At 33.7% G+C, this 57,671-nt stretch carries 56 protein-coding genes and 4 tRNA genes (1 of these 60 running past the window's edge); 35 read left to right on the top strand and 25 right to left on the bottom strand.

All coding sequences use genetic code 11. The features are described 5' to 3' along the window. Both PL77_RS19005 and PL77_RS19000 read right to left on the bottom strand, forming a co-directional pair. On the bottom strand, positions 1 to 1,994 hold the 5' portion of the coding sequence (locus PL77_RS19005; RefSeq protein WP_044208890.1) for an efflux RND transporter permease subunit. It extends 1,039 nt beyond the left edge of the window; 1,994 of the gene's 3,033 nt are visible here — the first part of the coding sequence; the start codon lies at positions 1,992 to 1,994; its stop codon lies beyond the left edge, outside the window. A gap of 21 nt (positions 1,995 to 2,015) precedes the next feature. Further along, entirely contained in the window at positions 2,016 to 3,104 is a 1,089-nt protein-coding gene (locus tag PL77_RS19000; RefSeq protein WP_044208888.1) for an efflux RND transporter periplasmic adaptor subunit, read from the bottom strand. 621 nt (positions 3,105 to 3,725) lie between these two features. On the opposite strand from PL77_RS19000, the gene PL77_RS18995 reads away from it, so the two are divergent. After that, positions 3,726 to 4,244, top strand: a complete 519-nt coding sequence (locus PL77_RS18995) for a membrane protein (protein WP_044208885.1) — start codon at positions 3,726 to 3,728, stop codon at positions 4,242 to 4,244. Positions 4,245 to 4,313: 69 nt separating this feature from the next. Here PL77_RS18995 and PL77_RS18990 read toward each other — a convergent pair whose 3' ends face one another. Next, positions 4,314 to 6,317 (bottom strand): OmpA family protein, encoded by a 2,004-nt coding sequence (locus PL77_RS18990; protein ID WP_044208882.1) that lies wholly within the window; start codon positions 6,315 to 6,317, stop codon positions 4,314 to 4,316. A 158-nt stretch (positions 6,318 to 6,475) separates the two neighbouring features. Between PL77_RS18990 and PL77_RS18985 the strand changes: the two genes are divergently transcribed. From PL77_RS18985 to PL77_RS18965, 5 genes are all read left to right on the top strand, one after another. After that, positions 6,476 to 8,533, top strand: a complete 2,058-nt coding sequence (locus PL77_RS18985; RefSeq protein ID WP_371199245.1) for a DEAD/DEAH box helicase — start codon at positions 6,476 to 6,478, stop codon at positions 8,531 to 8,533. 158 nt (positions 8,534 to 8,691) lie between these two features. Then, positions 8,692 to 9,078, top strand: coding sequence for a VOC family protein (locus PL77_RS18980; RefSeq protein WP_044208880.1), 387 nt, complete (start codon positions 8,692 to 8,694; stop codon positions 9,076 to 9,078). Positions 9,079 to 9,088: 10 nt separating this feature from the next. Then, the gene (locus PL77_RS18975; RefSeq protein WP_044208877.1) at positions 9,089 to 9,862 is read left to right on the top strand and encodes an AraC family transcriptional regulator; all 774 of its coding nucleotides are present in this window, start codon (positions 9,089 to 9,091) and stop codon (positions 9,860 to 9,862) included. A 143-nt stretch (positions 9,863 to 10,005) separates the two neighbouring features. After that, positions 10,006 to 10,581, top strand: coding sequence for a hypothetical protein (locus PL77_RS18970; RefSeq protein ID WP_044208874.1), 576 nt, complete (start codon positions 10,006 to 10,008; stop codon positions 10,579 to 10,581). 142 nt (positions 10,582 to 10,723) lie between these two features. Beyond that, positions 10,724 to 11,101, top strand: coding sequence for a hypothetical protein (locus tag PL77_RS18965; protein WP_044208871.1), 378 nt, complete (start codon positions 10,724 to 10,726; stop codon positions 11,099 to 11,101). Positions 11,102 to 11,166: 65 nt separating this feature from the next. Here the strand turns inward: PL77_RS18965 and PL77_RS30830 are convergent, their stop codons facing one another. After that, complete coding sequence (locus tag PL77_RS30830) at positions 11,167 to 12,102, bottom strand: type II CAAX prenyl endopeptidase Rce1 family protein (RefSeq protein WP_052444559.1); 936 nt, start codon at positions 12,100 to 12,102, stop codon at positions 11,167 to 11,169. A 117-nt stretch (positions 12,103 to 12,219) separates the two neighbouring features. Beyond that, a complete protein-coding gene (locus PL77_RS18955) occupies positions 12,220 to 13,050 on the bottom strand; it encodes a sulfurtransferase (protein WP_044208868.1) in 831 nt (276 codons plus the stop codon). Between the two features lie 225 nt (positions 13,051 to 13,275). Between PL77_RS18955 and PL77_RS18950 the strand changes: the two genes are divergently transcribed. The 6 genes from PL77_RS18950 (at position 13,276) to PL77_RS18925 (ending at position 17,323) form a co-directional block, all read left to right on the top strand. Then, the gene (locus tag PL77_RS18950; protein WP_044208865.1) at positions 13,276 to 13,806 is read left to right on the top strand and encodes a DinB family protein; all 531 of its coding nucleotides are present in this window, start codon (positions 13,276 to 13,278) and stop codon (positions 13,804 to 13,806) included. Between the two features lie 2 nt (positions 13,807 to 13,808). Further along, positions 13,809 to 14,462: a bifunctional 4-hydroxy-2-oxoglutarate aldolase/2-dehydro-3-deoxy-phosphogluconate aldolase gene (locus tag PL77_RS18945; RefSeq protein WP_044208862.1), complete on the top strand. Its 654-nt coding sequence runs from the start codon at positions 13,809 to 13,811 to the stop codon at positions 14,460 to 14,462. Next, on the top strand, positions 14,462 to 14,971 hold the full coding sequence (locus PL77_RS18940) for a hypothetical protein (protein ID WP_052444558.1): 510 nt from the start codon (positions 14,462 to 14,464) through the stop codon (positions 14,969 to 14,971). The genes PL77_RS18945 and PL77_RS18940 overlap by 1 nt, the downstream gene beginning before the upstream one ends. An 877-nt stretch (positions 14,972 to 15,848) precedes the next feature. Then, on the top strand, positions 15,849 to 16,304 hold the full coding sequence (locus PL77_RS18935; RefSeq protein ID WP_044208856.1) for a hypothetical protein: 456 nt from the start codon (positions 15,849 to 15,851) through the stop codon (positions 16,302 to 16,304). Between the two features lie 56 nt (positions 16,305 to 16,360). Continuing rightward, positions 16,361 to 16,669: an MTH1187 family thiamine-binding protein gene (locus PL77_RS18930; RefSeq protein ID WP_044208853.1), complete on the top strand. Its 309-nt coding sequence runs from the start codon at positions 16,361 to 16,363 to the stop codon at positions 16,667 to 16,669. Positions 16,670 to 16,852: 183 nt separating this feature from the next. Beyond that, positions 16,853 to 17,323, top strand: coding sequence for a hypothetical protein (locus tag PL77_RS18925; RefSeq protein ID WP_044208851.1), 471 nt, complete (start codon positions 16,853 to 16,855; stop codon positions 17,321 to 17,323). Here PL77_RS18925 and PL77_RS18920 read toward each other — a convergent pair. Further along, positions 17,320 to 20,679, bottom strand: a complete 3,360-nt coding sequence (locus PL77_RS18920) for a CHAT domain-containing protein (protein ID WP_082026627.1) — start codon at positions 20,677 to 20,679, stop codon at positions 17,320 to 17,322. The genes PL77_RS18925 and PL77_RS18920 overlap by 4 nt on opposite strands. A 152-nt stretch (positions 20,680 to 20,831) precedes the next feature. On the opposite strand from PL77_RS18920, the gene PL77_RS18915 reads away from it, so the two are divergent. The 7 genes from PL77_RS18915 to PL77_RS18885 all read left to right on the top strand — a co-directional run bounded on the left by PL77_RS18915 (position 20,832) and on the right by PL77_RS18885 (position 25,251). Further along, the gene (locus tag PL77_RS18915; RefSeq protein WP_156152431.1) at positions 20,832 to 21,359 is read left to right on the top strand and encodes an outer membrane beta-barrel protein; all 528 of its coding nucleotides are present in this window, start codon (positions 20,832 to 20,834) and stop codon (positions 21,357 to 21,359) included. Between the two features lie 37 nt (positions 21,360 to 21,396). After that, complete coding sequence (locus PL77_RS18910; RefSeq protein WP_044208842.1) at positions 21,397 to 21,969, top strand: hypothetical protein; 573 nt, start codon at positions 21,397 to 21,399, stop codon at positions 21,967 to 21,969. A 331-nt stretch (positions 21,970 to 22,300) separates the two neighbouring features. Next, entirely contained in the window at positions 22,301 to 22,864 is a 564-nt protein-coding gene (locus tag PL77_RS18905; protein ID WP_156152430.1) for a hypothetical protein, read from the top strand. A gap of 262 nt (positions 22,865 to 23,126) precedes the next feature. Next, the gene (locus PL77_RS18900) at positions 23,127 to 23,738 is read left to right on the top strand and encodes a MarC family protein (RefSeq protein ID WP_044208836.1); all 612 of its coding nucleotides are present in this window, start codon (positions 23,127 to 23,129) and stop codon (positions 23,736 to 23,738) included. Between the two features lie 12 nt (positions 23,739 to 23,750). After that, positions 23,751 to 24,281, top strand: a complete 531-nt coding sequence (locus PL77_RS18895; protein WP_044208834.1) for a mechanosensitive ion channel domain-containing protein — start codon at positions 23,751 to 23,753, stop codon at positions 24,279 to 24,281. 94 nt (positions 24,282 to 24,375) lie between these two features. Beyond that, complete coding sequence (locus PL77_RS18890) at positions 24,376 to 24,888, top strand: adenine phosphoribosyltransferase (RefSeq protein ID WP_044208831.1); 513 nt, start codon at positions 24,376 to 24,378, stop codon at positions 24,886 to 24,888. Positions 24,889 to 24,933: 45 nt separating this feature from the next. After that, positions 24,934 to 25,251: an antibiotic biosynthesis monooxygenase gene (locus PL77_RS18885; protein WP_044208827.1), complete on the top strand. Its 318-nt coding sequence runs from the start codon at positions 24,934 to 24,936 to the stop codon at positions 25,249 to 25,251. Between the two features lie 76 nt (positions 25,252 to 25,327). Here the strand turns inward: PL77_RS18885 and PL77_RS18880 are convergent, their stop codons facing one another. From PL77_RS18880 to PL77_RS30820, 5 genes are all read right to left on the bottom strand, one after another. Further along, a complete protein-coding gene (locus PL77_RS18880) occupies positions 25,328 to 25,684 on the bottom strand; it encodes a hypothetical protein (RefSeq protein ID WP_156152429.1) in 357 nt (118 codons plus the stop codon). 578 nt (positions 25,685 to 26,262) lie between these two features. Further along, on the bottom strand, positions 26,263 to 27,435 hold the full coding sequence (locus PL77_RS30825) for an adenylate/guanylate cyclase domain-containing protein (protein WP_052444557.1): 1,173 nt from the start codon (positions 27,433 to 27,435) through the stop codon (positions 26,263 to 26,265). 11 nt (positions 27,436 to 27,446) lie between these two features. Then, positions 27,447 to 28,658: a Pycsar system effector family protein gene (locus PL77_RS18870; protein WP_156152428.1), complete on the bottom strand. Its 1,212-nt coding sequence runs from the start codon at positions 28,656 to 28,658 to the stop codon at positions 27,447 to 27,449. Between the two features lie 10 nt (positions 28,659 to 28,668). Beyond that, positions 28,669 to 32,298, bottom strand: a complete 3,630-nt coding sequence (locus tag PL77_RS18865; protein ID WP_044208820.1) for a metallophosphoesterase — start codon at positions 32,296 to 32,298, stop codon at positions 28,669 to 28,671. Between the two features lies 1 nt (position 32,299). After that, entirely contained in the window at positions 32,300 to 33,121 is an 822-nt protein-coding gene (locus PL77_RS30820; protein ID WP_172665902.1) for an SdiA-regulated domain-containing protein, read from the bottom strand. Between the two features lie 332 nt (positions 33,122 to 33,453). Here PL77_RS30820 and PL77_RS18855 point away from each other — a divergent pair, with 332 nt between their 5' ends. Together PL77_RS18855 and PL77_RS18850 are read left to right on the top strand one after the other, a co-directional pair. Next, the gene (locus PL77_RS18855; protein ID WP_044208817.1) at positions 33,454 to 34,326 is read left to right on the top strand and encodes a phosphatase PAP2 family protein; all 873 of its coding nucleotides are present in this window, start codon (positions 33,454 to 33,456) and stop codon (positions 34,324 to 34,326) included. 106 nt (positions 34,327 to 34,432) lie between these two features. Then, positions 34,433 to 35,131: an SDR family oxidoreductase gene (locus tag PL77_RS18850; protein ID WP_044208814.1), complete on the top strand. Its 699-nt coding sequence runs from the start codon at positions 34,433 to 34,435 to the stop codon at positions 35,129 to 35,131. A 70-nt stretch (positions 35,132 to 35,201) separates the two neighbouring features. On the opposite strand, the gene PL77_RS18845 is transcribed toward PL77_RS18850, so the two are convergent. The 10 genes from PL77_RS18845 to PL77_RS18790 form a co-directional block, all read right to left on the bottom strand. After that, positions 35,202 to 35,897: a hypothetical protein gene (locus PL77_RS18845; protein ID WP_044208811.1), complete on the bottom strand. Its 696-nt coding sequence runs from the start codon at positions 35,895 to 35,897 to the stop codon at positions 35,202 to 35,204. 80 nt (positions 35,898 to 35,977) lie between these two features. Beyond that, on the bottom strand, positions 35,978 to 36,841 hold the full coding sequence (locus PL77_RS18840) for a glycoside hydrolase family 25 protein (RefSeq protein WP_052444554.1): 864 nt from the start codon (positions 36,839 to 36,841) through the stop codon (positions 35,978 to 35,980). Positions 36,842 to 37,023: 182 nt separating this feature from the next. Further along, positions 37,024 to 37,698, bottom strand: coding sequence for a thioredoxin family protein (locus PL77_RS18835; RefSeq protein WP_044208808.1), 675 nt, complete (start codon positions 37,696 to 37,698; stop codon positions 37,024 to 37,026). Positions 37,699 to 37,793: 95 nt separating this feature from the next. Then, positions 37,794 to 38,321: a TlpA disulfide reductase family protein gene (locus PL77_RS18830; protein WP_052444553.1), complete on the bottom strand. Its 528-nt coding sequence runs from the start codon at positions 38,319 to 38,321 to the stop codon at positions 37,794 to 37,796. An 869-nt stretch (positions 38,322 to 39,190) separates the two neighbouring features. After that, entirely contained in the window at positions 39,191 to 39,523 is a 333-nt protein-coding gene (locus tag PL77_RS18815; protein WP_044208801.1) for an STAS domain-containing protein, read from the bottom strand. A 3-nt stretch (positions 39,524 to 39,526) separates the two neighbouring features. Further along, positions 39,527 to 41,161 carry a SpoIIE family protein phosphatase gene (locus tag PL77_RS30815; protein WP_052444552.1) on the bottom strand — a complete coding sequence of 545 codons (1,635 nt, stop codon included), beginning with the start codon at positions 41,159 to 41,161 and terminating at the stop codon, positions 39,527 to 39,529. Next, positions 41,158 to 41,742 carry a SpoIIE family protein phosphatase gene (locus tag PL77_RS18805; protein WP_044208799.1) on the bottom strand — a complete coding sequence of 195 codons (585 nt, stop codon included), beginning with the start codon at positions 41,740 to 41,742 and terminating at the stop codon, positions 41,158 to 41,160. The genes PL77_RS30815 and PL77_RS18805 overlap by 4 nt, the downstream gene beginning before the upstream one ends. Further along, positions 41,730 to 42,119, bottom strand: coding sequence for an ATP-binding protein (locus PL77_RS18800; RefSeq protein WP_044208797.1), 390 nt, complete (start codon positions 42,117 to 42,119; stop codon positions 41,730 to 41,732). Before PL77_RS18800 ends, PL77_RS18805 begins: the two co-directional genes overlap by 13 nt. Next, on the bottom strand, positions 42,116 to 42,487 hold the full coding sequence (locus tag PL77_RS18795; protein WP_044208794.1) for an STAS domain-containing protein: 372 nt from the start codon (positions 42,485 to 42,487) through the stop codon (positions 42,116 to 42,118). The genes PL77_RS18800 and PL77_RS18795 overlap by 4 nt, the downstream gene beginning before the upstream one ends. Before the next feature lie 5 nt (positions 42,488 to 42,492). Beyond that, on the bottom strand, positions 42,493 to 43,380 hold the full coding sequence (locus PL77_RS18790) for a protoglobin domain-containing protein (RefSeq protein ID WP_044208791.1): 888 nt from the start codon (positions 43,378 to 43,380) through the stop codon (positions 42,493 to 42,495). Between the two features lie 352 nt (positions 43,381 to 43,732). Between PL77_RS18790 and PL77_RS18785 the strand changes: the two genes are divergently transcribed. The 3 genes from PL77_RS18785 to PL77_RS18775 all read left to right on the top strand — a co-directional run bounded on the left by PL77_RS18785 (position 43,733) and on the right by PL77_RS18775 (position 45,790). After that, positions 43,733 to 44,278 (top strand): GNAT family N-acetyltransferase, encoded by a 546-nt coding sequence (locus PL77_RS18785; protein WP_044208789.1) that lies wholly within the window; start codon positions 43,733 to 43,735, stop codon positions 44,276 to 44,278. A gap of 57 nt (positions 44,279 to 44,335) precedes the next feature. Next, a complete protein-coding gene (locus PL77_RS18780) occupies positions 44,336 to 45,301 on the top strand; it encodes a hypothetical protein (protein ID WP_044208786.1) in 966 nt (321 codons plus the stop codon). An 81-nt stretch (positions 45,302 to 45,382) separates the two neighbouring features. Beyond that, entirely contained in the window at positions 45,383 to 45,790 is a 408-nt protein-coding gene (locus PL77_RS18775; RefSeq protein WP_044208784.1) for a GNAT family N-acetyltransferase, read from the top strand. Positions 45,791 to 45,891: 101 nt separating this feature from the next. Here the strand turns inward: PL77_RS18775 and PL77_RS18770 are convergent, their stop codons facing one another. Together PL77_RS18770 and PL77_RS18765 are read right to left on the bottom strand one after the other, a co-directional pair. Next, positions 45,892 to 46,539, bottom strand: a complete 648-nt coding sequence (locus tag PL77_RS18770) for a peroxiredoxin-like family protein (RefSeq protein WP_044208780.1) — start codon at positions 46,537 to 46,539, stop codon at positions 45,892 to 45,894. Between the two features lie 2 nt (positions 46,540 to 46,541). Continuing rightward, positions 46,542 to 47,135 carry an NAD(P)H-dependent oxidoreductase gene (locus PL77_RS18765; protein ID WP_044208777.1) on the bottom strand — a complete coding sequence of 198 codons (594 nt, stop codon included), beginning with the start codon at positions 47,133 to 47,135 and terminating at the stop codon, positions 46,542 to 46,544. A gap of 110 nt (positions 47,136 to 47,245) precedes the next feature. Here PL77_RS18765 and PL77_RS18760 point away from each other — a divergent pair, with 110 nt between their 5' ends. Genes PL77_RS18760 through PL77_RS18750 form a run of 3 tightly spaced genes read left to right on the top strand, consistent with a single transcriptional unit; the run spans position 47,246 to position 49,466 of the window. Next, positions 47,246 to 47,608 (top strand): helix-turn-helix domain-containing protein, encoded by a 363-nt coding sequence (locus PL77_RS18760; protein ID WP_044208774.1) that lies wholly within the window; start codon positions 47,246 to 47,248, stop codon positions 47,606 to 47,608. Positions 47,609 to 47,611: 3 nt separating this feature from the next. Beyond that, the gene (locus PL77_RS18755; RefSeq protein WP_044208772.1) at positions 47,612 to 48,106 is read left to right on the top strand and encodes a flavodoxin family protein; all 495 of its coding nucleotides are present in this window, start codon (positions 47,612 to 47,614) and stop codon (positions 48,104 to 48,106) included. Between the two features lie 58 nt (positions 48,107 to 48,164). Next, complete coding sequence (locus PL77_RS18750) at positions 48,165 to 49,466, top strand: deoxyribodipyrimidine photo-lyase (RefSeq protein WP_172665901.1); 1,302 nt, start codon at positions 48,165 to 48,167, stop codon at positions 49,464 to 49,466. Between the two features lie 343 nt (positions 49,467 to 49,809). Here PL77_RS18750 and aceA read toward each other — a convergent pair whose 3' ends face one another. Continuing rightward, complete coding sequence (gene aceA / locus PL77_RS18745) at positions 49,810 to 51,084, bottom strand: isocitrate lyase (RefSeq protein WP_172665900.1); 1,275 nt, start codon at positions 51,082 to 51,084, stop codon at positions 49,810 to 49,812. A 160-nt stretch (positions 51,085 to 51,244) separates the two neighbouring features. Next, the gene (gene aceB / locus PL77_RS18740) at positions 51,245 to 52,846 is read right to left on the bottom strand and encodes a malate synthase A (RefSeq protein ID WP_044208765.1); all 1,602 of its coding nucleotides are present in this window, start codon (positions 52,844 to 52,846) and stop codon (positions 51,245 to 51,247) included. A 535-nt stretch (positions 52,847 to 53,381) separates the two neighbouring features. Between aceB and PL77_RS18735 the strand changes: the two genes are divergently transcribed. The 8 genes from PL77_RS18735 (at position 53,382) to PL77_RS18700 (ending at position 57,399) form a co-directional block, all read left to right on the top strand. After that, a complete protein-coding gene (locus tag PL77_RS18735) occupies positions 53,382 to 54,032 on the top strand; it encodes a hypothetical protein (protein WP_044208763.1) in 651 nt (216 codons plus the stop codon). A gap of 159 nt (positions 54,033 to 54,191) precedes the next feature. Continuing rightward, entirely contained in the window at positions 54,192 to 54,959 is a 768-nt protein-coding gene (gene surE / locus PL77_RS18730; protein ID WP_044208760.1) for a 5'/3'-nucleotidase SurE, read from the top strand. A 427-nt stretch (positions 54,960 to 55,386) separates the two neighbouring features. After that, a tRNA-Leu gene (locus PL77_RS18725) sits at positions 55,387 to 55,469 on the top strand. 23 nt (positions 55,470 to 55,492) lie between these two features. After that, positions 55,493 to 55,575: transfer RNA gene (locus tag PL77_RS18720), tRNA-Leu, on the top strand. Between the two features lie 32 nt (positions 55,576 to 55,607). Then, positions 55,608 to 55,690, top strand: a tRNA-Leu gene (locus PL77_RS18715). Positions 55,691 to 55,712: 22 nt separating this feature from the next. Next, a tRNA-Leu gene (locus PL77_RS18710) sits at positions 55,713 to 55,795 on the top strand. Between the two features lie 334 nt (positions 55,796 to 56,129). Beyond that, positions 56,130 to 56,306, top strand: a complete 177-nt coding sequence (locus PL77_RS31825) for a hypothetical protein (protein WP_156152427.1) — start codon at positions 56,130 to 56,132, stop codon at positions 56,304 to 56,306. A 262-nt stretch (positions 56,307 to 56,568) separates the two neighbouring features. Beyond that, on the top strand, positions 56,569 to 57,399 hold the full coding sequence (locus PL77_RS18700; protein ID WP_044208757.1) for a metallophosphoesterase: 831 nt from the start codon (positions 56,569 to 56,571) through the stop codon (positions 57,397 to 57,399). Positions 57,400 to 57,671: the final 272 nt, after the last annotated feature.

Here is a 57,671-nt window from a genome sequence, read left to right as displayed (position 1 = left end):
AAACAAGCTTCGATATCTGCTTTTGGCGTTGGTGCAGCTTTAAATAATTGGAATACGCTGATAGCATGTGGTAAACTGTCTTGAGCAAATTGCTGTGCTCTTTCCATTACTTCATTAGACATCGATGGGTCTTTCACTTCGACTAAGAAAGAAGCAAGGTTTCTAGTGCTACTCCATGACACTGAAGCGAGGTAATATCTTGGAGGAGTACTGCCGATTGTGATCGATACTTTTTCTATCTCATCTTGTCTCAATAAGAAATTCTCCAGTTTTTTAGAATCCTCATAAGTGAAATCGATAGGAGTGTCTGTCGGTAACCAGTAATCCACTTTGAATAAAGGTTTTGACACAAATGGGAAGAAACTTTGTTTTACTGAATTTCCCCACATGGCAAACCCAATAAATACTACGATTACTCCACCTAAACTGATCCATCTGTGTTGAATTAACTTTTCAATTAAACGTTTGAATGATTTAAAAAACACATTATCATAAGGATCACCAGCTTCTTTAGGCTCTTTCAACATGAAATCACCATAAACCACTGTTTGTGTAAGGGCGAATACCCAGCTCAATAACAATGAGATCGACAATACATAGAATAAAGGTTGGATTGTCTCTGCAGTATCATCTGTTGCTAATGCCAATGGAAGGAAAGAGAAGATAGCGATAAAAGTCGCACCAAATAATCCCCATTGTGGGATAGAAGCACCTTTGATTAAGGCTTCTTTTTTCTTCACTCCTTTTTTCATGGCGTTGATTGCATTGTCAGCCACCACAATGGCATTATCCACTAACATACCCATGGCAATGATGATTGCGGCAAGTGTAGTTCTGTTAAGTGTCAGTCCAATGTATTCCATAAATACAAGGGTTGTTACAATTGCAAACACCAAGCTTGAACCGATCAATAAACTTGGACGAACACCCATCGCAAACATTAAGATCAAGACTACGATCACTACTGACATTACTAAGTTGTCAATGAAATCCATATTGGCCTCTTGAGCCACTTGATCTTCATGGTAGATACCCACAAGTTCTAAACCTACAGGAATTGTTCCTTTTAATTTTTCAAGTTTTGCATCTACTTTTTCACCTGTTTCTACAATGTTCAATCCTGCTTCATTCGAGACTGCAATACCGATAGCAGGTTGACCACTTACTCTCATTAGTACATCGGCAGGGTCTTGGAAACCTTGTTTTACTGAGGCAATGTCTTTTAAACGGAACTGCTGTCCATTTTTACCTTTAATAATTAATTCTTGAATGTCCTCGATACTTGTAAAAGAGTTTGTAGCATCTACTTTCAGAGAAGTTCTTCCTGAATTAAAAGTACCTCCTTGAACAATTTTATTATGATTTTCTATTGTTTGAAATACAATCTGAGGGCTAACTCCTAAATTGGCTAATTTTGTTTGAGAAATCTCTACATCAATTACAGGTTGTTGTGCACCATAAAGTTCTACTTTTGCAACCCCTTTGATTGGTTTTAAACTCTTTTGGATATAAATCGCATAATCTCTCAATGTTCCTGGATCAATTCCATCTTCCGCCTTTAGTGCATAGTACATCCCCAGCACATCACCGAAGTTGTCATTGATGTTTACAGGCCCTGCACCTTCAGGTAGATTGATTTCTGCGTCTCTTACTCTACGTCTGATTTCATCCCATTTCTGTTGGAGCTGATCAGGGTCAAAATTAGGAACAATCTCAACATCTATTTGAGACAGACCTCTTCTAGATTCTGATTTGATTTGTTTTAAGTAACCTACTTTTTGAAGTTCTTTTTCAATTACTTCCGTTACTAATTCCTCAACTTCCCACTGAGTAGCACCAGGATATTCAGTAGTAATGATGACCTGTTTGATGGTAAATGGGGCATCTTCTTGTTTACCAAGACTGAAGAAAGATTGAACACCCGCTACAAGCAATACAACTAAAAAGAAGTGTATTACTTTTTTATTTTCAATGGAATACTTTGCAATACTCATGATATATGTCTTTGATGTTGATTATTTTGAAGAAGTTGGATTGAAATCAAGCACTCTCGCTTTTTGACCATCTTGAAGTAAATTAGCTCCATATTCTACTACCAATTCACCTGATTTAAGACCACCAAGTATTTGTATTTTATCTTTATCAACTAACTGCCCCAGACGTACTTCTCTTTTGTTCACTACCTTTTTCGTAGGATCAAAAACCATCACTGAAGGCTTTTTATCAGCCCCTTTTTGAAGGATAGAGTAGACTGGGAGTAAGATCACATCACCTCTAGAAGTATTTCTCTGATCCATTTCTACCGTCACCTGACACGCCATACCAGAACCGACAGGTGTCGTTTTGATCATCTCTTTTGTAGTCGTCAAGTATAGGAAAACTGGGAAACCTGTCGCCCCTTCAGAACGAGCACCAATTTCTTTTAGCGTAGCATCAAAAACTACATTAGGGTAAGCATTTAATTTTACTTTAAAGCTTGTGACATAATCAAAGTAACGAATGAAGCTTTCAGGAATCGTAAATTTCACTTCAATCGCAGAGAAATCTAATAAGCTTGCAATAGGTTGTTTTGCAGCTACTTCCTGATAATTTTCTACTAATTTTTTAGAGACAACCGCATTAAAAGGAGCGTATAACTTTGTATCTTTCAACGCATTTTCGGCATCTTCAAACTCAGATTTTGCGATTAAATAAGCCGCTAATTTCTGGTCATATTCATTTTGCGGAATAGAACCTTTTGCTAGCAAACCTTCATATCTTGTTTTTTCTGACTCTGCTTGAATAAAACGAGCCTTTTTTGCTTGAACATTTATTCTGAAATCACGAGGATCAATTTCTGCAATTAGATTTCCTTTTTTAATATGTTGTCCTTCTTCAGCACTTAATTTTATAAGTGGACCACCCACTCTAAAGGATAAGCTAGACTCTTTGGTCTCTTTAGTTGTAGCACTGAATGTTTTATTTGAAAGATAATCTGCTGTAGTTGTAGTAATAACTTTTACAGGTCTAATTGTTTCTTGTTTATTTTCAGCTTGTTCATCGCAAGAAAATAAAAGTGAGAAAACAAATAGGAGAGAAAGTGAATGTATAATATTCTTTTTCATATCAATTAAGTGAGTTATCTGTATTAATGATTATGTTTTCTTATACGGTGCAAATCGAACGAATGATTAGTAAATTGTGTTAATAACAATGAACCTTACATATTTCACTTATCAACTGGAATTAATTATTAAATCCAATTAGAATATTAAAACCACATTTTCATTTTTCTGGATTTAGAGATTTTACCACTTTGTAATCAGAACTGACTTTTATTGATTAATCACTTTCGGTCTAAGAGGTTGATATAAAAAACACCTTATACTATTGTATAAGGTGTAAACTAGTTAAAAGGTAAAGAATAATAGATCAACTAATTTCTATGCAGTTCTACACTAAAAGCTTAATTTATGGTGTAAATATAACGATAAGGAAACGATGTTGCTAAATTAAAATAGGTAACAAAATTTAAGTGACATCCATAATGCAGGTTACATTTTTTGGCTTGATAGTAAATGGATTACTTGAATAATTTTCATTGTTATTCTTTCTATGTCATAAGATTGATTTTGACGTTTGGTATTAAAAATAGATTGGGTAGTCGTATAATATCCTTTTTTCCGAATTGATAATTTTGTAATATTGCACGAAATTATTTAGACTAATTCTAATTTAAACTAAACATGGCAAAGAAAAATACTACCGCTTACTGGATGCGAATTATTCACCGTTATCTTGGATTTTTTTTAGCAGGTATTATGGCTGTTTATTCATTCAGCGGCATTATTTTAATCTTTAGAGATACTGACTTCTTAAAGAGGGATTATTACTTCGAAAAGACAGTTGATGCCGGACTTGAGAAAGATAAGATCGGAAAGGCAATTGGTGTTAGAAGACTTAAAGTAAGCAAAGTTGAAGGAGACTTGTACCATTATAAACAAGGTACATATAATGTAAAAACAGGTGAAGCAAAATACACTTTGAAAAAGCAGCCTTACATGATTGAGAAGATGAATCATATGCACAAGGCAACTTCGGGTGATCCGTTATTCTTTTTGAATATCTTTTTCGGGGTATCGTTATTCTTTTTTGTGCTTTCCACATTTTGGATGTTTGCACCGAAAACGAAAATCTTCAAGAAAGGGATGTATTTTACATTGGGAGGAATTGCATTGACACTCTTTGTTCTATTTTTCGAATAGAAAATATATAATGAAAAGTTGTATTGAACTGTTTATATTCTTTGAATTAGGCATGACAATACAACTTTTTTAGTACACCTCACCTAAAGTTGTAATTTTAAACTCAACTCGTCGGTTTTGTTTTCTCCCTTCTTCTGTTTCATTACTGTCAATAGGTTCATTTTCACCTTTTCCTTCAACAATAAGTCTAGAGGCAGCTATTCCTTTTTTAACAAGATAGTTCTTAACTGTTTGAGCTCTTTTTTCACTCAACCACTGATTATAACTTTCTTTCCCTTGATCATCTGTATAGCCTGTTATCGTCACTTTCTCAATAGTAGTTTCTGATCTTAGAAGTTCAACGATACGATCCAACTCATCATGAGATGTTTTTTCTAAATAGCTGCTGTTGGTCTTGTAAAAAATATTTTTCAAAACAAGTGTTGCAGTTTCTTCTAATGGAACAAGTAAAAGGTTTTGTATAGCATGCACCTGGTCTTTTTGATCTCCCAGGTCAATATGTTCACTTTGAGATAGAAACCCTGTAGATTGTGCTAAGAAAGAATAAGATTTTCCTAAAGGTAAAGTTATATAATACGTACCTGTTGTTGCGTTAGAGTAAACGGTTCCCACTTCTTTTTGCGTTTCAAGGTCAGTATAAACTATTTTAGCATTTAAAGGAGATTGATTGTCTTTGTTCATTACTTTTCCAGAAATCACTGCTACAGGTTCTGGAGGTAACAAAATTGGTAGTTTTACACTATAGATATCAAAATTTCCTTTTGTATTTCTTCTGGAGAAAAAGCCAATATCACCTGTAATTGGTACACAAAGATCTGTTTCATCACTCTTTGTGTTGATCAAGGATCCTAGATTTTCAGGTGAAGACCAGTTGGTCCAGGTATCATCTAATCGTCTTACTGCAAAAAGGTCGCTACCTCCAAAACCACCATGACCGGTAGAAGCAAAATATAATGTTTTTTCATCACTGGAGAGAAAAGGAGATGTCTCTTTCCCAAGTGTATTTATGGTATTCCCAAGGTTTTGTGGAGCAGACCATCTACCTTCTTTATCTTTAAAACTCACATAGATATTACTTTCATTTTCAGACCGATGATCAGTGAGAGACATCAACATTACTTTTCTACTATTGGACAGAAAGAAATCAGATTTTTGTTTTAAGAGTTGAAAATTTGGAATAATGATTTGCTCTTGTTCTATCCAAGTAGAATCGGAAAGTTCCAAGGTTGAAAGGTGAAATTCTGAACCACTACCATCGATAACTGAAAGTGCGGTAATTCCATCTGGACTTATCGCTGTGATGTATTGTTGCAAAACATTGGTGGAAGAATCAATTTGAACAGGCTGTGCATTCCACACATTTTGACTGTCTAATGACGCTTCATACAAGAGAGGTTTCCCATTAATGCTTCTTGTAAATAGTAATTTTTGACCTCTTATATCTAGAGTCGGTGTAAATTCATCATAATCGGTATTTAGCGTATTGTTCAACTGATGCGTCATGACAGTAGGAGCAATAAGTTGACTTACTTCTGGTAAAATAGCAATAGATTTTGAAGAAGTAGAGACCCCAACGGCATCAATACCGCATTGTCTTATAGATGATTTTGCTTGTAATCGTATTCTTATAGCTTTAATTCCAGCTGTGTTTTTCTTAATAAATAAATTGGAAATACTCCCACCATCTTTTACATAAGAAGGTACTTGGTCGTAAACGATTGACTCTATGTTATTTGCATCGATGATGGTGACTTCCTGAATAGCATTATGATAGAAGGACTCAGCAATGATAATCTGATTGACATTGGGAATAGGTAAGCCAAAGCCAACGGTAATTTCGGCACTTTCATCTTCATCAGAAAGCCAAGCTAAAGGGTTCTTTTGAATAGAATTGGGAACATTGGGTTTTCCTAGGGCTTGTGTAGCTCCAAATGCAACGTCACTGTATTGTGTAGAATAGTGAAAGACCGTATCGGCCCAAAAAATTGTTTGAGCATTAGAACAAAAAGAAAACACCCAAACAAAGATGATTGTTAGAGGAAATGATATGAAATATCGTTGATTTAATGTCATAGTATTACAATTATACGACATTTAAGAAAAAATCACTAGACCATCACTAATCTGTATTTCGTTAATAATTACATTTTATTCATTTATTTTTAATAATAAATCTATTTGTTTTTTGATTATCCCTTTAACTTTGTGTCTGAAAACATTAATACATCATAATGAGTAATTCAAAAAGACTTTATATAGTCAGACACGGTCAAACAGCTTACAATACAAAAAGAATTGTACAAGGAAGAAAAATTGATGCTGACCTCAATGAAAATGGTCAAAAGCAAGCTTCACTTCTATTTGACGCTTACAAGAAGTTTCCTTTCGATAAATTGTATGTGACCTCATTAAAAAGAACTCATCAAACTGCAAAAGGATTTATCGATGCAGGTTTGGACTATGAGATCATGCCAGAGTTTGACGAGATGAATTACGGAGATTATGAAGGTAATTCTATTGACGATCATACGATTGATGGAATGACCGTTCAAGATATTTCTGATGAGTGGGAGAAAGGCAACTTCGATTGTTATCCAAAAAATGGTGAACAATTGATGGACGTCTTGAGAAGAGAGGCAGAAGGATTGGAGAAAATCATGAAAAACGAAAGCGAACGCAATGTGATGATTTGTATGCACAGCCGTTCTATTCGAGTTTTCTTATGTCTGTTATTGGACATGGATTTCGATCAAATGAAAAATTATGCACCTAAAAATACAGGTGTAACGACTATAGAATACAACGAGTACACTGGTGAATTTAAGTTAATTGAGTTTAATAATGTAGATCATTTAGGAGGAGATCCTGAATTGACTCATTTGCCTCAAAAACCAGGTTTGGAATTAGAAGTTGAAAAAAAAAACGCTGAAAATGACGAATTAGGTTTTCGCCGCTTTAAGCTGAACAAACAACTTTACAACGCTTGTGATGATCAAGGGTACTCCACACCAACTCCTATTCAAGAAAAGGCAATTCCTTTAGTTTTGGCAGGGCATGACCTTTTTGGTATTGCCCAAACAGGTACTGGTAAAACAGCCGCTTATTTATTGCCTTTATTATTCAAAGCAAAATATGCTCAAGGGAATGATCCTAGAGTTTTGATTTTGGTGCCTACTCGTGAGCTTTCTATTCAGGTAGGCAAAGAAGTGGAGAAGCTTGGTAAATATACAGGACTTCGTCATGCAGTGGTTTATGGTGGTATTGGACCCAAAACACAAATTGAAGAAGTTGAAAAAGGGATCGATATTTTAATTGGTACTCCGGGTAGAGTCATGGACATCTATTCAAGAGGGAAATTAAAAACGAAACAAATCAAGTATATGGTCTTGGATGAAGCCGACCGTATTATGGATATGGGTTTTATGCCTCAGATCCGTCAGATGTTGGAAATCATTCCTCGTAAGCGTCAAAACTTATTATTCTCTGCTACAATGCCTGATATTGTAGTCCGTTTGAGTGAGGAATTTTTAGAATTCCCTACTAGAGTGGAAATTACACCACAAGCGACTACAGCTGAAATGGTAGATCAATACGTTTACTATGTGCCTAACTTCAGAACAAAACTGAACTTGTTAGAATACCTTCTGAATGAAGATGATGAACTTTCAAGAATCATTGTTTTCGTGAAAAAGAAAGATCATGCAAATGGTATTTTCAAGTATTTGGAGCGTAAAATTGAAGGAGAAGTAAGAGTAATTCATGCTAACAAAGGGCAAAATGCTAGAATTAATAGTATTGAAGCCTTTAAAGATGGAAATATACGTGTATTGGTAGCCACTGACGTTGCTGCTCGTGGTTTGGATGTGAGTATGGTTTCTCATGTGATCAACTTTGATGTACCGGTTATGTATGACGATTATGTACATAGAGTAGGTAGGACAGGTAGAGCCAACAATGAGGGGACAGCCTTTACTTTCTGTAATCAGGCCGAAAAATATCACCTGAAAAAAGTTGAAAAACTGATCAATAAAGATATTCCAGAATTGGATTTGCCGTTGGATATTGAAATTTCTGAAACGCCAAAAGATGAGGCGAAAGAAATGGCGATGGAAATCGATATTCAAAAGAGAAAAGAAGATCCAACGTTCCAAGGAGCCTTCCATGAGAAGAAGAAGAACAAAGATAAAGTAGATAAGAAGCGAAGATTAAAAAATAAAGCCTCTATCGATAAACAAAGAGCAAGTGGTAAAGTAAGTGCTTACATCGGCTCCGGAAAAAAGAAAAAATAAAGGACAGCCAACTCAGCAATGAGTTGGCTTTTTTTCAACTGTTTAAAATATACAATTTTCTCCATTTTTACTGACTTACTTTTGTTATAAGTAACAAGACGATATTATATGTGATCTAATATTGGCTTGGTACTTATCAATCATATAATACAAGTAAGATGAGATTAGAACATATTGCCATTTGGACCAAAGATTTAGAAAGATTAAAAACCTTTTATGTAAAATACTTTGGAATGAAGGCCAACGAAAAGTACATTAATTTAAAGAAAGGTTTTTCTTCCTATTTTCTTTCAATAGATGGGGAAAGTACTCGATTTGAGATAATGCAAACCGATCAACTTGAATTATCCACCGAAGTGAAAGAAAGAATAGGTTTAACGCATTTTGCTTTTGATGTCGGGAGTCAAGAAAAAGTGGATCAGATGACAGCTGCTTTTAGAAAAGAAGGAATCGTTATTGTGGGAGAACCGCGTCTTACCGGTGATGGATATTATGAAAGTGTCCTTTTGGATCCGGATGGAAATAGGATAGAACTTATGGCTTAAAAAGACAGTTTTGATTGATTTAAAATCATATACACCTTTTCAATACTCAGATTTGATAGAAAGAGTCTGGGTATTGGAAAATACTACTGATGATCTTGAAATCTACTCACCTCCAAGTCAGTATATCAATCTCATTATACCTTTATCTGAGGTGAGTTATTCTTATAACAACTCTGTAAAAAATAGCCCACACCTTGAAGGGGTAAGTTTGTCTCCATCAATTCAATTTTACCCTAAAGGTGTTAAACTATTGGGTGTGCGGTTTTACCCTTATGCTTTACAATCTTTTTTTACCTTAGCTCCTAAAGACATTATTAACAAAGTAGTCGACTATGATTTTTCTTTCACCAGTAGGCAAAACTCTCCACTGGAACATGAGATAATCATTCAGCTCTCCTCACAATATAAGCAGGGTAAGTTATCTTCCCTTGTCAAAGATTTTTACTGGAATTTTAGAGGAGAGAACCCTATAAAAACCATTGAGGAGTTTTGCGAATCTAACGCAACGAATTACACCTCACTCCATCGATTATTTTCAAATCAGATCGGTATTTCCCCCAAGAAATTTGAACGTCTCATCAAGTTTAGAAAGGCTTTATGTAATATCATTGATGAAGAAAATCAATTGACAGCCATTGGTTTATCTTCTGGATATTTTGATCAAGCCCATTTTATAAGAGAGTTTAAGTTTTTTGTTGGAAACACACCTTTGTCCTTCAAAAAAGTAATCGAGCAAGCAGATCAGAAGAGCCAAATAATCAACTATAACTTTAGAATTTTATGAATTTCCTAAAAAGTTCATTGAAAAGCCATTTTGGTCTTTTTTAGGTATTCATAATGTCTTTTAAAGGAAATCAGAATAATGTAGTATCACGTTTTTTATACTGAACGTCACAAAACATAATTAAAAACATAATTAAAAACAAAATGAGATACTTCATTCAAAACATTACTTTTATTATTCTTTCATTAGCTATTTTTTCTTCATGTGGAAGTCATGAAGAACTAGGACCAAGTGATGATACTCCAGATTGGGGCATTCCAGTCGACAGTATTCCAGATATTGATATTTCAGATAAAGTAGATGCTAAATATAGAATAGTACACACTTCACGCAATACTGTCACAGTAATGGAGTTTGATATTAGAGAAAATGCAACTACCGGAGCTTACCAAAGTGTTGAGTATAATCCAAAAACACTTACGGTAACAGGAATTAGACATCAAGGCTTTGATGCGAAAGTAGTAATTACTGAAGACCCTTCTGGGGATAATAAGCGATTTAGATTTACTCCTTTAGCAGAAAACCGAATTACTGAGGTACGTGAAAAAGATGATTATGAATGTAAAGAGGTAGTAGATGAACGTGCTTCATCACAATTATCTTTCAGTACGATTGAAAATAATCAAGCCAAAAGAATAAACGATTTTAGTTTTTCATTGTGTAGCTTGACTGATAAAGACATTTACGAATTACACCAAAGTATTCTAGCGGATTTGTAAAAGCGTAAATATTTCAGTTGCTTTTGAACTACCTTTCTTAATTGGAGGGTAGTTTTTTTGATAAAGAGATGTAGTTAATATTAGGTTAAAGCGATCTCAATTTTTTTTTATTAAATTGGCTTGTGAATAAACTGATTAAGATATGTCAACTTTAGAAAAACTAAGAAATCTAAACAGCAACGATCAAGTGGTAAATCATGAGTTTTTATTACATGAAGACCACTATGACTTATTAATGGATCTCGCCGAAGCTGAAACAGACGATGAGGAGGAGGAAATTTTCGAACAAATGTCTGAAGTGCCCAATTTGGCTTATATCGCTTCAATTATTGAATGCTGGGAAAATACAGTAGGTTCTGCAGCAATCAAAAGAGAAATTGATAGGGGATATCAAGTTTCTATGGAAGATAAATCAGAGTTAGAAGAAACAGTTTGTGAGGAGTTGTCCTTAGAGTTTTCTCGATTCACTGTAGAAATTGATGACGAAATTATCCGTGTACAAGTGATCTCAAACGATTAATAATATTGGAATTCAAAGCAATTTAAATACTACAAATTACCCATGCTTAAGGTATGGGTAATTTTTTATAATTGGATATAAGCAAAAAACTCCATCAATAAGGCGATACCAATATGAATAATGATTCCTCCCCAAAGACTTTTTGAATAATAGGCAATCACTCCTAAAATATACCCACCAAAAATAGAACTAATTGCTTCACCCATTGGTTTTCCAAAATGAAAAACAGCATAAGTAATCGCCATCGGAACGACAACATCTTTCCCAATAAATTTTGTTAACCCAAAAATTAAAACGCCTCTAAAAAATAATTCCACGCCAAAAAACTCTAAAGCATAAACGATTTCATAAAATGTAATAAAAAGCTCTTTAGGGAAATGGTAAAGTTTTGCCATCACTTCAGGGTAAGCATACTTTACAAAAGGATAAAATTTTTGAAAGGCGGGTGTAAAAGAAGCACCTATAATAAATGGAGCGATGAGTGCTAATAAAATAAAATAGGGACGAAGGTTTTTAGCCTTCATGGACAAGCCATAAAAGTGAGAAAGTTCTTTTTTATCAAAGAAAAAGTAAAGAAGAATGGCCCCCGTAAAAAAAATGATAACTTTTCTCGCTTTCGAAAATACCTTGAAAAAGTAAACCTTCGTGTAACCATCTAATCCAGCGACTAAATAGTGATGAAAAAAGAAACTTCTCGCAGCTGCTAAAACGATAAAAACAAAAGTCAGCTTTATCCAAAAATCTTTGTTTTGCGTCAGAACTTTCCGATCCGTACTCCAATGAATTATAACTAATACACCCAAATAACCCACTAAATGATAAATAAAAAATGCCACTCCTTTAAGTGGAAAAGAGTTGATGTGATCGATATAACCATCCTCTATGTCAAAATAATAGTTCACACCAATTAGAAAGGCAGCCCATAGGCCAATTAATAGGAATGTAAATGGGCCGTAAAGGTTCTGATGGAAATCTTTGAAGTAAGTAATCAGTTGTTTCATTATCCGAAAAAAATCTATTGAGAAGTTGAAAAAAGAAGATGGAGATATCAATACTTTGTTCCTTGTTTTAAAAAAGCTGAAGAGCAAAGTATTGAAATTTATGGATTCATGATGTGATTAGCTTTTGACAATAGGATTTTCAGATTTTCCCCATTCCGACCATGAACCATCATAAACCGACATGGGTACCTCTATAATTTCTGAAGCAACAAGATGTACAATACAGGCTGTAATACCTGAACCGCAGCTAAAAATCAAATTCTGACCTTGAGGTACCGCAGCATTAAAAATCTTTATTAATTCACCTTCTGGCTTTAGTTTTCCTTCTATGAGTAGGTTTTTAAAAGGAATATTGACGGCATTAGGAATGTGTCCACTCTTCATTCCAGGCCTTGGTTCGTCAACAGTGCCATCAAAGCGTTGCTTTCCTCTTGCATCCACAACGATTTCTTTTTTTGAAGTAATATTTTCCAATACCTCTTCCATAGATTTTATTTTCTGAGGATCAAAATGGGCTTGAAAATCACCTTTTTCAAATGTTGTATTATGATTTTTTGGGACCGTTTCGAAACCATCTTTCAGCCAAGCAGGTAGCCCACCGTTCAACACTTTTACGTTTTCATGGCCCATGGCTTTAAACATCCACCAGGCTCTTGGACTTGAAAACAGACCAATATTATCATAAACGACAATTTTGCTGTCTTTATTGATCCCAAGTTTTTGGCATTCATTTTCAAAGTGGACCGCAGAAGGAAAAGTATTCGGTAATCCACTCGATGTATCGCTAAAGGTATTTTTGATGTCAAAAAAACGAGCCCCACCGATCATTAAATCAGGATATATAGTCGCTAAACCAGCAGCTTTACCATCCTGACTCGCATCCAATAACACAAGGTCCTTGTCTCCTAATTGATCTGATAATTGTTGAGGTGTGATTAGATTTTTCATTTGTAAATTGATTATTGACGAATTTAGGATTGAAGATAATAATATTTCATTTTATACAGCGATCTTACCTCTTAAGAATCTTCGATTGTGATCTATGTTGAACTATGTAGCCCATATTCTACTTATCAAAGTACTTATTTTAAAAGAATTCATTAATTTAGAGATCGCTGAGATTTTTTATACGAAACATGACTCAGTAGATTTTTTATTACAAATAATAATTTTATGAGAAAGAAAGACCTTCCTTTTATGCCTAATTTTTTTGATAGGTATATCAACAAAGTAGATGATAAATTGTCAGTTATAGATGCACTTTCAGAAACGATCGTAAAAATTGATGCTGATTTTGTTGCTGATTTAAAAGCGTTGAAAATGAATGTGTATGCTCCTAATAAATGGACGACACATGAACTCATGCAACATATGATAGATACGGAGAGGATATTGGCCTATAGAGCATTGACAATAGCTAGAGAGGATAAGACAAATTTGCCGGGTTTTGAGGAAGATGATTATGTAATATCAAGTATGGCTAATCATAGAGAGTTGGACGATATGATCAATGAATTTCAAATATTGAGAGTAAATACCATTTCTTTATTCAAAAGCTTTACAGACGATATGTTACAGCATGCAGGTTCTGCTAACGGTAATGAAATCTCTACGTTGGCTTTGGGCTTCACGATTGCAGGGCATCAATTACACCACATGGATATCATTAAAGAAAGGTATTTCCCACTTTTAGAATCAAAATAGAAATGATAGATACATTTTCATCAAGTGCTTTTGAAAGAGCACCTATTATGGGTGTTTTGAGAGGTGTAGATTGGGAAACGCTAAAGAGAATTTTACCATTGTATGAAGAGGCAGGGTTTACCACCTTAGAAATTACAATGAACACACCAAAGGCTGAAGTATTGATCCATAATGCAATCCAACATTTCCCAAATCTAAATATTGGAGCAGGTACGGTTTGTTCGGTACAAGACCTTCAAAAAGCAATGCATGCCGGAGCTAATTTTATTGTTACTCCTATTTTAAATGAAGAGTTATTTGAGAAGTGCAAAACAAGTAACACACCTATTTTTCCGGGTGCATTTACACCTTCTGAGATTTATAAAGCATGGCAACTAGGAGCAAAAGCAGTCAAAGTATTTCCATGTTCTCAATTAGGTCCTAAGTACATAAAGGACATCAAAGGCCCTTTAAATGAAGTTCCACTTCTACCAATGGGAGGAATCAACCAAGACAATTTGTTTGAATATTTCAATATAGGTGTGTATGGAGTAGGAATGGGAGGAAGTGCTTTATTCACTCCAGAACTAATGCTAGAAGGAAAAGAAGAAGAGTTACTAGCGCATTTTAAGAAGCTTTATGCAAAGCTAAAAGAGATCAAAACCATTTTAAAATAATGAACAAAGAACTTCCCTATTATGAAATACCAAAACTTCCCGAAGTAACCAATGCGGCTACTATTTTAAGCAGGTTGGTGGATGGACTTGGTTTTAGGTATCATTGGGCAACAGAAGGCCTTTCTGAAAACGAAATTGAATTTAGACCCGTTGAGTCGAGCAGAAATATGCTAGAATTAATTGGGCATATTTATGATTTGGCTTTTGCTGCTCATAAGGTTTTGACCAATAGTATTTCTGCTAAAAAAGAGTTGTCAAGTTTCGAGGAATACCGTAAAGAAACCTTAGACCTATATTGGGAGTTAGGCCAATATTTAAGAAAAATGGACCCTCAATCCTTAGAAAACCACAACTATAATGGGGCTACACAATCTTTTCCCTTTTGGTATTTAATCAATGGTCAAATCGCAGATGCTTTGACCCATGTAGGACAAGTGGTTAGTTGGAGAAGAATTGCAGGAAATCCTCAGCCAAAAGGCGTAAATGTATTCTTGGGAAAGAAAATGTAGGTATTTGATTTTTAGTATTTTCCTATTTTTCATAGTACGAAATAATTAAAAAAATCAGAAAAAATACTCAAAAATGGTTATTGCGCTGCGTAATACTACTGACTAAATTTGTTTCAACATTTATTAAGTTACAAAAGTAGTTAGAATCCCAATTATTGGGAATAGAAAAACATCACTTCATGAGTGATGTTTTTTTTAAATATAGTTTGAAAGAAAAATTTCCACTTCATATTTCACCAATTCAAATAAATTCCTCCTTACAATTTAAGGTGTTTTGCGACTACACTGTAAACTAAATTATGCATCTCTTTTTATGAAGGGTATATGGTAGTGTATTGTGTTTCGCGAGGATGTTGCAATGTAACATCCATACAGCACAGCATTTTAGAAGATTATTATAAAAAACCTTGCCTTTTTTATGTGTAATGATCCTATCATTTAGTAGTAATGACCTCGGCCTTGAATGGAAAAGCGTTAAGAATTTCATGTATTGAGCCATTAAAAATGATTTTCTTGTTTGATCTTTAGCGAGTTTAAAATCATTTAGGCGAGAGGTATGGAATTAAGCTTTTGACTTTTAAGCCTTGACTTTTTTGCTTCGTTTTTGTGTTAAGACAAAATGAAGAAGAATGAAGTTTGAAAGTAGATCCTATAAATGCTTGCAGAATGGGTCAATTAAAAGTTGTAGTTTACCACACATTAGCTACATTGTTTTATAAAATTATTGAGTGATATTAGTCAGTAAAATTTTATAATGCCTTTAAATTATTCCTAACAACTATTATTCATTAAACTATATAGAATCAATTAGAAAACCCCAAATGTAAAATAGGAGTAAACAATAATGTTAGTATTTAAACTAAATTTTATTATTCTAATGATTTATAAATTAATCGTAACAGCTGGTTTATTTGTTTTTACCCAAAATCTATTTGCTCAAGAAATTGAAGGAATTCAATTAGGAGAACGAGATCAAAAAAGTACTTTTACACAAATCAATGATCAATTATTTCAAGTCATGCCTATTGAGGACGAAGAGACCGATGTTACCTGCGGTGTGATGTACCAACCTGTAAATGAAGATTCACAAATTCCGACTACCCTAACTAAATCGAATATTTCATCTTTTGAAAAGGAGATTACCAAAGAATATGATATCAAGTTTGACAGTGTACTTCACTATGGGGATACGACCATGAAATTCTTCATTCATAAAGAAACTGGGGTGGAATATGAACTGAGTCGTGAAAAAGTGGGGGATGAATATGATATCTTTTTTGTAGTATGGTACGAGAAATTATCTTCCCCCAAAAAATCTAGTCAAATAAAATAGGTTTGGATTCATTATTACTTCTAAATTTGTGCTGAACGTAAAAACAAACACATTTTATGGGAGCTATTATGAATTTTGCGATCTTCCCCATTGACAAGGGAGATCATATTGGTGAATATGTAAGTAAAGTGGTTCAACACATAAAGGAGTCGGGTTTGACTTATCAGTTTTCACCTATGGGTACAGTCATTGAAGCCGAAACAGTTACTGAATTATTGAAAGTAGTGGATGAAGCTTATAAAATTATGGATCCAATTTCAGATCGTATTTATTGTGTCATGAACATGGATTACAACAAGAATAAATCAAATATGATTAAGTCTAAAACGGAATCAATTGAAAAAAGGATTGGTAAAGTTGACTAATGATCTAGAAGGAATCTCAAAATAAGAGGTTCCTTTTTTAATAACCATTTTTTTACACTAGATCACCAGAATTTATACAAAGTAAGGATTCAAATTCCCGTTTCTATTTATAACTCTCATCAAATCATTGCACTCTTCAATAAGGTTTGATGTTTTATTCTTCAATAAATTGTAATTAGGAAAATGGAATTCAATAATCGCTTACTGATTATTCTTGGTATTGTAGGTATTCTTACTGCTTTTAATGCTTGTAGAGAGATTCAACGCTCTACAGATCTAGTTTCAGAAAATGCTCGGAAAATTGAGGATATCTATAATTTTGGGTTTCCAATTGTACTGTTTTATTACAGCCAAAAGGCAAAGAAACAGCAAAATTTAAATTCAAAAGAGTCTGTATTTTCTAACCCTTCTTTAGAAAAAGTAAAGTCTTTATCCCTTGAAGAATTTTTGACAGAACTTTCTTTTATCCTTCAAGAACAGAAATATGCAAAAGATGAAAAAATGCTTCAAAAGATGAGGGAGATAGGTGTCCGTATTGGTAAACCTTTTTCAATGGGAAATATAGGTCCTCTTGAAAGGGAGTATTATAGACAGATACCCTACGAGGTTCAATCTCATTGGCAGAAAAATACACAATTAGGTAAAATATTTTAATTCGTGATGGTAAAAGCTCCCCAATAATACGGGCTGCCAAACTCTTCAAGCATATTTAATTGTGCCATTCGGAAGGCTTCGTTTTTAGACCTTCCACCAATGAAATAACGATAAAAATTGCTCATCAATTTTTGAGTCGCAAAATCATCGACATCCCACAAACTCATGATCATACTTTTGACTCCAGCTGTATGGAATGAAAACTTTAAGCCCAATACTTCTTCGTCATCAAACGAATTTGTGATACCTGTTTTACACGCTGAAAGTATTAAAAGTTTAGTATTGGTGAGATTAAGATTTAAAACCTCATAGGCCGATAGAATGCCATCATTGCCTTCTTTAAACTTTTCATCAAAAGGTTTTGAGCTAAGTTCACTTAATATAAGACCTGATTGAAAGAGTGAACTGTTGATATTTTTATTTGTATTTTGATTAAAAAAGAAGCCGTGAGTAGCAATATGAAGGATGTCAGGTGATGATTTTATGTTTTTAATATTTGTTTCAGTAGCGTTTTCTTGAGTAAATAATTCAACATTCCAATCGTCATTTTTCAAAATAGTACTTATTTGATCTACTTCTTTCTGGGTACCAGGAAGGTCTGATATTCTAAAATTAGAAAGCATTCCTCTGCTATTTTCTACCTTCTTTGAAAAATCAGGGTTCCCCAATAATACTGCTGTTTTTTCTTTGAATTCAATTTGATCATCATCCATCAATTTTGCAGAAGATACCAATGGAACAATAGCATGCGTCTCTAAAATATATTTATCCGTTTTTTTATTCTTAAGTGTGTTGAGGTTTATCAGTCTGTAAATGCCATCATTGATTAGATAAATAGAAGAAGGATTTATTTTAAGTTTATCTATTTTACGTTGAATGGGTGCCCAAAAGAGCTCATAGGTGTCATATTCATGTTCTTCATGAAGTACAAGGGAACGTCTAGAAGTCATCTCACTTAAGTAAGAAGCATAACCCTTTGTTTCTAAAACGTCTGCTTTTTCAAGGGGGATAAATTCAGGCGAGGTACTATTTTTTGAAATCAATAATGCAAAATAATGAGCCTTTTGAGTCGTTTCATAGAGTTGAGCTTTTACAATTTCAATTACAACTTCATGCTCATGCAGTTGGCTTTTAATGTCTTTCCAAGTATAAAGTTTATGGTTTCTTTCATCATCAATTTGAGCCGAGGCTCTGATTAATGTCTTTTCTAAGTTTCCAGCTCTTAAGTCAGTAATAATCCACTCGTTTTGATATTTTTCTTGATCTGATGAAGAGGCAAACTTAAAAGTTGAAATTCTTGACTTCATCAAGTTAAGTTGGGTAAGGTAAGAAGGATAATGATGGTTTCTTCTATTTTGTTGAAAATGATATAATTTTGAATTTCTCTCTTGAGCATCCAACCAATAAAATTGATAATTCATCAATTGAATATCATAAGCTTGAGCAATAAATTTCTCTTTGGTAGAGGCATCACACCTCATTAATAAGTCGTAAAAGATATCAAATGCATACTTCGTTTTTCGGAGGTATAACCTTTTATCGACTTCACTAGCTGATGCAAAATAATCATAATAAAGTGCCGTTCTGTTTTGTATAGCTTGATGAATGGTTTGGTAAGCAAGGTCCCATTTATTTTGAGCAGAATAAAAGTACGCCAGATCACTCAATGCTTTTGAATAAAGAATATGACTTGTTTCTATATGCGATAATATCTTCTTAAAACTTTTTTCGACTCCATCAAATTCTCCTTCTTCTACTTTGATATTCAGTAAATAGGTCTTGACTTTTAATATATCAACTTGATAGTCTGTATACTTTATTTCTTTTCCAATTTCAAGTGCTTTTAGTAAAGTAGTTTTAGCCAACTTTAAATCCTTATTTGCATAATAGGCATGTCCAAGAAAGAGATGAATGATAAAGTTTTCATAAGGTATTACCTCAGGATTGTCCGCTAAAATAGCCTCTAAATTGAGGATGGACTGTTGATAATTATTACTGGTCAGCAAACGAAAAACCTCTAAGAGTTCAACATTAATATTGAATTTCTCATTGCTACTTTTTGATTCATTCAAATATTTTTTCCATTGACCAAGTAGAACTTCTGCTTTATTTAGCCTACCTAAAAGAATTGTCAATCTTATATTGAGTTGTACAGCAAGATGTTCATCATAGGATAAATATTTAGACCCCTGAAGAATGGGGTTGGGAATTTTAGAGAGATGAATTTCAGCTTTATTGTATTCCCCCAACGTCATGGCTCTTTCTGTTTTTACGATGTGAAGTAGCGTATTGTATTCTTCTTTATCAAACGTAATATCCTTGATGTCTTCTAGAGCATCATCTACCTTGTCGTACATCCCGAGTTCAAAATAGCAGTAAGCAAGTTTTACTTTAATTCGGTTGATCTTATCCTTGTTTGTATCGTTGTCATATAGTTTTAGTGTTTTTTGTAAAAGCGGAATGCATTCATGAAACCGAGAAGTATACATCATTATTGCACTTCTTCTGCTGTAGACATCACCCAAAAATTCATTATGATCAGGTAGTATTTGGTTAATCACAGTTTCGTATTCAACATAATGTTTTTCACTGTCCTCAAAGTGTTCTTTAGCGAAATATGCGTTCCCTAAAAACAATATTGTTTTAGCATAAAGCAAAGTAGATCGGTGATCAATGGATTCCAGTTTACTTTTGATTTGATGAAGGTTTTCTAATGCAAGATCTTCTCGGGCTGTTTTAAAATAGAGTTTATTGAGATAAAGCTCCATAAATAAATAACGGCCATAATATTCAGAAACGGTAGTCATACTACGACTGATTTTGATCGCCTCGTTAACCTTCTTTTCTGCTACTATATAGCGTTTTTGTTTGTAAGCATATATGCCTTCATTAAAAAGCAGATTTGCGTAACTAATATTATCCTTTCCAATACTTTTTTGATGTACTTCATTGACTTCCTTCAATAAATGATCAATGCTCTCTAATTCATTGAGTTTTAGTTTGGAGTAGATATAAAAATTTAATGCTATTCCATAGTCAGGGTAAAGCCAACCTGTATTGTCTTCAATAATTTTTAATACACGCTCTAAGTACTCATTCCCTTTTTTATATTTTTCTAGAAAAATACAAACCTTTCCAGCATTCATAAGTGGAATTACGAGTTCAATTGGATGAGTATGATGAAGCTCAGCTTCTTCGAGTTGCTGAAGTACAATTTTCTTTTCTTCACTTAAGTTGCCATTCAAATAGAATGCTCCTAACGCATTGGTTTGCATGGATTCTTGTCCCCAAAGTGTATGGAAGAATAGGCATTGAAAAATAACGTAAAAGAAGAGTTGAAAATAAATTTTATTCATAGAGCATGAAAAAGATGTGTTGATCCTGTTAAGATAATCGTTTTTTGATCAAAGGTAGCTGTTTTTTTAAAATAAGCATTTCAAAAATAGAGTTTAAGAATAATGTCACTCGATAACAGTGAAACATTCATTATTCAAATAACACTATAACAATGAAAATTAGAATTACACTTTTGATTTTAATGTCAGCAATAGTTCATTTTGCTAAAGCTTCAGACGTAGAATTGGGGAATATTAAAAATTCAGATGGAGCAATTGATAAAACCTACTTATTCCAAACGCCACAAGGGACAATTGATATGAATGGTGGTAAAAAAGGAAAAATTGAGTTAGGTCTTCGTTTTCTTTCAGATGTTGGTATTGATATGACTTACAATTTGAATAAAAACAGACTACACTTCACGGGTACCTTTACTCATAACTTCCAATTGGCAATGTATTATGATTGGATGTTTAATGTAAGTTCAGCGCCTGGCTTGTCAGTGTATGGAGGTGCTGGTATGGCGGTTCGTTTTGAAGACTGGTCTCCGTTTGGTCTAGGAGGTAATCTTGGTGTACAATATGCATTTTCGGGTGCTCCAATAGCTGTAGGTTTTGATTGGAGACCTACTTGGTGGTTGGCGAATCATTCTCATTTTGATGCAGGAGACTTTGCACTTATGGTAAGATTTCAATTCTAATTGAGTGGTTTTGAAAAAGTTTTTAATAGCTCTTATAATGATCACTTTTGCGATCTGTTCCTATAAAATATATGAGAAACAGTATGTAGCTCAAAGTACAACCACTTTAATGGTGGATATACAATCTACGGGATTAGAAAGTAAAGATGGGCAGGGTAATATACATCAAGCATTTATGGATTTTGACTCGATTTGTGTCAACATTATTTCTTTTCAATTACCTATTAATAACGACACACTTTATCATAGGCCATCTTCAAAACGTAGCATTGACTTGTTGAGTTTTGTGTCAAAAGATACCGTTTTATGGGAGGATATTTTTGTAGATGTAGGTGAAATTGGGCGGCTTGCAACATTAACAATTAAACAAGAAGGTAATTATTTGGTAGATCATACCGGAAACAAATATAATCTAAGGGTAGATAATCCTTCTTTTGATTTTGAATTGTATTCCGATAACGATATAAAAAATGGATCTTCCTATGGTATCAAGTTAGACTTCTTACACAGCGTACAAGTCCTACAAAATAGTGAGGGACAATTTACCCTTTCACAGAAAGAAAGTAAAAGTTATCAAAACGGATTAATGTTCTTGTATAAGGTTCAATAAAACGTTTTAACCTAAGATTGATAAAATTAGAAATAGATAAAGACGATAGATAGTTTTGATTGTAATGATCAATTTACCCAATTACTATTCCCTCTTTTTTATAACCCAAAAAATATAAGATCACATTTTGAATGATATGGAGTAACTGATACCTGTTTAGGAATTAGTTACTTTTTCTGTTTTAAAGAAAATGAATTGATAGTGTATTGAATATGTTCAATTTCCTCTTTTAGAATTAGTAGAATATTATATGCTTATAGCCATTTTTTGTATAAAATAAAGTCCACTACAGTCGTTTATCATCTTATCAATAACAAAAAAATATATTTAGATGAAAACGATAGTTCAAATTACGATTCTTATGATGTTAGTATCCCACTCAATATTTGCCCAGAAAAGGTATTTATCAGAGGATATAATGGATGATTCAGAAAAAATAGCAGAAGAGATTGTAGAAGGTATTTATAATACAGAACCTCATGCTTACTTGGAAGGCATTTCTATGGTAAGCTTTGAACAAATTGAAGAAGACTATTTTTCTGTGTATCAAGAGGTTTCAGAATATCTAATTGATGAAGATGCTTATGAGGTAGTTCTTTTACTTGATGATACGATAGAGACGAGGTATTATAATCTTACTGGACAAGCCTTTCTCATTATTACGGAACATTCAAATGCGACTTTCCCAGCTGAAATTTTAGCCAATTTCACAAATATAAAACCTGCTTGTGAGGTCATCAAAAGGACTGTAATACAGCCAACATCAACAGAACAAGTAGCGGTTTACAAAGTAACATTACTTCAAGCTGAAAAGACAAAAGTAGCATATTTTAAAAAGGCAGAAGAAGGTTATCAAGAATTCAGATTTAAAGATATTACTATGCTTCAGAAATAAGAATCACGACTGATAAAAACAAGTGGTTATTTTATCATTTGTTTGAGAGAGTTTCAAGGGAAAATAAATTTTGATTGGTGTTATAAAAAGCTTGAAACTCTCTTGTTGTTTCCTTTCCATCAGTATTAGTTAAATGGTGTACAAAACAAATTCATAATGAGATTGTTGTACCGATAAAGATGGGGAGTGAAATAAATCGTATTCCCATCAATACCTACTTTAATCTTTATCACGTTACACGAATTGATAAATTAATAATTTTATGTTTCAGCTGTTCTTTACAAAATTTATTGCATTTTTCACTGTGATTGATCCCATTGGAACCCTACCTGTTTTTATAGCTGTCACTGCCAATATGGATCGTAATCAAAAAGTGACGATTGCTAAAAAAGCTACTTTTGCGGCTAGTGGAGTATTACTGTTTTTTATAGCAGTGGGTGAGATCATTTTGGAGGTGATAAAAATTCCAATGTCTAATTTTCAAATTGCTGGTGGTATTGTACTTTTCTTATTTGCTTTAACAATGATTTTTGGAGCAAGTAAACCAGAAGAGGAGATTTCGCATATTGATCAGAAAGAAGATGTTGCAATTTTTCCTTTAGCTATGCCTTCCTTAGCAAGCCCGGGAGCAATTTTAGCAGTAATGCTTCTCACAGAAAAAAGTAAATATAGTTTGCAAGAACAGTTCTTCACTTCATTAATCATGCTTATGGTAATGGTTTTAGCATGGATTTTTATGCTTTTTTCCTCAAAAATATTCCATAGAATAGGTAACAGTGGTGCAGCTTTAATAAGTAGAGTAATGGGATTAATTTTGTCAGCGGTTGCAGTCAATCATGTTTTAATAGGGTTGCAATCATTTTTTGAAAATTAATAGTACAAAACGATGGACGGTTTAGAAACTAAAATATTAATCACCCTTGGAGTTCTTTTATCACTGATTACATTATTAGGGGTGACAAGCAGGTATTTGACGAAAATAGCAGATGAAAAGGGTTTCTCTGATCATAGAAAAGTCTACGTGAGCAACTTTTTTACTGCGGGTTATATAATTGTGGTCGTCGTAGTTTTAATTAGTATTTGGGATGTTTCTATACAAGGTGTTTCTCTATTTATTTCTTCAATTTTTACCCTTCTAGGAGTTGCATTTGTGGCACAATGGTCACTTTTGAGTAATATTACAGCCTCTATCTTATTATTTTTTGCTTATCCCTTTAAAATAGGAGATCATATTAGAATTCAAGATGGAGGAGAGAACTCTATAGAAGGAAAAATCATTAATATCACTCTCTTCAATATTCGTATTTTAACAGAAGATGGATTTGATGTGGCATATCCTAATAATTTAGCGATCCAAAAGCCTATCAAGAAAATAAAAAGCGAAGAGCCACACATACATCCCAAAAGCTTACAATAGTGAGGAATTTTCAACATACTCTTAATAATTTTAAGGCAAATTTTATCCAAGGTAATTTTATTGTAATTTTAAAAATCGATAAAATTTGACAAAAATGAATTTAAAGGAATACATCAGAGACGTACAAGACTTTCCTAAGCCTGGTATTGGTTTTAAGGATATCACTACACTTTTATTAAATCCTGAAGCACTTTCAGAAGGAGTTAATCAATTTGTGAAATTGGTAGAAGGAAAAAAGATTGATAAAGTAGTGGCCATGGAGTCAAGAGGCTTTTTCTTCGGTCCCTTAATTGCCAATGCAATTGGTGCTGGATTTGTACCTGTGAGAAAACCAAACAAATTACCTTACGAAACTATCTCTCAGGAATATGAATTGGAGTATGGAACAGATGTTTTGGAAATGCATGTAGATGCGATCCAAAAAGGAGATAAGGTTTTGATACATGATGATGTATTGGCCACAGGAGGTACTGCTGAAGCTGTAGTGAAAATGGTAGAAAAAGCAGGAGGGGAGATCGTCCAGCTGGACTTTCTGATTGATTTAACTTTCCTCAATGGAAAAAAGAAACTAGAAGGATATCAGATTAATTCTTTAATTGAATATTAAATATAACAAGTGTTGGAATGTAAAGTTTCAACACTTTTTTTTATTATGGAAATAGCAAACACACCACAGCCACCTTACTATGCAGTTATTTTTACTTCTATTACTTCAGAAGAGTTAGAAGGATATGAGGAAACGGCCACAAGAATGGTTGAATTAGCTAAACAACAAGATGGTTTTCTAGGTTTTGAATCGGCAAGAGATGGAATTGGTATTACAGTTTCATATTGGAAAGACTTGAAAAGTATTAAAAACTGGAAATTCAATTTGGAACACTCTTTAGCTCGTCAGCAAGGTAATAGTAAATGGTATACGACTTTCAAAACCAGAATTGCATTGGTTGAAAAAGATTATGGGAAATTGTAAAAAGAAAAATCCCAAGGTAGATAAAATTGATTTCTATACTATCCTTGGGATACTGTGTTAGCTTTCTTGGCCCAAATTATGAACAGGTTACCAATGCCATTTCTTTCAGCATTGGAATTGTAGTTTCATATTTAGCCTTTAGTTGTTCAGCTTTTTCTAATTCATCTTCTGAATCATAATAGTAATCGATAGCTTCATTAATACAATCCTCATTTTCTTCAAAAAATGTTGTAATAGTGTTGCCTGCGGTTGTCTTTTCTTCACATGTTGCCTCTTCACTATTTAAAATAGCAAGTTCAGCAGCAAATTTATTTTCTAAATTAAGAAAACCGGGGTCGATGATACATCCTTCTGTTACTACTTCTTCTTGAAAGCATGAAAACAGCATAAATGAAAGTAGTCCTATTAGTGAATAGGTTAGTAGCTTGTTCATAAAAAATAGTTAAAGTGACAAAACTTTGGTAAAATTAATTGATTGTAAACAATTGTGAAAGCTCATTTCTTTAAAAAGTTAGTTTTGTAATTATTTGTAAGGTATTTTATCTAATTTCTTTCACTTTTTGATACAATTTGACAGCAAATGTAATTCTTTATCAGTTACTTATGGATATTTATTAACTTAATTACGTTGGAATTTATAGTATTAATTGTTAATAATTAAAGTGTTATTTATACGGGTAATTGGTAAAGTTTACTATGATTTTCTACTAAAAATAGAGGCGCAAATTAAATTTTCATTCAATGATTTTTAGGCTGATCATCATCAAATTTCAAACTCTTATTCCGATAACATTACTCAAGCTATAAGAAAAAAGAAAGGATTTTGATAAGCCCATCAAGTCAAAAGACCTCTCTTTTGGATGAATAGATTTACCAAAATCCCAATATTAAACACCTGTTTAAAATTATCTATAGCTTAAATGCATTTGAATTAAACTCAGGTTTCGTTATAATTTTTCGTCTTAGTGTTTATCTCAAAACACATTGATGTTTATGAAATGATAAGCAGTGTTATATTCTCTCTATCGAGCTATCCACTTTTTTCGGAAGTAGTGCATTGACTGTACTTTCAATAGATGGACATTCATGTGTAAATGAATTAGCATGAGGTTTATCTTCAGTGGTGAAGATTTTAAGAGGTTGTTTTTTACCTCTGAATTGGTGAGTGCCCACTTCTTTAAATTGAGAATGCAATAAGTTAACGACATCTTCTGACATTAAAACTTGGTAGCCAAGTTCTTTACACTTTTCTTGTAATCTTGATGTCGCATTAACAGTGTCACCATGATAGGCGACTTCTCTTTTAATAACACCTACTTGAGAGGTAGCAACGATACCAGCATGAATACCGGCTTTAAATTCTGGCATTACACCATATTTTTCCATAAAGTAATCTCTACGGCTTTTTAGAGTAGCGTCTATATCATAGAATAATTGTATACAACGGTTATTTTTAATTCCTTTTTCTAGTGGCCAAGTCAAGACAATCTCATCACCGACATACTGATAAACCGAGGCTTTTGAAAAGCTAATTGGGTCCGTCATTGTACGGTAACAATCTTGTATTAATCGACTATATTTCATGTGGCCTAAACACTCCGCAATAGAAGTTGAGTTATATAAGTCTAAAAACATAAAAACTCTATGTTCTTCTTTTGGAGTATAATAATCTCCTTTTAATGCGGTTTGAAATAATTCAGGACCAAGTATATCCTTTAATTGGAACAATGAGTTGATTAAAGCCCCTGCCATCATAACGTAAATAGCATAAATAACGAAGCTTTGTTGTGATAACTCATTAAAATAGGGAAGTCCTTCAGGGTAAATGTTTTTACCCATATAATCTCCAATACTTAATAATAATGAAGTCTCTACAGATACAATGGCAAAGATTAATAGACCTCTTTTCCAGGATTTTAGTTTGGATCTTTTATCTAAGAAGAAATAAAAATTCCAGGAAAACCATCCTAAAAATAAGGCAAGTACTGCATTAGCAAGTAATGCAAACTTTAGCTCACTGTGGATAATGAAAAACTCATTATTATCAATAAAACGATTATAGAACTGTAGTGCATCATATCTTATTAGAAGATACAAGGCATTTATAACATACCAAAAGGCACTCGAAATGAGATATCCTTTGATATATTTTTCGAATTGATAGCGATTTTTTAAATATTGCATGGGTTAGTTGGTTAGTACACTGAGAAAGTGATAATAAACGAGATCACGGAAATAGTTATACCAACCATAAAGAAATTGAATGCATTTCTAACTTTCTTGTATTTTAGGTCAAGCACCTTGCCCAAGTAATAGGCGTCCTTACTAAGTTTATCATACACTTGTTCAGGGTATAAGGTGGCTTCTCTTAATAGTTGTTGGTATTCTTCTAGTTCCAAATCTACGAAATCTCCAAAGAAAAGTAAATTCAGATCCTTTTTATCTTTCTTTAAATGCTTTTTTACATTAGGTCTAGTTGCCAAAACAGCTAAAATGGCAGAAACTAAACCTGTAATTGCCAAAGTTAAACTTGGCCAAAGCAGTTCGGGTAACTCATCAATTTTTCTGAAAAGATAACCAATTGCGAAAGAAGTTATGATGGAGTTAATGGAAAGCAAAGTACTTGCTTTTCGATCGGCGATGGAGCTTAAACCTAATTGATTTCTAGCCAAAGTGGTATACATTGATTCAATATCTCTTCTAGGCTTAGTAAGCATTGGTACTCCGTTTAGCATTTCAGTAGGCTCTGAAGGTGCTTTCTTTTTCTTTTTCTTTTTTTTCTCTTTTTCTGGTTTAGGCTCAACATCTTCAATGATTGTTTCAGCCTCCTTTAAAATAGATTGTAAATATTCTCTTTTGCGAGGTCCATAGTGCGTTCTAGCATAGTTTGTAAAATACCTATGGTCTGTCATAAACCTTGCATTCATCATTAACCATTGAGATTTGGAGATATTTCCAGTTTCAAGGATCTCAGATTTTTCTTGACGTAAGGCTTCCGAGAATGTGTTAAAATCTTCTTTACCTAAATGTGCTAGATCTGCATCGCAAATGATTTGCTCCATTAAGTTTCTTGGAGTTTGTGGAAGCTGTGTAGCCATGATGCACTCCTGAATTACTTTAATGTCCTCGTTAGATAATTTTTCATCCAAGAATTCTTTACAGATTTTTGAGCTGTTAGCTTCATGATTGCTACAACTTGCTTGCGTATAACCAGTATCATGAAACCATGCTGCAATCTCTAAAAGATAGATGTTTTTTTCGTCAACCCCTTCGTTTTCACCAATTTCACGAACGGCACGAACAACATGCTCAGTGTGTTTTATATTATGATAAGGAAGATCTTGAATATTTTGTTTAGCAAACTCAGATGCTGAAGCGATCAACTTATCAAAATTTATATCAGTCATTTCCATGGTATTAAAAACTAAAGCCTATGTTGAAATATACATTTAAACGTTCATCAGATGCACCTACGACTGAGGAAAGAGCTATTTTATCAACTGGAGCAATATAAATACCCCCTCCGTATGATTCATGCCATTTGTTTGATGATTCTCCTTCCAACCAAACTCTACCAAAATCATAGAATCCAATGACTCCAAAAGTGAAAGGTATGATACTATTTTTAAATTTAAAAATATCAAGGTGAGCATCAAGGCTGTTATACAAACTAGCATCTCCATAAAAACGGTCTCTTCTGAAACCTCTCATGTTTTTATTTCCTCCAATTTTATTAGCCATTATATAATGGTAATCACCGAAATTGGTGCCACCACCTACATTGTAAGCTAATGTTAGATCTGTAGGTAACTTAAATGTGTAATGATAAGTAAATTGACCATTTAAATTGATATAATTTAGGTTGTCATTGCTGAAATTGCGAAGTGCCATACCTCCAATTTCAAAATGCCCACCTTTTTTCGGTAGTAAACTATTATCACGTTTATCAATTTCAAAACTTATTGCAGGACCAAAATAATTTTGTGGATCGAGTGCATCTTCAAATAAAAGGTAATCACCAGATTCTACAAAGTATCGATCTTGTAAGTATTTATCATTACTGACATCTGTATGTATAAACGTTCCTCCAAGTTTTATGTTTACGCTTTTGTTGAATTCAATAAGAAAGTGAGTATTGACTTTATGGTATATGTACAAAAATCTGTAATAATCAACGCCATTTTCTTTGTTGAACACTGTCTCATTACCTAATCCATAATAATTGGAGTTTTTAGGAGAACGAAGCTCTGCTTGAACCACAAGATCAGAATTACCCAATACATCGGTAAATTGTCCTTTATATTTTAGTTTGAAAGCACCAGCATTTGCAGTAGCAACTGCACCATATAAAGTATGTTTTGATGCAAAAGGAATTTTCCTAAAACTATGGTTGGTAAAAATAAAACCTCCTCCTAGTTGTACTCCATCGTCAGGAAGGTAGCCACCATATAATAATGGTAGTATAGAGTTAAACTTAAATTCAGTTCGGTTATAATTATTTACACCTGACTTTGAAGAAAGCTTTTTCTTTACAGCTCCACCTTTATGGACAATGTTTGTACTGTCTTTAGTGTCATACAATAAGATATTTTTAGATGATTTTTTATCAGTAGTATCCTCTATAGTATCTTCACCATTTCCACCAACAACTCTTACTTTGATTTTACTCTTATGATTTCCCTTGAAGATAAATGTATCTTTACCGCCGAAACCATAAATTCGAATTTCTTTTGTTTCCTTAGGGTTAAATACTCTATGATATAATGTCTGTTGAATATTTCCCTTTTTAGAAATCTTTTTTAATGTGACTTCTGTAAAACCGTTTTCTAAACGTTCAATAACTACCTGCTCCATCTTGTCAGAACCAAGTACAGATACGTTTTTGGAAAGGTGTAAATAATATTCTTTAGCAATAGCAGGTAGTTGTGCCCTTCTTGCTTTCAATACCTCAAAGATTTCATCATGATGAAAATCTTTAATTTCCTTAGGTAAGTATTGTAGTGCTTCAAGAATTACATCATCAGTGATATTTTCTTGTATAAACTGTGCTTGTGCCAGCCAATCGTCTAAGCTAGCCTGAGCAAGGAAATATCGATCAAAATATCTGGCGTTAAAGTTAAACCCAGGAGCCCAATTCATCTCTTCATCAAAACCTTCAAACTTTGGTAATACCCATCTGTGAGAAGCAATATTTGGAATAATACCTTCATTAAGGAAGAAAACTTGATCACGATCTCTAGGTATCGGTCGGAACATTTTTCTGCCTTTTTTTTGTTTAAAAGCTGCCCAACGCCATTGATCATCATGTCTGTCCCAATCACCGATCAACATGTCAAACAATCTCGATTTGAGCGTAAACATATAATCAGTATAATTATCATTGTCTTCTCTGAGTTTTTTTACAGTTTTTATAGTACTATAAATCTTTTTGGCGTTTCCAAAGCTTTCAATGTCACCTGTATTTTTTGAAGGCCTTTCTTCCAACATGTAAACTTTATTCGCTGCTAATTCTTGATATATCCCAAATTGTGGGTCATCACCAACATAGACTACTTTGGGGTTAGCGTGATAAATGCCAATTGCATCAGCCATAATTGGTACCGTCAAAGGAGAATAGGGGTGTGCCGCTGAGATCTGGTCTTGAACTACTGATTTCGCTATTGTTTCTTTTAATTCAGCAGGAATAGCTTTAATTGGATTTTTATCAATAGAACGTAAGGTATATTGATTGCCTAATGAGTCTTGAAGCCTAAAGGATAGTGTAGCCATACCACCACCTCTTTGAACAATTTTTACGCCTCCTTTGAATTTCGATAAATCAAAGACAGGCATTTTGATAGGTGTTTCCCATTCATTTCTGTAGTTTTCTCCCATCCATTTTTGCTGAGAGGCACTTGTTGCATATTGAGTACTGGCAGGGACAATCACACTGTCTGCAAATTCAACTTGTTTCACACTCGCTACAACTGGCACTTCTTTAGGTAAGAACGAAGTGTTGAACAATTCTTTGTTTGCATCAAAATATTGAATGTTAGTTGCACCACTTTCTTTAAAAGTTACGGTACTAAATCCATTTGTACTTTGAGCAAACTTTGAATACTTCCCTTGTACTACATGAGACGTCTTTGAACCCGAACCAGAAACAATATAGTGTACATTGTCTTTAAGGTTATATTGTAACGTATGTTCATGATCACTTGCATAAATAATGTTAGGATGGCTCTTGAAGATATTTTGGAACGAAGAAGTCATTTTTTGATTGACTTTATTGCCCAAATCTTGTCTGTTGACTCCTGATTTTCTAGCAATTGGGTAAATTGAACCAACAACAGGCAGTGGCAAATAGGCCCATGATGCAAATGAGGTCAATGGGAAAATATGATCTTTAGCAGTGAAAACACCTCCATGTTCACCATATGTGATCACGGGATGATGCCCTGCGACGATTAATTTTTTATCCTTATTTCTAGCAACAATATCTTGTAATGCAATTAAAGCTTCATCTACACTTCTGTATTGACAGCCGTTGTATTCTGCTGTTTCAGGGTAATCAAAGATCAGCCATTGCGTATCTATTAAAAGAAGCGTGACTTTATCATTGAGTGGAATTTCAACAGGATCTGGACAACCATCAAAAGGAGCAAGTGTAGAATCTCCTAAAATACCATTCACAAACTTCTCTTGATTTCTTAATCGTTCTAAACCATTTTTTTTCCCTCTGTTGTAATCATGATTACCAGGAACCATGAAAACCTTTCCTTCAAAGGATTTTAGAGGTGATAATTGGGCCTTTAGGATCTCTTCACCTTCTATACGTCTCTTTTCTCCAACATTCTCTAAACCATGTGGATAGACATTATCGCCAAGAAAGATGACAGTACTATTCTTTTGATCTGACTGATTAATTTTCTCAAAAAATGAACGAAGTACCACATCTTCTTCAGATGCTAAGCCAGCGTCACCAATCAAGTAAACAGTATGATCTTGAGCAAAGGCATTCACACAAAAAATAGAGTAGAAGCTTAAAAAGTAGATTAATTTTTTCATGTTAAAATTCAAGTAGATTACCCTTTAAATTATTCCCCATCTCATTAGAAATAAATAAACGCCCATCAGGAGAAATACAGATTCCTTCAGGTTGTTCAAAAATACTTCTTTTAATTTTTACGGTTTTAATATTTCCATCTGAACTGCTATTAACTTTGCCTGAAGTAGCACTATCTGCATTTGAAGCAGCATTGATGAAAAATATCTCTTTCGATCGATGAGATAGTACAATAACCTCATTATTTTTCTCATCATAGAACACGCCTGATGGTCCAGTACTTTTTCCTTTAGGAATCTTGTAAGCCAATTTTACATCAGAAGGGTCTTCAATGCTCACCTTATAAATACCTTTATAATCTGCTTTTTTACCGTTTAGCCCACCTCTTCCTTTTAGTGCTACGAGAAGGTGTTTATCACCAAAAGTACAAAGTCCTTCCACATCATTTTCAACTGTAAAAGGAAGTTGAAATTTATCTACATTGCCATTTTCTTCGTTGACAAAATATAGTTTTCCTTTGCTGTTGATGACATAAAAGAAGGGTTTAGCATAAGCTATACCTTCATAATCTCCTTTCTTTCCGAAAGAGATTGTTTTTACAATTTCTTTTTTCTTAATGTTATATAGATATATTTTTCCTTTTTCATCATTGATGGTGGCAATCGTGTTTTTAGAATGCCAGGCAAGACCTGATATTTCTTCTAATTGGTGAGGAAGAAACCACTTGTTTTTTGGTGTATCAAAACGTCCTTTTGTTTCATTTTTTGATTGAGCGCAAGATGTTAAAGACGTAGTGATAATAAATAGTAGTAAAATGTATTTCAAATTCACTTATTTTAAAGTTGAGATAAGAATAGAAATATAAAAATAGAGAATACATCGCTTCATTGAAACTAAATTTGTATTTCTATTACAAAGTTAAACAAAAATACATAATTTGTCTAAACAAAATATTACATGGTTAAGTTTGTAGTTAAAGAACCTCATTACTCTAATAATTTATAGTTTTTTAAATATTCATAAAAGAAGAATAGTACTTTATTAAAAAAATTAATAGATTCAAACTCTAGGATTCTGTCCAAGGGTGATTTTTTACTTCAACCAAAGTTTTTAACACCCTCTCAAATCATCATTTTTTTCAATCTCATCTATTGAACATGACAAGATTAGTTTTTTTTATTTTATGTTTATCATATTCTACCCTTTCATTTGCACAAAAAGCAGACTCAGTAAAATGGTATAAATCACATTCCAAAGTGTATTATGCTCCCCCAGTAACAACAGGGAGTATTGCAGCGGCTGGCTTATTAGCTAATTATCTTGGGATTCGTATGTTGAATAACCGCCCTGAATTAAATTTAAACGATATAAAAAACCTGAGACAAAGCTCAGTCAATGCTTTTGATCGTCATGTATTTGATCATCCTGTTGAAGAAAGAGAAGATTCACATAACTTTACGGATTGGGGACTTTATGTTTCGGTAGTGCTACCTTTTACATTGTTTTTTGATGAGGAGATTAGAAAAGATTGGGTAGAAGTATCCTTAATGTATTTGGAGACACAGATGATTGCCGTAAATATCTATAATTATTTAGGCCCAGGTGTTTTTAGAAGGTACAGACCAATTGCGTATATGCAAGGTCATCCAGATGTGCCTGATGCAGAATTAACGGACAATAATAATGAACGTTCTTTTTTCAGTGGTCACACTTCTAATACAGCTTGTGGCACTTTCTTTACAGCCAAGGTACTTACAGATTATCACCCTGAATGGTCAACCGGAGCCAAGATTGGTGTTTATGTCGCAGCTTTTATTCCTCCTGCATTAGTAGGTTACTACAGAACTAGAGCATACAAACATTTCTACACCGATGTAATCACGGGTTGTGCTGTAGGTGCTTTAACAGGTGTTTTTGTACCTCATATCCATAAAAAGTTAAGAACAAAAAGAGCTGACGGTTCAGGTACAGCATTTATGCCGATAATGCAGCCTCAAATGATGGGCTTATACGTAAAGAAAACATTTTAAGAGTACGCTCTAACATTTTATTTTTTACCTTTGCTCTTAAACACAAACTAAACACTATCGAATTATAGTGTATGTAAAAACATACACTATAGAAATTATCAGAAATATGTACGAGAAAATTGCATTAGTGACAGGATCCAACCGTGGAATTGGGTTTGCTGTTGCAAAAGGCCTCTTATTAAAAGGACATAAAGTAATTGTGACATCAAGGAAAGAAATTGATGGAAGAAAAGCAGTAAAATATTTGAGCGTATTTGGAGATGTAGACTATCATACCTTAGATGTATCTGATGATGAAAGTATACTTCAGTTACAAGAATATATTGATAAAAAATACTCTCAGTTAGATATATTAGTCAATAATGCGGGCATCAATTATGATACCTGGCAGACGGCGCTTAATGCCGATTTGGAAGAAGTACACGAGACAATAGAAACGAATGTCTTCGGCCCTTGGAAAATGATTAAAGCATTTTTACCCATGATGAAAAAAAACAAATACGGTAGAATTGTGAATGTTTCAAGCGGATCAGGGGCAATGAACGAAATGGGGGCTGGAACTCCAGGTTACAGTATCTCTAAGACTGCCTTAAATGTATTGACCATAAAGTTTGCACATGAGATCAACGGAAATGATATTTTGATTAATTCTGTTTGTCCGGGTTGGGTAAAAACCGATATGGGTGGAGCTAGTGCACCAAGGACGCCGGAAGAAGGTGCAGAAACGATTATTTGGTTAGCCGAGCTAGAAGACCCGAACTTAAATGGCAAGTTTTTCAGAGATAAGAAAGTGATTGAATGGTAAACAGTTAATTTCCATTTCATAAAATAGACAAAAGGCACTCATTAAAAAATGAGTGCCTTTTGTTGTATTATTATCGTACTTGGTGTACTCTAAAGCTTTCCATAAAACGATTTGTAATGCCTTCGTGATGCACAGTGTTTTCATCAGCATTAAAATCTAAAAAACCGTCTTCTTCATAGTGGACACTTTCATAATCAATATCATCAAAAATTGCAGCCAGATCAACAATAATGGCTACTTGATGTAGGGAGTCTTGAACGATGTCAATACCAACTTGCTGAAGTATAGTAACTGTCTCTTCTAGCGTTGAAGAATAATGAAAAGGGTGTATAACCACTCCATTTGGATGATAATTACCATATATGTCAATCGACAAGTTATTTTCTAGATGCTCTACAATATCCAATTGAAATAATTGATAGTGTCCTACTTCTATATTACCATACGGTAGTTGAGGCGTAGTAGTATTTTCGATTAAATCACAAATGAAGGGTCCCTCAAAATGTGCATTTGAGTTGCTTGTGTCTTTTTGTAAGAATGTGATTTCATCTAATGCAATTTTTGCATCAGTAAAAATATAATCAGGCTCATTCCTCGCATTATTAGGTTTTCTATAATCTGAAATAATATTTAACGCCACATTGCCATCGATGACTGGAAGATCATGATCAAATGAATCTTTTTGACAACTCGAAAGTGCGATTAACGCTATTAAAACAAAAGAAATTAGGTTTTTGTATTGCATATTTTTGATAGGGTAGTACATGAAATATGCAAATTTAGAAGAACCATTTCTCAAAAAATGTCAAACCGCTAAATTGTAATTGTAATAATTCTAAAGGATAATTATTTGCTACTACTGAGTTGTTTATACCCTTTTTGATGACCAATTAATAGACTTTTCTGAAATTTCTCCCAGTTACCATCAAAAACATTCATATCCACCTTATTTGGAATCCCATCAATGTTTGCTTCTTGAGTATGTTGCCACATGGTCCAACGAGCTTTTGGAGCTTTCGTAGACTGACCATAATTGGCAATCCAAACTCTGTATTTTCTGAAGTGTCCTTTAAAATAGTCCTTATAGAAAGAGTCTCCAGTATAGATCATAGGTTTTACTCCATATTCTTCTTCCACCCTTAACACAAATTCTTCAAGACGATCTCTCATTAGGCTAGGGTCTACACCGTCTAATACCTCTATGTCAACAACAGGTACTAAGTCACTTGGGTCAAGCGTTCCCACTGTTTTGATGAAATATTCCGCTTGTTCTTTTCCTGAAGTTTTAGGTCTAAAAAAATGATAGGCTCCAAATAAAAGATGGTGTTCTCTAATTTCTTTCCTATTACGATCAAAGTGTCTGTCTTTGTGGTCTTTACCTTCTGTTGCTTTTGCATACACAAATTTGATCGAAGTATTTTGAGCATAAAAAGCGGATACCCTCTGAAAATCAATAAGTTTTTGATGATGAGAAATATCAATACCATGGACTGAATAATTGTCAGGTAGTTTTACACCATACCCTTTGAAATTTTTATAAAAAGGAGACTCTACATAATCTTTAAGGTTTAAAGTAAAATCAATACCTCTCTGAAGGTATGGGGCGAATTTTTTATGGGCCTCTTGATTGACATTGATATAATAGCCTAATGCCATAAAAAATAAGAGTACAAAAGAGGAAAAAGGAAATATGTTTACTTTTTTTCTCATCAATTTGTCTTAAGCTGAAAAAATAAAAAAGGTTGTAATGACGGAAAGTCAATTACAACCTTAAATTTATGAAATTTTGATGGATTTAAGTACCGCCATCAAAGAAAATGGAGTACTAACTTAAGAGAAAAGAAACGTAATTTGATTTGAATTGACGTTCTCTTCTATCAATCCATTTTTCATTATCCTTTTGAAGTTTTGATAGAACAACCCACTGCTTTTGTAGTCGTTTCAGCAACTTCTTTATTCTTCAACAATGCATCAAGAGCATTTTCTAAATATGTAACTTTTACATTTTCAGCACTTTTGTAGTTGTCATCAATTGCGCCGATGTATCTCACAAAATACTTCTCATTTTCTTTTTCTAATAAGAAAACATGAGGAGTTTTAGTCGCTCCGTAAGCAGGGTAAATTTTCTGACCTTCATCAAATAAGTACGGGAAAGTAAAACCTTTTTCTTCAGCTCTTACTTTCATTTTCTCAAACGAGTCATCCGGTTGTTGCTCAGGATCGTTCGGGTTGATCGCAATAACAGGGTAACCTAATGCTTTATATTTTTGATCAATAGCAAGAATACGATCTTCATAAGCAACTGCATAAGGACAGTGATTACAAGTGAAAATCACAACTGCTCCTTTATTGTCTTTGAGATCGTTAAGACCGAACATTTGATCATCTACATTTTTAAGGTTAAAAGCAGTTGCTTCATCACCAATACTTAATCCCGCTTTTTTTGCTGGAGTAAGTGCCGTCGCTTTTACTGTTTCAGTTGAAGATTCTTCTTTGTTTTGAGGAGTTGAACAACCAATTGTAGCTCCGATTAATAAGGATGAGACAAAGAGTTTAAGATATTTCATTTTAAAGAAATTATTTTGATAAAAAGTAAATTAAAGTTTAGAAGATGTAACCTGTAGAATGATTGTCTTTTTGCAATCTTCTGAGGTTCTATGTTTTACTTTGATATAAATTTTTCTAGCTCTTCATAATCATGAAAGTCCGTGTTATGAAAAACGGTTTTATTTTTATCGATGGTTAAAGTAACTGGAATTGCACCATCCCAATTTTCATTGACCTTACCTAGCCATGCATTTGCATCAGGATCATCCAACCATAATGTGGAGGTTGTGAGGTTCTTTTTTTTGATATAATTTGACAAGTTTTTCTCATTCATGTCAAGGCTAATCAGAATTACTTTGGCTTTTTCTCCATTCTTTTTGAATTTTTCATCAAGCTGTTGGAAATAGGGGAGTTCTTTTACACAAGGTTTACACCAAGTAGCCCAAAAATTGATCACTCTCAGCGTATCATCTTTATGAGTAAATAATGGAGAAAGACCATCAAATTTATTGAATTTTAAAACTTCTTGCTGCTCAAGTTGAATGACCTCATCAGCTTGTAAAACGAGCTTAGGTGATTGATTGCATGAAATGACAATAAAGAATGGGATAATCGATAATGCGTACTTAATAAAGCTTGTCATAATGATATTGGGAGTTTAAATGTAATTTTAAGTTTAATTTTCCGATCAAAAATTACACAGCTAATGTAATACTATTTTCAGTAACTTTTTTCTTGATATAGTGAAGTAGGGGTACTTTTAGCTCTTTTTAAGTGAAATAAATGATCATCATAAATTCAAAAAGATCAACTTAAAGTAGAAGTATGCCTGCAAAACTTACTTTCATCGCTAAAAGCGGATGAACTGAACCTGTATATAAATGGTAGTAGAGGCAATATTTAATTATACAATTACTATTATGTCAGCTTTGACCCCAAACTCCAAAAGAAAACTGGTTGTTATTTGTTTGATAACTTTGTTTACAATGTCCACGGCCATTATACTGGACCAAAAAATCGAAAAATTGAATTTAGAAAAAGATTCACTTGTGATAAATGGTATCATGAACCAGCACCACTTGAGATGGCATTATACACATTGAATTGTACTTATAGAAGTAATCATTGCATAATCAATTATAATTCTTTTGATCAAATTGTATTTTTTGCATATTGGTAGTAGACCAACCTAAATACTTTTTATGATTAAAAGCGTTTTAATTATTTGCTGCTTGGCGTTATTTCTTGTAGCGTCAATTTTTATCGCTGGAGGCTTAACGTATAAAAGCGAAAAAAAGTCAGTTGTTTTAAATGACACTATGAAAGAAAAAGTGGAAGTACCCTTGACTTTTTCTCAAACTACGGGCTTCGAAGAAGTTAAAATTAAGCCCCTACGTATTTACCTCAGTGAGAGGTAATGAAAACCTAATTGTAAAAAGAGAGCTCTCCGTGTAGTCGGGGAGCTTTATTTTTGTTTCTCAAAATTGAATTGAGGAGAATGATCGATTCAGATTAGAAACTTAAAATAGCCTCTTCATATTTATCTTGTACCTCAATGATTAGGTCAAAACCAGAAATCTTAAGAATTTCCTGTACAACATCATTTGCTTCACAAACAATAAATTTACCTTGAACAGCTTTTATACTTTTAGAGGCGGCAAGAAAAACTCTTAGTCCAGAACTACTCATGTATGAAACATCTTTTAAGTTGAGCAAAAGTTTTGTTTTTCCCTCATCAATCAGCTTTAACACTTCTTTTTCTACAATGGGTGAAGTACTTGCATCCATGAATCCATTGACATGTACTACAAAGATGTCTTTTACATTGGTTACTTCTATTTCCATGTGTTATACCTTTAATAATAACGTAATTTTATTTTGACTATCGTTTCTTGCGTAAGTAATAGTACTTACAAGACTCTTCACAATATGTATTCCCAAACCTCCAATCGGCCTACTTTCAACAGGTAAGCTAATATCGGGGGCTTCTTTTTCTAAAGGATTAAAAGGAATACCATTGTCGAGTAATTGTATTTTTATTCCACTTTTATTTTCTAATAAGAAAACATTTAATTGAATATCGGTATTTTTTTCTTCAACAGTAGCATAATTGATAATATTACTGATCAATTCATCCATTATTATTTGAACCTTTTGTATAACGGTTACATTATATTTATTATCTAAGAAAAAGGATTGTAATTGAGATGTTAATTCTTCTTTGTCATTGTAATTAGCTTTAAACTGTAAAAAGAAGTCAGGATCACTTTTCTTTGAGTATTTAACACTGAGTACTGTGATATCATCTGCTTGTTCTGATCCTTTCTCATGTAACCCTACCTCTTGAATAACAGTATCAACGATTGAAATTAATGATTGCCCCTTAATTGTTTCTATTAATTTGAGTAATTTTTCATCAGAGTACAGTTCTCGTTGAGTATTTTGAGCTTCTGTAACACCATCTGTATAGGCAAAAATCAGTTGACCAGAGGTTAACTGCAAGGTACTTTCACTGTATTCAAAACCTTCTAGAGCACCTACCACAGGTCCATGTCTTTCGGTCAGCTTTACTGGCTTACTATCTTCGGACAGTATATAAGAGGGGTTGTGCCCTGCATTGGTGTACGTAAATTCACCCGTTTTAATATTCAATAAACCTAGGAAGATAGTCACAAACATGTTGTTTTTATTTTCCTTTGCGATTTCGGTATTTACATGAGTGATTATTTGACTTGTTGAATGTTCAGTGATGGCTACACTTCTTAGTAAAGATTTTGTCATTGCCATTAATAAGGCAGCAGGAACTCCTTTCCCCGAAACATCCCCCACAACAAAATAAAGGTAATTATCATCTATAATCTGAAAGTCATAAAAATCCCCTCCAACTTCACGAGCTGGAACAAGTTTAGCGTGCAAATCAACATTATCATTAGTAGGAAAATCGGTAGGAAGCATACTCATCTGAATATTTCTGCCTACAGCAAGTTCACTTTCCATTCTTGCACTATTGTCTTTGGCTTTTTTTAGATTTTCGTAAGATTCTAGTAAATCTTTATTTTTCGATTGCAATTCAAATAATAACTCATCCCTAGACCTTTCATTAAAAGTGACGACAGCATCTTCCAGCCTTTCTACAGGAAACATTTTATCAATTACTATTTCCAAAAGGTCATCTTTAATGGCTAGTTCGACATGATGTAGATAAATGTCAGGTATTTCTTTAGCAATTGCATAAAAAGGATCGAAAACTCTAATCTTCACTAATTTCACATAATCACCAGCTATAATAATTTCAGTATCTAAATATACTTGCTGATGATCAATGATCATTTTTTTGAGTAAAGACGAAAGCATTGTAGTGACTTTCACTGAGAAGCTATTATCATCAAAACAAATTAAGAAAGCTTGATATATTTTTTTTCTTAAGTTGACGACATCTTGTTCAGAGGCTATTTGCTGTCTACTAAATTCTTGATCCATCATTTCTTAATTTTTACGGCAATAAGAGAAGCATCATCAAACATTGATCCCCATTGCTTAATAATTTTTTTAGCCAAAATTTCACTTGAGAATAAATGATAATTTTTAAACTGATGATTAGTAAAGGAGGAGTCCAAACCATCACTGTGCAAGAGTATGAGGTCTTTATCTTGTAGTACTTTATGACTTACTTTTACTGTTCTTCCACGTACACCCAACAACCCATCAGTAGACAGTAGTTCAACATTTTCTGTATTGAGTATCTTACAGGAAATATTACCTAAACTACCAAAGTAAAGGTAATGATGATCAATAACGCCAATTCCTAATGCAGCACCCTCACAACCTAACATATATTGATGAGTATCTTGTATCACTTTGGAAATGTTGATACTGATATTTCGAGTGAGAAATTCCTTTATTTTTGAAGAAATTTCAAATGCAGGTTGACCATGACCAATTCCATCTATTATTGCAAAAAAACAGAAATCTTCTTTTTGATGAATAAAAATAGCATCCCCATTTTTATGCTCACCAACAAACGGTCTTGTATAACCTCCAATATCAATATTTATTTTTTCCAATATGTTACTTTGATATGTGTTCCTTTTTCTTTTGATGAATGAATAATCAGGTCATCAGAAATTCTTTTGATTCCTGGTAGACCTAAACCTAATGAACCACCCGTTGAGTAATTATCTTTCAGTGCCTTCTCAATATCGTGAATTGCAGGGCCATTATCTATTGCTTCAATTAAAATTCCAGTATTAATTTCATTTGTTACTTTAGAAAAACGAATAAAACCCTTTCGTGCATACTTTATAATATTATGAGCTAGCTCAGATATTATGATTGAAACTTTAGTAGTGTCTAAAGTTTCCATTCCTATACTTTTTGCATATTCAACACCTTCATGTTGAGCATAGTGCACATCGTTTTCTGATCTAATACTAATTGTCATTTTTTAGTATCTAAAATAACCACTGCTTCATCCAAACTGATGGCAGACAAAAGATTGTCAATGTCTGCATCCATCATGATCAAGGAGGAAACGACAGTAGGCCTTAAACCTGAGATTACAGTATCGTATCCCGTTAATTTAATCATATTAATGATAGAGCGGAGATGTTCAAAATCCATCAAGTCAATAATATCCAATCCTGATAAATCGAATATTATACCTTTGATGTGATTGTGTTTTACAATCTCATCCAATAATTCTTGCTGAAATAATTTTAATAAGTCCTTTTGGAGGTCCAATTGGAACGATGCAATCACACATTGACTATGTAACTGAATTGGAATTCCAGATTTTACCCAATTACTCATGGAAGCTATTGTTTAACAATTTTCATATTCAATTTTTGAAAAGCAATTCCTATCGCTGCTTTTAAATTGGCCGTCGTTCTAATGGTTCCTACATCAATTCCAAGTTCAACAATGGTTTGAGCAACAGCCGGCGATAGCCCAGAGATAATACATTCACACCCCATAAGTTTGGTCGCTTTTGTAATCTTGATCAGGTGATTTGCTACTGCGGTATCCACTACAGCCACACCAGAAATATCTAAAATAAAGCTTTGTGCATGATGTTGTGAAATGTGATTTAAGGTATTATCCATAATATCTTGTGCCCTTCTTGAATCAATAAGTCCTACTACAGGTAAAAGTAATAGTCCATCCCAAAGTTGGGTGACAGGAGTAGACATGGCCATTAAAGTTTTACTTTGGGCCGTAATTTTTTGGTTGACCACATGCTCATAACTTTGTACAATGATAGTCATATCCAAGTGAGCTATTTTATTTAAAGCTCTTCTTGTTTTATTAATTTTTGCATTGTCCCAATCTTGAGCCAAAAGAATTTCAATAAATAAACTTAGAAAATGATCTACACCTGCTAGGTATATTTCTTGTGATAATCCAATTCTAGCATGTACTTCTCCAACACTTTTTCGGCTTGAGACATATTGGTCATTGATGTTTGCATCAAAAAATTCTTCCCAAAAGCTCAACTGAAGTTTTTGAACTCGATGCAAAGTTGATGGATCGGCAAAGTACTCTTGAAATTCAGCCGTAGTTTTCAGCCAACTATACCATGAGTCTACCATTTCTGGAATTTTATCAATGGCTACAGGCTTAAATTCATGTACAGCTTCAATGTCTTCTTTGGTGATTTCGTATAGATCACAAAGTTGGGTAGCAGTTCTAGATATCACTTCCATTGGTCAGTATATATTAAAGAATAATTATCAAAAGATTGAATAGTAGAAAAATGTACTATTTGTGCTATGTCAAAATTACTTATTATAATTATGTGATGATGATTTTGAAACTTAGAATAGTATAATTATAAAGTTGTTTTATCATGAAGCTCATAAAAAATAATAAAGAGCGTCTGATAAACAATTATGGACCTAGCACATAAACAAATTTAGTGTTTAGTTACAAATTCGCAATTATTATTTTAAAAATGAGGTTTGCATAGTTGGGCTCAATTGGATATTGTTTATCTTAAGATGTGATATAGAATACTTGAAACCTAAGTACCACATCGAAATATAGATACTACCATCAATGAATATTAAAGTTAACCCGCAAATAGAATTGAAACCTTTAGAGATGGGGGATTCAAAACCTATTTTTTCAATTTTAGATCAGCAAAGGGATTATATTGGAAAATGGCTCCCATTTGTACAGTATACTCATAAGATTGAAGACACACGTAAGTTTGTGGCTTCAATGATTGAAGAAGCTGAGAAAAATACCACTAAAGTTTATTCCATTATGTTGGGAAGTGAGTTGATTGGATTGATAAGTTTTAAAGATATTAGTAGAGTCAATAAATCAACGGAAATAGGCTATTGGATTTCTCAAGATTACCAAGGAAGGGGAATTATGACAGACGCAGTTAGACAAATGTGTAAAATGGCTTTTGAGGAATGGAAAATGAATAGAATTGTGATCAAATGTGCAGAGGAAAATTATCCAAGTAAAAGAATCCCTCAGAAAATTGGTTTTAAATATGAAGGATTAGAAAGAGAAAGCATTGTTATGATTGATGGACAATTTGCTAATCTTGAAGTGTTTAGTTTATTGAAAAGTGATGGAATGAAGATTTAGTTTTTTCATTTTCACAAAATAATGTGTCCATACTATTAGGCATCAAAACTTTATATTATGAGCACTTTAATTCTTTCATTGATTTTCTCTTTATATCCTTATTCCGATACTTCAGATTATCGGAATTATCATCAACAAATCATTCATATTGAAGAAATGATAGTTGATGAACAGTATGATTTGGCATTGGATGAATATGTTAAGCTGTTCGATCAGTATGATTATATTTTTAAGAGAGACTTGAAAATTGCGACTGATCTATCTTTATTCTTAAAAAGAAAAGAACAAGCTGTACAATTAGTGACAGAATGTTTAAGTAAGGGATGGGAATTGAAAAGTTTTCAAAAGGACAAGCTAAAAGACCTCTTTTCTGCTGAAGAATATTCTAATTTAAAGCAACAAGCACCACAATTACACCATCAATATATTTCTTCTCTGGATATCGACACGAGAAAAACAGTCCATGGCCTTTTTAAAAAAGACCAAAGGAAAGCATTTAGAGCCTTCCTAAAATGGGGAGATAAAGCACAAGAAAAGTTTATGGACTCAATATTTGCTCCTCATAGTGAATTGCAAATGAAGACAATGAAGCAGGTTATCCTTTCTAAAGGCTACCCAGGTGAACAATTAATTGGTAATAATTACTGGGGATCCACTGTCATTTCTCATCACAATTCTTTAACGTATGATTATGTAAAACGTGATACATTATTTCCTGATCTTAAACCTTATTTGTACGAATCATTGAGAAAAGGACAAATTTCACCCTATGAAATGGCTTTGATTGAAGATTGGAAAAATGCAGTTTTACGTGATTCATCTAGTATTGCTTTTGGTTATGTCAATCCACCTTCTAAGCAAACATTACAGCAAATCAATAAAAATAGAAAAGCAATAGGTTTAAGATCCATAGAACTGAGAAATAAACTGGTGGGAATTGAAAAGAAGACAGGTTTGAAATTTTATTTGCCCAATTGGACAAAAGGAGAAATACCTATTTTGGAGGAGAAAGGTGAAGTGTGACCTGAGGGTTGATGATAATTTAATCACAAACATTTGTACATTTAGGTTCAAATATATTTAATCATTTAAGGGTGTATTCTAATGAACATAACGATATCGGAAACGAGAACAATACCTCAAGAACAAATCATCGAATTATATAAAGCCAATAAATGGAGTTCTGCAGATAAATCTGATTTGCTTTACAAGGCCTTGACCAATTCCCATACTTTAATTTCCGCTTGGGAAGGCGGGAAATTGGTAGGTATCGGGAATGCAATATCTGACGGATACTTAGTGGTTTATTATCCTCATCTATTAGTACATCCCGAATATCAAGGGCAGGGGATTGGAAAAATGATAATGGAAGTAATGTTCAAAAAATATAAAGATTTCCATATGCAGATGCTTACTTCTGATGGTAATGCAGTTCGATTTTACGAAAAAATGGGCTTTGAAAAAGCTGGAAATACTACACCTATGTGGATTTATGAAGGGAAAGAACATTAGAAAATAAAAAACTCCAATTACCATTGATAAGTAATTGGAGTATATATGTGTTATTAGATCCGAATCAGAAAAATTTCTTTTCCTCTTTATTCTACCTCTAATTATACTGCTTGTAATTCACTGACTAGTACATCCGGGTTTGGACGTTTGGTGTAATCAACTGAATATTCAGCATATCTGATTGTACCGTCTGTATCGATAATAAATCTTGCTGGAACAGGAAGTGTCCAAGAATCATCACCGTTGTATTCATTCAATTTGATATTGAACTTGTCATTGTATAATGACTTTAACGGATCGACCATTTCCCATTTCAATCCGAATTGAGCAGCTATAGTATTTTCCGCATCCCTTAGTAGATCAAAATTCAATCGTTGTTGTTCAACAATCTTTAAGTTGTTTTCAACTGTTTGTGGTGAGATACTGACCATATTCACGCCCATTTCATCAAACTGTGCTTTGTATCTTTTGAGGAAAGCCAAGTCTGTATTACAGTAAGGACACCATACCCCTCTGTAGAAAGTGATTACCAAAGGTCCTTTTTTCAAGAGTTCTTCACTTGATACAAGTTCTCCTTTGTGATTTGGTAAAGAGAATGAAGGAGCCTTATCTCCTGCTTTTAAAATCCCTTCGCCGATTCCTGATGCTTCAAGGTCACGAGTGGCTTGGTGCATGATTTCTACGAATTCGGCTGGCATTCCACCCTCGATTTTTTCTTTGAGTCTACTTAGTGATTCTTGTAATTCCATAATTAAGCTTTTTGGATTAATTCTTCTTTAATGTGTTTTTCAAAACGGATAAAATCATTTTCCACTTCAGGGTTTTTCATAACGTCATAAGCGAAAAATGTTTCTAAAGGTTCCAAACCAAACCATTTAAAGTTTAGGTGCATTGGTAACATTAAGTCATCCTCACTGATGCCGTTAAAGAATTTTTCGTCAGGATTGTTGAATGCTTCCTTAGGGGCATTTGCAGTAACAGAGATCATATATTTTCCTTTTAACAAACCACCTAAACCATAGTTTTGTTTCGGGTTTTCAGCAGTTCTACCATCGCCCTGTGACATCTTACCCATCATACCTGCGGTAAACACATCATCCATGTATTTTTTGAAGCTCCAAGTGATGCCCATCCAGTTTAATGGAGTTTGAAGGAATACTACGTCTGCCCAAAGGAACTTCTCCATCTCTTCTTCTACGTCGTATTCTTTTTCAGAAGAAGTGTATTTGATCTCAAAATCAGCTTCTTCCAACCAAGAAGATGCCTTCTGGATTAATGTGTTATTTAGTTTTCCTTCCGCAAATGGATAGTACTGATGACCGTTAATAATTAATATTTTTTTCATGTTTGTTTCGATTTGTGTTATATTTGTTTCGTAAAGGAACTAACATTAGTTTAGAAAAGAAACTAATAGGTTCGATAACTGAAAAAATAGTGGTTACAAAAAGGTGACTTATGGGAAGAAAAGTAATAGATAACCCCAATTTGTGCTCATTGGTACATGCAATGAATATCATAGGAGGGAAGTGGAAACCAATAATTATGTACTTATTGGCAAATGGTAGTTTACGTTTTGGGAAATTACTCATGTTTACACCAACCATCTCTAAGAAGGTTTTGACAGAACAACTGAAAGAATTAGAAGAAGATGGTTTAATTATCCGTCAGAAGTTCCCAGAAATACCACCAAGAGTGGAGTATTCTCTTTCGGAAAAAGGAAAAGCTTTATTGCCTGTCTTAAAAGCACTGAGCGATTGGACGATGGAAACCTATGGAAATGAAATAGGTTTTGAGCAGTGTAGAATCGTAACATTATAATAGATGAAGTCAGTAATATTAGTCGGTAGTGCTAGAAATGAAAGTAATACTTTAAAACTAGCACAACGACTTCAAAAAGAAGGAGAGTTTGAGCTCATAAATCTATTGGAGTATAAGATTGGGCATTATGATTATGAGCATCAGTATACAGAAGATGATTTTATTCCCTTAATGAAAAAGATCATTGAAAAATATGATACAATCGTCTTCGCAACGCCAGTGTATTGGTATGCAATGAGTGGAATGACGAAGGTGTTTTTTGATAGAATCACCGATCTAATTACAATTGAGAAAGATTTAGGGAGACAGCTAAGAGGAAAAAATATGGCTGTTATTACTACTTCTAATGGAGGTAATCTAGGTGATGATTTCTGGCACCCTTTCAAACATTCGGCATCCTACCTTGGAATGAACTTCTTAGGAGGGGAACATACTATTAATGGGATGGATAATGAGAATGCAGTAGCCAACTTCCTTGATTTCTTTAAGGTAAAATAGAACAATTGATCGTTTCTTTAGTTAGATTGAAACACCTTTAATCTACATAAGAACGATAATGAAAAAAGAGATTTCAATTTTTTGGTATAGAAGAGATCTTCGTCTATTTGATAACGCGGCTTTGAGTCACGCTCTTAACGATAAGGCACCGACAGTGCTACTGTTTATTTTTGATGGTGATATAATCAATGAATTAGATAGAGATGATGCTAGAATCACTTTTATATACGATCAATTGTCAAAGATAAATGCTCAATTAGCAGGTTTAAACACTAATCTTTTGATAAAAATTGGGAAGCCTTTTGAAGTATATAAGGAATTAGAGGAGGAATTTGAGATCAAAGGAATCTATACCAATGAAGACTACGAACCTTATGCGATCAAAAGAGATCAGGAAATAGGAGATTACTTTAATAGAAAGAATATACCTTTTCACCTTTTTAAAGATCAAGTCATTCATGCGAAAGACGAGGTATTGAAGAAGGATGGAAAACCTTATACTGTTTTTACTCCTTTTAAAAATCAGTGGCTAAAACAATTTGATTCCTCAAAAACTTTAGAATATAAGGTTGAATTAAATACATCAAATATAATTCAGCAGCAATTTAAATTTCCCACCCTAGAAGATATTGGATTTGAAAGGTCTAAAATCAAGGTTTTGGATTACAAAATAGACCATTTAGAAAAATACGATACTGATAGAGATATTCCTTCAGTAAAAGGAACAAGTAATTTGTCAGTTCACCTTCGTTTTGGGACAGTTAGTATTAGAGAGTTAGTGCATAAGGTGCAAGATCATCCAAGTTTCTTTTCGGAATTGATCTGGAGAGAATTCTTTATGCAAATCCTATATCATTTCCCTGATGTAATCGATCTAAGTTTTAAGAAAAAGTACGAACATATCGAGTGGAGAAACAATGAGCAGGATTTTGAGAAATGGAAAAATGGTCAAACCGGTTACCCCATTGTTGATGCTGGCATGAGGGAATTAAACCAAACTGGTTACATGCATAATCGAGTGAGAATGATTGTAGCGAGTTTCTTGTGTAAGCATCTTTTGATCGATTGGAGATGGGGAGAAGCTTACTTCGCAAAAAAGCTATTGGATTTTGAACTCTCTTCTAACAATGGCAATTGGCAGTGGGCAGCAGGAACTGGATGTGATGCAGCACCTTATTTCAGAGTATTTAATCCTACTGCACAAACTAAGAAATTTGACCCTGATTTTAAATACATAAAAAAATGGGTCCCTGAATTTGATGGATTTGGTTATCCACAACCTATGGTGGATCACAAAATGGCAAGAGAAAGAGCTTTAGATGTCTATAAGTATGGCTTGGCTATGAGTGAGCAATCATAATTACATTATTAAATCATATAAATTAAAAACCACTTTAGTTCATTAGCTAGAGTGGTTTTTATATATAAAGAGATTGATCTTTGGGTGACTTGGAGTTGGTATGAATTCAATTTCTACAATTAGTGCCATCTTCTCATTCACTAAAAAACTCTCCCATAGCCATGAGAGAGTTTTAAAATTTTAGGTAACCATATGTAAGTGTTCGGAGTATGTGAGAACTAATAGATCTTCAAATAGATGACTGGAAATATTCTGTTTATAAGCCAATTGTTACGTTTAAACTCGGTTTGAGATTTAACTATTTATATTTATCATCTCTTGAAAATCATTAGTTCAGCATCCTCTAAAATTGAGCAGTTTCAGTACTACCTTCCATGGCTGTCGTCGATGAAGTGCCTGCTGTCACTGTATTTTGGATAGCGTCGAAATAGGTAGTACCCACAAAAGCTTGATGTTTCACTGCTCTGAAACCGTCTGTTTGTAAGCTGAATTCTTTTTCTTGTAATTGAGAGTAACCGGCCATTCCTCTCTCTTTATATGCTTTGGCCAATTCGAACATACTAGTATTCAAGGCATGGAAGCCTGCTAATGTGATGAACTGGAATTTGTAACCCATATCAGCAAGGTTTTCTCTGAATGTCTCCATTTCCTCCACGCTTAATTTAGATGCCCAGTTGAATGAAGGAGAACAGTTGTAAGCCAACATTTTACCAGGGTATTTTGCATGAATTGCATCAGCAAATCGTTTTGCTTCTTCCAAATCAGGGTGAGAAGTTTCACACCAGATAAGGTCGGCATAAGGAGCGTAAGATAAACCTCTAGAAATCGCTTGATCCAAACCGTTTTTCACTTCATAAAAACCTTCTGCAGTTCTTTCTCCATGAATAAACTCACGATCTCTTGGATCAATATCACTTGTCAGTAAATTGGCTGCATCTGCATCTGTTCTCGCAATGATAATGGTAGGAACACCACAAACATCAGAAGCAAGTCGTGCAGCTACTAATTTGTTGATTGCCTCTTGAGTTGGTACAAGTACTTTACCGCCCAAGTGCCCACATTTTTTAGCTGAAGAAAGTTGATCTTCAAAGTGTACCCCTGAAGCACCTGATTCGATCATCATTTTCATCAATTCAAAAGCATTTAGATTTCCACCAAACCCAGCTTCTGCATCTGCAATGATTGGCACCATATAATCTGTATCATTTTTATCGGCTACAGATTGGATTTGATCGGCTCTTCTTAAAGCATTATTAATTCTAGCAACTACTTTAGGAACACTATCGGCAGGGTATAACGATTGGTCTGGGTACATCTGACCCGCTAAGTTGGCATCTGCCGCTACTTGCCACCCCGAAAGGTAGATCGCTTTTAATCCAGCTTCAACTTCCTGAATCGCTTGGTTGCCTGTCAAAGCACCCAATCCTGCCATAAAATGTTCTGAATGTAATCCTTTCCAAAACTTTTCTGCCCCTTGACGTGCAAGAGAATGCTCCACAAAAACATTTCCTTGAAGCTTTATCACTTCTTCAGCGGAATAAGGACGTTCGATATTTGCCCATCTTGGATTTGTTGCCCAATCTTCTTTTAGTGCATTGATTCTTTCTTGCTTTGTCATAATTGTGTTAAATTTACTGTGTTGAAAATGTATAAACGTGTATGCATTGGACCCCCATCCAGCATTCACTACATTGGGGGGCACTATTTAATTATAGTGCCCTTTTTTTATAAATAATGTATTGGTTATTTTTTGAGAATAAGAGTAATCGATTTACTCTTTATATCTGTTGATAAGCCGGTAACGTAAGGAATTCAATAAATTCGTCTGTAGTTACCAATTCATCAAAGATGTTTTTCGCTTCCTCATATTTACCATTGTTGAAGTTCTCTTCTCCAACATAGTTTTTAATGGTATCCATGATTTCTGGAAGCAAGCTTCTGTACAATTCAGTGGTGATCAAAGTGCCATCTGCTGTAGTCGCTCTATGTTTGATCCATTGCCAAACTTGTGTTCTAGAGATTTCAGCAGTAGCTGCATCTTCCATTAAATTGTAGATCGGAACGGCACCTTGTCCATCCAACCATCTAGCGATATACTGAATCCCTACATCAATGTTATTTTTCAAACCATCGATGGTGATATCACCCTCAGGTACTTTAAGAAGATCTTCTGCGGTGATTTTTTTATGAGTGATTGGTTTTTTCAAATTATTAGGACCACCCATATACCTATCAAATACATCTCTAGCCGTTTGAACTAAGCCAGGGTGAGCAACCCAAGTACCATCATGACCTGCCATTGCTTCACGAGTTTTGTCCTTCGCTACTTTCTCAATGGCTCTTTGATTGGCTTTTTCATCCTCCTTGATTGGAATTTGAGCAGCCATACCACCCATCGCAAAAGCACCTCTCTTGTGACACGTCTGAATCAAAAGTTCGTAATATGATTTCATAAAGTGAACTTTCATGGTCACCTGTGCTCTGTTAGGTAACATGTAGTTCGGATCATTTCTAAACTTCTTGATGTATGAGAAAATATAATCCCAACGTCCACAATTCAAACCTGCTGAATGATCTTTTAATGCATATAAGATCTCATCCATTTCGAAGGCTGCTAAGATCGTTTCAATCAATACAGTCGCTTTTATACTTCCTTGAGGAATCCCTATATAATCTTGGGCGAAAACGAAAATGTCGTTCCAAAGTCTTGCCTCCAAATGACTTTCAATCTTAGGAAGGTAGAAGTAAGGAGCACTACCTTTTTCCAATAGAGCTTTCGCATTATGGAAGAAGTAAAGACCAAAATCCACCAATCCGCCAGAAGCAGGTTGACCATCAATAATGATGTGTTTTTCGATCAAATGCCATCCTCTAGGACGAACCATCAGCGTAGCTGTCTTCTCATTTAATTGGTATTCCTTCCCTGTTTTTGGGTGAGTGTACTGAATAGTTCCTCGAATAGCGTCTCTTAGGTTGATTTGACCATTGATGTTGTTGTCCCAAGTAGGAGAGTTCGCATCTTCAAAGTCAGACATGAAGACATTAGCTCCACTGTTCAATGCATTGATGATCATCTTTCGATCTACTGGCCCTGTGATTTCAACTCTACGGTCTTTTAAGTCATCCTTTACCTCTGCAACGGTCCATTCACTGTTACGGATGTAAGCGGTCTCCGCTAAAAAGTTAGGTCGTTTGCCCTCATCAATGGTGTGTTGTCTTTTGATGCGAGCCTCTAAAAGAGCAATTCTCCTTTTGTTGAATTTCTCATGTAAACGGACTACAAACTCTAAAGCCTCTGGAGTTAGTATCTCTTCGAATTGTTTAGAAATTAAACCTTTAATCTCTAAATTTTCAAGCTGTGTAATTGGTTGTGCTCTCATAGTATTTAAAGTTTTGTCTGGGTGAATGATGTCTCAAAGATATAAAAAGCGAATTGAATAAAAAAAGCGAAAATTCGCCAGTGAATAATCATTCAAAAATATAAAATATAAATAATAAAATATGTATGTTATAAATAAGTGTAAATATGAAACTTTAAGTATTAATATAAGAAGAGTAGAAAAATAGCGAAAATTCGCAAAAAAAATTAATTTTTATTTAAAACAAAACTTATGTCATCTTTTGGGTGTGTCATTAACATATTTTCCGGAATTGTTTCTGATGTGAAAAAAATAATGTATTTTTATATAAGGGCTTCTTGATAGAAATCACTATAAAATAGTTTCGGTTTATTTCCTCATCATTTTCCCACGAATTAAATCATAGGTTAATGATGAGTAAAAGAAGGTTTTGAGGCTATAAAAAAAATAAAGCCGTGAAAACTCTAATGATAAAAGTGACTCAGTTCATTATTTTTATATCATTTTCTATAATTTAGCACTTGCACATATTCACTGAACTTGAAAAAGCATGCACATGAAATTTAAAGTAACACTAACCTATTTGCTTATTTTTATTCTCCCGCTATCCATCTTTGCACAAGATTTTCCATCTGAATATTGGCATCAAGGTGAAGTGGATTTAAAAAATGGCAACTCTATGAGAGGTAGAGTGAAGTATTCATTAGAAGAAGGAGTAGAGTCAATACAGGTGATTGTCAATGGCGTCATTAAATCGTATGGTGCTCAAAATGTTCAATCGTTTGAGATCATGGATGCGATGACCAAACGACAAAGAGTCTTTTTCTCTTTACCTTTTAAGAAATCAAAAGGATATGTGAAAAACCACTTTTTTGAGTTGATAGAAGAAGGAGAACCTTACATCTTATTTGCGAGAGAGAGAATCGCTGAAATATCAGAAACATCTTATGACCCATATTGGGGCAGTAACTTCAATACACGTAGACGTGTTTTAGTTCACGATTTTTACCTCATGGATATGTTTGCAGATATCAGACAGGTAGATATGAGAAAAGAAGAAACTATGCTGGCATATTTTGGAAAGCATAAGGATAAAGTAAAAGCCTTCATTAATATCAACAAATTGGATTATAAAGACCGGGAAGATTTTCTACAAATTGTAAGGTATTATGATTCACTCGTAGAGAAAAAAGAAATTTCAAATTAATAAACTAAATTAGGGCTGTTAAATCAATAGCCCTTTTTTAAGCAGCAGACCAATCGTAATGTAATGAAGAAGAATGACGATTGAATATTGATTGAAAATTCTTCCATTCGCTCATTCTTGGTCATAAATGCTTGCTTTGAATAAAAACAAAATAATAATATGAAACCCTTAATTCTTATTTCCAATGATGATGGAATTACATCAAAAGGAATTAAATTTTTAGCAGATATAATGCGTGAACTTGGAAAAGTAGTAATTGTGGCTCCGGATAGTCCACAATCAGGACAGGGACATGCAATCACCATAGAAGACCCATTAAGATATCATAAATCAGATTTATTTAGCGATTGGGGTATAGAAGCCTACCAATGTTCGGGTACACCTGCCGACTGTATTAAGTTGGCCAAAAATCATATTCTCCCTAAAAAACCAGACTTAGTGGTAAGTGGTGTCAATCATGGAAGTAACACCTCTGTTAGTGTACTCTACTCGGGCACAATGTCAGCGGCTTTGGAAGGAACTATTGAAGGGTTGCCAAGTGTAGGCTTTAGTGTATGTGATTACAGCTACGATGCGGAGTTTGAACATACACGAGAGTGGGTCAAAAAAGTAGCTACATCAGTATTAGAAAATGGTCTGCCTCAAGGAACGGCACTCAACGTCAACTTTCCGAAATACAATGGAGAGCCTATTAAAGGAATGAAAGTCGGAAGACAAGCCAAAGGACGTTGGCATGAGCAGTTTGATGAAAGAGTAAACCCAAGCGGAAGAAAATACTTGTGGTTGACAGGGAAATTTGTAAATCCTGATAATGCGGAAGATACTGATGAATATGCAATAGAACATAATTATGGTAGTATAGTCCCAACAAAAATTGACCTGACGGACTATAAGTATATGGAAAGTTTAAAAGGTCTCTGGGAATAATAACAGTTGATTTAAAAATGAAAGTGATCAATAAAGTTAGCTTGCAATTTTATTTGTAATGCTTTCAAAATAAATCTTTACCCTTCGTCAATACAAAATTGAGTAGTTGACGAGGGGTTTATTTTTAATTGTACAGCTGCTTTTATGAAGAAGAGAATTAATGAATGTATTATTAATGACGTATTACTTTGATATACATTGGAAAAATCAATCCTTTATATAAGTACCAATAAAGCTTATCTATTTTACTTATTGTGCCTTTATCACCTACTTTACATTTATTATTCTAAGAATTTCTACCTGTGATTCAAGGATTTAATAAGGTAATTCTATTGTGATGCGAAATTCAGTTTGTTTTATATGAATTAACCTTGCATATTTGCATCGCTTTAAACGAAAAGCAAGTACACAAAATATGAAATGAACCGCCTAGGTGGTGGAATTGGTAGACACGCTAGACTCAAAATCTTGTGAGCTTTGCTCGTGTGGGTTCGAGTCCCACCCTAGGTACTACGTTCATTTTCTTATTTTTCGCTTGAGTGGTGGAATTGGTAGACACGCTAGACTCAAAATCTTGTGAGCTTTGCTCGTGTGGGTTCGAGTCCCACCTCAAGTACTTTTGTCCATATTGAAATTAAAAAACAATTTGCCTAGGTGGTGGAATTGGTAGACACGCTAGACTCAAAATCTTGTGAGCTTTGCTCGTGTGGGTTCGAGTCCCACCCTAGGTACTACAATTGTTTTTTAATTTCCGCCTGGGTGGTGGAATTGGTAGACACGCTAGACTCAAAATCTTGTGGGCTTTGCTCGTGTGGGTTCGAGTCCCACCCCAGGTACAAAAAGCATTGATAGAAATATCGGTGCTTTTTTTTTGCTTAAAAAATCATCCCTTATAATAAGGTATAAAAGGTTTGTAAGTAGGGAATATCCAAAGAGATGGAAGGGTTAATTTTGTATTATCGAACTCATTAAATGAGTTTTTAGATTTAAATATAAGACTAATAAGAACTAATGAAAATACATTTAATAATGATAAGCACACTCATGATATATATAAAACATTATTACAGGTAAATTAAAAATCAATTTTTAAAAGACATTACTTTTCCTAAAAGTGTTCAAAACTTATTTGCTAAAAAGCTTGAAGCAAAAATAAAGGGAGAAACAGATTTGGAAAATGAACGCTCCACAGTAGCAACAGCAAGAGCCTTGAAAAACGCATCGAATATGATGAAGGATGATGATAACATTCGTTTTATTCAATTTATGCAGGCAATTACAAAAATTTCAGCAAAAGGAAATCATACATTCGTACTAAGTGATTTTATAGATAAGTTTAAAAAATAATGATCTCGAATAACTTCTTACTCAGGAGTTGCATATTAAAAGGGTGTTTTTATCTATCTTTCACTTATCAAAGAATGTTGTTTTGTATTACATTAACAATTAGTTTGAAGAGGCTTTTCAATTTCTATTATAAATGATGCACTCAATGAATACTTGCTGTATCAAGATCAATTAGAAAAACGGCTAAAATCATCTTATTAATCAAAGCTTAGTTCATTCTTTAGTATCAAATAATAAGCTTATATTATTTTATGTCATAAAAATGAAAATAACGATTGATCATAAAAGCCTTTTAGAAACCTATCCGTATTTGGAAGTGGGTTCGAGAAGTATCGGTCAAAATAATTCACCTGAAATATTACACAAAATACTTCCAATTTATTTTGGAGAATATGAGAATGTAAATACAGATATCGACTTACTAATCATAACTTCTGATTTACAAGGAATAGCTGAGGAAAATGGTCAAAAATATTTACTTGGCGAAAAACTACCCTCTTTTTTAAAAACGTTAATTGAAATCGAATTACCTAAATGTAAAAAAATAGGTGTTTTGTTATGTGGAGATCTGTATACGTCGTTGGAAAAAAGAGGAGCAAGTGGAGATGTTAGAAAGGTATGGGAAGAATTTAATAATTACTTTGAATGGGTGGTGGGTATTGCAGGTAATCACGATACTTTTGGTAATGAAAGTGAAAAGGAGCAATTCAAATCACAAGAAAATATTCACATTCTTCATAAAGAGAAAATAGCATTGAATGGGATGAAAATAGGGGGAATAAGTGGAATAATAGGTCGAAAAGACAAGGTAAATAGAGTTCAAGAATCTGATTTCTTAAATGGGTTAACGAAACTTTCTCAACATGAGCTAGACTTTATCCTAATTCACGAAACTCCAGACTTTCCAAAAAATAATGAGATTGGGAATAGTAAAATTAGAGAGCATATTGAAAAATTAAACTCAATAAGAATATGTTGCGGCCACTGTAATTGGGATAATTCATTAGCAAACTTTGATAATGGAACGCAAATTCTTAATGTTGATTCTAAAGTAATATTAATGAAAATAAAACGTAGCGAACAAAAGTTATAAGTGGAAACATACATGAAAAGCAGTGACTAAAACTCCACGTCGTTACTAATGAAATATTGCTGAATTATAATAACCCTACTACTTATTAAAAATGACTATTTCTTAAATTTTCCTTTTCATTATTAATATCATTCCTTTTGTGAAGGACAAATGGAGTGTATGGTTTGCAAGGACGTTGCAATGCAACATCCTTACAGAACTGCATTTTAGAAAATTATTATAAAACCTTTGTCTTTTAACGTTTAATCAGACCATCATTTAGTAGTATCTCC

Origin of the sequence: Flammeovirga sp. OC4 (assembly GCF_000812565.1) — a bacterium.
Lineage (GTDB): Bacteria > Bacteroidota > Bacteroidia > Cytophagales > Flammeovirgaceae > Flammeovirga.
Note: the sequence above shows the minus strand (reverse complement) of the source record. Positions and strands in the feature narration are given on the sequence as shown.

Excerpts from the sequence above, each read along its gene's own strand:
- PL77_RS18950 (WP_044208865.1), top strand. The coding sequence starts at position 13,276 with ATGAGAAAGAAAGACCTTCCTTTTATGCCTAATTTTTTTGATAGGTAT.
- PL77_RS18800 (WP_044208797.1), bottom strand. The coding sequence starts at position 42,119 with ATGACAATTAGTATTAGATCAGAAAACGATGTGCACTATGCTCAACAT.
- PL77_RS18910 (WP_044208842.1), top strand. The coding sequence starts at position 21,397 with ATGATCACTTTTGCGATCTGTTCCTATAAAATATATGAGAAACAGTAT.
- aceA (WP_172665900.1), bottom strand. The coding sequence starts at position 51,084 with ATGACAAAGCAAGAAAGAATCAATGCACTAAAAGAAGATTGGGCAACA.
- PL77_RS18955 (WP_044208868.1), bottom strand. The coding sequence starts at position 13,050 with ATGAAAAATCTAATCACACCTCAACAATTATCAGATCAATTAGGAGAC.
- PL77_RS18900 (WP_044208836.1), top strand. The coding sequence starts at position 23,127 with ATGTTTCAGCTGTTCTTTACAAAATTTATTGCATTTTTCACTGTGATT.
- PL77_RS18935 (WP_044208856.1), top strand. The coding sequence starts at position 15,849 with ATGATTTATAAATTAATCGTAACAGCTGGTTTATTTGTTTTTACCCAA.
- PL77_RS18790 (WP_044208791.1), bottom strand. The coding sequence starts at position 43,380 with ATGGAAGTGATATCTAGAACTGCTACCCAACTTTGTGATCTATACGAA.
- PL77_RS18750 (WP_172665901.1), top strand. The coding sequence starts at position 48,165 with ATGAAAAAAGAGATTTCAATTTTTTGGTATAGAAGAGATCTTCGTCTA.
- PL77_RS18885 (WP_044208827.1), top strand. The coding sequence starts at position 24,934 with ATGGAAATAGCAAACACACCACAGCCACCTTACTATGCAGTTATTTTT.
- PL77_RS30815 (WP_052444552.1), bottom strand. The coding sequence starts at position 41,161 with ATGATGGATCAAGAATTTAGTAGACAGCAAATAGCCTCTGAACAAGAT.
- PL77_RS18870 (WP_156152428.1), bottom strand. The coding sequence starts at position 28,658 with ATGACTGATATAAATTTTGATAAGTTGATCGCTTCAGCATCTGAGTTT.
- PL77_RS18700 (WP_044208757.1), top strand. The coding sequence starts at position 56,569 with ATGAAAATAACGATTGATCATAAAAGCCTTTTAGAAACCTATCCGTAT.
- PL77_RS18880 (WP_156152429.1), bottom strand. The coding sequence starts at position 25,684 with ATGAACAAGCTACTAACCTATTCACTAATAGGACTACTTTCATTTATG.
- PL77_RS18970 (WP_044208874.1), top strand. The coding sequence starts at position 10,006 with ATGAGATACTTCATTCAAAACATTACTTTTATTATTCTTTCATTAGCT.
- PL77_RS18930 (WP_044208853.1), top strand. The coding sequence starts at position 16,361 with ATGGGAGCTATTATGAATTTTGCGATCTTCCCCATTGACAAGGGAGAT.
- aceB (WP_044208765.1), bottom strand. The coding sequence starts at position 52,846 with ATGAGAGCACAACCAATTACACAGCTTGAAAATTTAGAGATTAAAGGT.
- PL77_RS18775 (WP_044208784.1), top strand. The coding sequence starts at position 45,383 with ATGAACATAACGATATCGGAAACGAGAACAATACCTCAAGAACAAATC.
- PL77_RS30825 (WP_052444557.1), bottom strand. The coding sequence starts at position 27,435 with ATGCAATATTTAAAAAATCGCTATCAATTCGAAAAATATATCAAAGGA.
- PL77_RS18985 (WP_371199245.1), top strand. The coding sequence starts at position 6,476 with ATGAGTAATTCAAAAAGACTTTATATAGTCAGACACGGTCAAACAGCT.
- PL77_RS18965 (WP_044208871.1), top strand. The coding sequence starts at position 10,724 with ATGTCAACTTTAGAAAAACTAAGAAATCTAAACAGCAACGATCAAGTG.
- PL77_RS18905 (WP_156152430.1), top strand. The coding sequence starts at position 22,301 with ATGAAAACGATAGTTCAAATTACGATTCTTATGATGTTAGTATCCCAC.
- PL77_RS18780 (WP_044208786.1), top strand. The coding sequence starts at position 44,336 with ATGAGCACTTTAATTCTTTCATTGATTTTCTCTTTATATCCTTATTCC.
- PL77_RS18735 (WP_044208763.1), top strand. The coding sequence starts at position 53,382 with ATGAAATTTAAAGTAACACTAACCTATTTGCTTATTTTTATTCTCCCG.
- PL77_RS18765 (WP_044208777.1), bottom strand. The coding sequence starts at position 47,135 with ATGAAAAAAATATTAATTATTAACGGTCATCAGTACTATCCATTTGCG.
- PL77_RS18760 (WP_044208774.1), top strand. The coding sequence starts at position 47,246 with ATGGGAAGAAAAGTAATAGATAACCCCAATTTGTGCTCATTGGTACAT.
- PL77_RS18815 (WP_044208801.1), bottom strand. The coding sequence starts at position 39,523 with ATGGAAATAGAAGTAACCAATGTAAAAGACATCTTTGTAGTACATGTC.
- PL77_RS18940 (WP_052444558.1), top strand. The coding sequence starts at position 14,462 with ATGAACAAAGAACTTCCCTATTATGAAATACCAAAACTTCCCGAAGTA.
- PL77_RS18895 (WP_044208834.1), top strand. The coding sequence starts at position 23,751 with ATGGACGGTTTAGAAACTAAAATATTAATCACCCTTGGAGTTCTTTTA.
- PL77_RS18835 (WP_044208808.1), bottom strand. The coding sequence starts at position 37,698 with ATGAAATATCTTAAACTCTTTGTCTCATCCTTATTAATCGGAGCTACA.
- PL77_RS18770 (WP_044208780.1), bottom strand. The coding sequence starts at position 46,539 with ATGGAATTACAAGAATCACTAAGTAGACTCAAAGAAAAAATCGAGGGT.
- PL77_RS18865 (WP_044208820.1), bottom strand. The coding sequence starts at position 32,298 with ATGAAAAAATTAATCTACTTTTTAAGCTTCTACTCTATTTTTTGTGTG.
- PL77_RS18990 (WP_044208882.1), bottom strand. The coding sequence starts at position 6,317 with ATGACATTAAATCAACGATATTTCATATCATTTCCTCTAACAATCATC.
- PL77_RS18845 (WP_044208811.1), bottom strand. The coding sequence starts at position 35,897 with ATGTACTACCCTATCAAAAATATGCAATACAAAAACCTAATTTCTTTT.
- PL77_RS18855 (WP_044208817.1), top strand. The coding sequence starts at position 33,454 with ATGACAAGATTAGTTTTTTTTATTTTATGTTTATCATATTCTACCCTT.
- PL77_RS18795 (WP_044208794.1), bottom strand. The coding sequence starts at position 42,487 with ATGAGTAATTGGGTAAAATCTGGAATTCCAATTCAGTTACATAGTCAA.
- PL77_RS19000 (WP_044208888.1), bottom strand. The coding sequence starts at position 3,104 with ATGAAAAAGAATATTATACATTCACTTTCTCTCCTATTTGTTTTCTCA.
- PL77_RS18915 (WP_156152431.1), top strand. The coding sequence starts at position 20,832 with ATGAAAATTAGAATTACACTTTTGATTTTAATGTCAGCAATAGTTCAT.
- PL77_RS18890 (WP_044208831.1), top strand. The coding sequence starts at position 24,376 with ATGAATTTAAAGGAATACATCAGAGACGTACAAGACTTTCCTAAGCCT.
- surE (WP_044208760.1), top strand. The coding sequence starts at position 54,192 with ATGAAACCCTTAATTCTTATTTCCAATGATGATGGAATTACATCAAAA.
- PL77_RS18830 (WP_052444553.1), bottom strand. The coding sequence starts at position 38,321 with ATGACAAGCTTTATTAAGTACGCATTATCGATTATCCCATTCTTTATT.
- PL77_RS18840 (WP_052444554.1), bottom strand. The coding sequence starts at position 36,841 with ATGAGAAAAAAAGTAAACATATTTCCTTTTTCCTCTTTTGTACTCTTA.
- PL77_RS18755 (WP_044208772.1), top strand. The coding sequence starts at position 47,612 with ATGAAGTCAGTAATATTAGTCGGTAGTGCTAGAAATGAAAGTAATACT.
- PL77_RS18785 (WP_044208789.1), top strand. The coding sequence starts at position 43,733 with ATGAATATTAAAGTTAACCCGCAAATAGAATTGAAACCTTTAGAGATG.
- PL77_RS30830 (WP_052444559.1), bottom strand. The coding sequence starts at position 12,102 with ATGAAACAACTGATTACTTACTTCAAAGATTTCCATCAGAACCTTTAC.
- PL77_RS18995 (WP_044208885.1), top strand. The coding sequence starts at position 3,726 with ATGGCAAAGAAAAATACTACCGCTTACTGGATGCGAATTATTCACCGT.
- PL77_RS18945 (WP_044208862.1), top strand. The coding sequence starts at position 13,809 with ATGATAGATACATTTTCATCAAGTGCTTTTGAAAGAGCACCTATTATG.
- PL77_RS18925 (WP_044208851.1), top strand. The coding sequence starts at position 16,853 with ATGGAATTCAATAATCGCTTACTGATTATTCTTGGTATTGTAGGTATT.
- PL77_RS18980 (WP_044208880.1), top strand. The coding sequence starts at position 8,692 with ATGAGATTAGAACATATTGCCATTTGGACCAAAGATTTAGAAAGATTA.
- PL77_RS18850 (WP_044208814.1), top strand. The coding sequence starts at position 34,433 with ATGTACGAGAAAATTGCATTAGTGACAGGATCCAACCGTGGAATTGGG.
- PL77_RS18920 (WP_082026627.1), bottom strand. The coding sequence starts at position 20,679 with ATGAATAAAATTTATTTTCAACTCTTCTTTTACGTTATTTTTCAATGC.